Annotated in this window: 43 protein-coding genes and 8 pseudogenes (1 of these 51 running past the window's edge); 25 read left to right on the top strand and 26 right to left on the bottom strand. The window is 49.3% G+C overall.

Features of this window, described 5'->3' with window-relative positions:
• Window positions 1–2,134: the 5' portion of a heavy metal translocating P-type ATPase gene (locus QUF18_RS17655; RefSeq protein WP_289388586.1), read on the bottom strand. The gene continues 368 nt to the left of window position 1, outside the view; only the first 2,134 of its 2,502 coding nucleotides appear in the window; it begins with the start codon at window positions 2,132–2,134; its stop codon lies beyond the left edge, outside the window.
• A 160-nt stretch (window positions 2,135–2,294) separates the two neighbouring features.
• Here QUF18_RS17655 and QUF18_RS17650 point away from each other — a divergent pair, with 160 nt between their 5' ends.
• Both QUF18_RS17650 and QUF18_RS17645 read left to right on the top strand, forming a co-directional pair.
• Complete coding sequence (locus QUF18_RS17650) at window positions 2,295–2,489, top strand: heavy-metal-associated domain-containing protein (RefSeq protein ID WP_289388585.1); 195 nt, start codon at window positions 2,295–2,297, stop codon at window positions 2,487–2,489.
• 14 nt (window positions 2,490–2,503) lie between these two features.
• On the top strand, window positions 2,504–2,686 hold the full coding sequence (locus QUF18_RS17645) for a hypothetical protein (RefSeq protein WP_289388584.1): 183 nt from the start codon (window positions 2,504–2,506) through the stop codon (window positions 2,684–2,686).
• Window positions 2,687–2,773: 87 nt separating this feature from the next.
• On the opposite strand, the gene QUF18_RS17640 is transcribed toward QUF18_RS17645, so the two are convergent.
• Window positions 2,774–3,802, bottom strand: coding sequence for a 2Fe-2S iron-sulfur cluster-binding protein (locus QUF18_RS17640; RefSeq protein WP_289388583.1), 1,029 nt, complete (start codon window positions 3,800–3,802; stop codon window positions 2,774–2,776).
• Complete coding sequence (locus QUF18_RS17635) at window positions 3,799–4,089, bottom strand: glutaredoxin family protein (protein ID WP_289388582.1); 291 nt, start codon at window positions 4,087–4,089, stop codon at window positions 3,799–3,801. Before QUF18_RS17635 ends, QUF18_RS17640 begins: the two co-directional genes overlap by 4 nt.
• 288 nt (window positions 4,090–4,377) lie before the next feature.
• On the opposite strand from QUF18_RS17635, the gene QUF18_RS17630 reads away from it, so the two are divergent.
• The 4 genes and pseudogenes from QUF18_RS17630 to QUF18_RS17615 all read left to right on the top strand — a co-directional run.
• Window positions 4,378–5,628, top strand: a complete 1,251-nt coding sequence (locus tag QUF18_RS17630) for an efflux RND transporter periplasmic adaptor subunit (protein WP_289388581.1) — start codon at window positions 4,378–4,380, stop codon at window positions 5,626–5,628.
• A complete protein-coding gene (locus QUF18_RS17625; RefSeq protein ID WP_289388580.1) occupies window positions 5,625–8,837 on the top strand; it encodes an efflux RND transporter permease subunit in 3,213 nt (1,070 codons plus the stop codon). The genes QUF18_RS17630 and QUF18_RS17625 overlap by 4 nt, the downstream gene beginning before the upstream one ends.
• A gap of 206 nt (window positions 8,838–9,043) precedes the next feature.
• Window positions 9,044–10,572, top strand: a pseudogene (locus QUF18_RS17620) (IS3 family transposase); the annotation flags it as partial.
• A 28-nt stretch (window positions 10,573–10,600) separates the two neighbouring features.
• Window positions 10,601–10,757: pseudogene (locus tag QUF18_RS17615) on the top strand (IS6 family transposase); the annotation flags it as partial.
• Window positions 10,758–10,902: 145 nt separating this feature from the next.
• On the opposite strand, the gene QUF18_RS17610 reads toward QUF18_RS17615, so the two are convergent.
• Entirely contained in the window at window positions 10,903–11,796 is an 894-nt protein-coding gene (locus tag QUF18_RS17610) for an alpha/beta fold hydrolase (RefSeq protein WP_289388579.1), read from the bottom strand.
• 139 nt (window positions 11,797–11,935) lie between these two features.
• Here QUF18_RS17610 and QUF18_RS17605 point away from each other — a divergent pair, with 139 nt between their 5' ends.
• A complete protein-coding gene (locus QUF18_RS17605; RefSeq protein ID WP_289388578.1) occupies window positions 11,936–12,457 on the top strand; it encodes a helix-turn-helix transcriptional regulator in 522 nt (173 codons plus the stop codon).
• Entirely contained in the window at window positions 12,342–12,644 is a 303-nt protein-coding gene (locus tag QUF18_RS17600; RefSeq protein WP_353074551.1) for a helix-turn-helix transcriptional regulator, read from the top strand. Before QUF18_RS17605 ends, QUF18_RS17600 begins: the two co-directional genes overlap by 116 nt.
• A 462-nt stretch (window positions 12,645–13,106) precedes the next feature.
• Here the strand turns inward: QUF18_RS17600 and QUF18_RS17595 are convergent, their stop codons facing one another.
• Window positions 13,107–13,391, bottom strand: coding sequence for a low affinity iron permease family protein (locus tag QUF18_RS17595; protein WP_289388600.1), 285 nt, complete (start codon window positions 13,389–13,391; stop codon window positions 13,107–13,109).
• A 242-nt stretch (window positions 13,392–13,633) separates the two neighbouring features.
• On the opposite strand from QUF18_RS17595, the gene QUF18_RS17590 reads away from it, so the two are divergent.
• Window positions 13,634–13,870, top strand: coding sequence for a PepSY domain-containing protein (locus tag QUF18_RS17590; RefSeq protein WP_289388599.1), 237 nt, complete (start codon window positions 13,634–13,636; stop codon window positions 13,868–13,870).
• Window positions 13,871–14,033: 163 nt separating this feature from the next.
• On the opposite strand, the gene QUF18_RS17585 is transcribed toward QUF18_RS17590, so the two are convergent.
• From QUF18_RS17585 to QUF18_RS17565, 5 genes and pseudogenes are all read right to left on the bottom strand, one after another.
• Window positions 14,034–14,735 carry an IS6 family transposase gene (locus QUF18_RS17585; protein ID WP_289388576.1) on the bottom strand — a complete coding sequence of 234 codons (702 nt, stop codon included), beginning with the start codon at window positions 14,733–14,735 and terminating at the stop codon, window positions 14,034–14,036.
• Between the two features lie 380 nt (window positions 14,736–15,115).
• Window positions 15,116–16,024, bottom strand: a pseudogene (locus QUF18_RS17580) (IS3 family transposase); the annotation flags it as partial.
• Between the two features lie 190 nt (window positions 16,025–16,214).
• Window positions 16,215–16,637: a DoxX family protein gene (locus tag QUF18_RS17575; RefSeq protein WP_289388575.1), complete on the bottom strand. Its 423-nt coding sequence runs from the start codon at window positions 16,635–16,637 to the stop codon at window positions 16,215–16,217.
• Window positions 16,638–16,834: 197 nt separating this feature from the next.
• Complete coding sequence (gene pdhA, locus QUF18_RS17570; RefSeq protein ID WP_289388574.1) at window positions 16,835–17,824, bottom strand: pyruvate dehydrogenase (acetyl-transferring) E1 component subunit alpha; 990 nt, start codon at window positions 17,822–17,824, stop codon at window positions 16,835–16,837.
• A 41-nt stretch (window positions 17,825–17,865) separates the two neighbouring features.
• Window positions 17,866–18,183: a DMT family transporter gene (locus QUF18_RS17565; protein WP_289388573.1), complete on the bottom strand. Its 318-nt coding sequence runs from the start codon at window positions 18,181–18,183 to the stop codon at window positions 17,866–17,868.
• 410 nt (window positions 18,184–18,593) lie between these two features.
• Here QUF18_RS17565 and QUF18_RS17560 point away from each other — a divergent pair, with 410 nt between their 5' ends.
• Window positions 18,594–19,517: a LysR family transcriptional regulator gene (locus QUF18_RS17560; protein WP_289388572.1), complete on the top strand. Its 924-nt coding sequence runs from the start codon at window positions 18,594–18,596 to the stop codon at window positions 19,515–19,517.
• Here QUF18_RS17560 and gstA read toward each other — a convergent pair.
• On the bottom strand, window positions 19,510–20,127 hold the full coding sequence (gene gstA / locus QUF18_RS17555) for a glutathione transferase GstA (RefSeq protein ID WP_289388571.1): 618 nt from the start codon (window positions 20,125–20,127) through the stop codon (window positions 19,510–19,512). The genes QUF18_RS17560 and gstA overlap by 8 nt on opposite strands.
• Before the next feature lie 510 nt (window positions 20,128–20,637).
• Here gstA and QUF18_RS17550 point away from each other — a divergent pair.
• Window positions 20,638–21,107: pseudogene (locus QUF18_RS17550) on the top strand (2-thiouracil desulfurase family protein).
• A gap of 31 nt (window positions 21,108–21,138) precedes the next feature.
• Here the strand turns inward: QUF18_RS17550 and QUF18_RS17545 are convergent.
• Window positions 21,139–22,011: a helix-turn-helix domain-containing protein gene (locus QUF18_RS17545; RefSeq protein WP_289388570.1), complete on the bottom strand. Its 873-nt coding sequence runs from the start codon at window positions 22,009–22,011 to the stop codon at window positions 21,139–21,141.
• Between the two features lie 138 nt (window positions 22,012–22,149).
• Between QUF18_RS17545 and QUF18_RS17540 the strand changes: the two genes are divergently transcribed.
• On the top strand, window positions 22,150–22,695 hold the full coding sequence (locus tag QUF18_RS17540) for a GNAT family N-acetyltransferase (RefSeq protein WP_289388569.1): 546 nt from the start codon (window positions 22,150–22,152) through the stop codon (window positions 22,693–22,695).
• 874 nt (window positions 22,696–23,569) lie between these two features.
• Here QUF18_RS17540 and QUF18_RS17535 read toward each other — a convergent pair.
• Window positions 23,570–24,424, bottom strand: a complete 855-nt coding sequence (locus QUF18_RS17535) for a MurR/RpiR family transcriptional regulator (protein WP_289388568.1) — start codon at window positions 24,422–24,424, stop codon at window positions 23,570–23,572.
• 147 nt (window positions 24,425–24,571) lie between these two features.
• Between QUF18_RS17535 and QUF18_RS17530 the strand changes: the two genes are divergently transcribed.
• The 6 genes from QUF18_RS17530 to QUF18_RS17505 are packed head-to-tail and all read left to right on the top strand — an operon-like array spanning window position 24,572 to window position 31,405.
• Entirely contained in the window at window positions 24,572–26,158 is a 1,587-nt protein-coding gene (locus QUF18_RS17530) for an ABC transporter substrate-binding protein (protein WP_289388567.1), read from the top strand.
• A gap of 8 nt (window positions 26,159–26,166) precedes the next feature.
• Window positions 26,167–27,093, top strand: a complete 927-nt coding sequence (locus QUF18_RS17525) for an ABC transporter permease (RefSeq protein ID WP_289388566.1) — start codon at window positions 26,167–26,169, stop codon at window positions 27,091–27,093.
• On the top strand, window positions 27,090–27,944 hold the full coding sequence (locus QUF18_RS17520; protein ID WP_289388565.1) for an ABC transporter permease: 855 nt from the start codon (window positions 27,090–27,092) through the stop codon (window positions 27,942–27,944). Before QUF18_RS17525 ends, QUF18_RS17520 begins: the two co-directional genes overlap by 4 nt.
• A gap of 1 nt (window position 27,945) precedes the next feature.
• Window positions 27,946–28,899 carry an ABC transporter ATP-binding protein gene (locus tag QUF18_RS17515; RefSeq protein WP_289388564.1) on the top strand — a complete coding sequence of 318 codons (954 nt, stop codon included), beginning with the start codon at window positions 27,946–27,948 and terminating at the stop codon, window positions 28,897–28,899.
• Window positions 28,896–29,870 carry an ABC transporter ATP-binding protein gene (locus QUF18_RS17510; protein WP_289388563.1) on the top strand — a complete coding sequence of 325 codons (975 nt, stop codon included), beginning with the start codon at window positions 28,896–28,898 and terminating at the stop codon, window positions 29,868–29,870. The genes QUF18_RS17515 and QUF18_RS17510 overlap by 4 nt, the downstream gene beginning before the upstream one ends.
• 53 nt (window positions 29,871–29,923) lie before the next feature.
• Window positions 29,924–31,405, top strand: coding sequence for a M81 family metallopeptidase (locus QUF18_RS17505; RefSeq protein ID WP_289388562.1), 1,482 nt, complete (start codon window positions 29,924–29,926; stop codon window positions 31,403–31,405).
• Between the two features lie 191 nt (window positions 31,406–31,596).
• Here QUF18_RS17505 and QUF18_RS20430 read toward each other — a convergent pair whose 3' ends face one another.
• Both QUF18_RS20430 and putA read right to left on the bottom strand, forming a co-directional pair.
• Window positions 31,597–31,782, bottom strand: coding sequence for a pyridoxine 5'-phosphate oxidase C-terminal domain-containing protein (locus QUF18_RS20430; protein ID WP_353074549.1), 186 nt, complete (start codon window positions 31,780–31,782; stop codon window positions 31,597–31,599).
• A gap of 424 nt (window positions 31,783–32,206) precedes the next feature.
• Entirely contained in the window at window positions 32,207–35,890 is a 3,684-nt protein-coding gene (gene putA, locus QUF18_RS17500; protein ID WP_289388561.1) for a trifunctional transcriptional regulator/proline dehydrogenase/L-glutamate gamma-semialdehyde dehydrogenase, read from the bottom strand.
• Between the two features lie 156 nt (window positions 35,891–36,046).
• Here putA and QUF18_RS17495 point away from each other — a divergent pair, with 156 nt between their 5' ends.
• Window positions 36,047–36,541 (top strand): Lrp/AsnC family transcriptional regulator, encoded by a 495-nt coding sequence (locus QUF18_RS17495; RefSeq protein WP_289388560.1) that lies wholly within the window; start codon window positions 36,047–36,049, stop codon window positions 36,539–36,541.
• A gap of 350 nt (window positions 36,542–36,891) precedes the next feature.
• On the opposite strand, the pseudogene QUF18_RS17490 reads toward QUF18_RS17495, so the two are convergent.
• Window positions 36,892–37,494: pseudogene (locus tag QUF18_RS17490) on the bottom strand (IS5 family transposase); the annotation flags it as partial.
• On the opposite strand from QUF18_RS17490, the gene QUF18_RS20425 reads away from it, so the two are divergent.
• Window positions 37,489–37,902, top strand: coding sequence for a helix-turn-helix transcriptional regulator (locus QUF18_RS20425; protein WP_353074548.1), 414 nt, complete (start codon window positions 37,489–37,491; stop codon window positions 37,900–37,902). The pseudogene QUF18_RS17490 and the gene QUF18_RS20425 sit on opposite strands and share 6 nt — an antisense overlap.
• Before the next feature lie 666 nt (window positions 37,903–38,568).
• Here QUF18_RS20425 and QUF18_RS17480 read toward each other — a convergent pair.
• From QUF18_RS17480 to QUF18_RS17455, 6 genes are all read right to left on the bottom strand, one after another.
• Entirely contained in the window at window positions 38,569–39,372 is an 804-nt protein-coding gene (locus QUF18_RS17480; RefSeq protein ID WP_374807225.1) for a hypothetical protein, read from the bottom strand.
• 43 nt (window positions 39,373–39,415) lie between these two features.
• Window positions 39,416–40,231, bottom strand: coding sequence for an acid phosphatase (locus QUF18_RS17475; protein ID WP_289388558.1), 816 nt, complete (start codon window positions 40,229–40,231; stop codon window positions 39,416–39,418).
• Window positions 40,232–40,284: 53 nt separating this feature from the next.
• Complete coding sequence (locus tag QUF18_RS17470; RefSeq protein WP_289388557.1) at window positions 40,285–41,289, bottom strand: DUF1254 domain-containing protein; 1,005 nt, start codon at window positions 41,287–41,289, stop codon at window positions 40,285–40,287.
• Window positions 41,290–41,580: 291 nt separating this feature from the next.
• Entirely contained in the window at window positions 41,581–42,582 is a 1,002-nt protein-coding gene (locus tag QUF18_RS17465; RefSeq protein ID WP_289388556.1) for a helix-turn-helix transcriptional regulator, read from the bottom strand.
• 109 nt (window positions 42,583–42,691) lie between these two features.
• Complete coding sequence (locus QUF18_RS17460) at window positions 42,692–43,522, bottom strand: transporter (RefSeq protein WP_289388555.1); 831 nt, start codon at window positions 43,520–43,522, stop codon at window positions 42,692–42,694.
• Between the two features lie 313 nt (window positions 43,523–43,835).
• Entirely contained in the window at window positions 43,836–44,771 is a 936-nt protein-coding gene (locus tag QUF18_RS17455) for a LysR family transcriptional regulator (protein WP_289388554.1), read from the bottom strand.
• Between the two features lie 172 nt (window positions 44,772–44,943).
• Here QUF18_RS17455 and QUF18_RS17450 point away from each other — a divergent pair, with 172 nt between their 5' ends.
• Window positions 44,944–46,482, top strand: a complete 1,539-nt coding sequence (locus QUF18_RS17450) for an MFS transporter (RefSeq protein ID WP_289388553.1) — start codon at window positions 44,944–44,946, stop codon at window positions 46,480–46,482.
• Between the two features lie 57 nt (window positions 46,483–46,539).
• Here QUF18_RS17450 and QUF18_RS17445 read toward each other — a convergent pair.
• A pseudogene (locus QUF18_RS17445) lies at window positions 46,540–47,807 on the bottom strand (IS3 family transposase).
• Between the two features lie 57 nt (window positions 47,808–47,864).
• Window positions 47,865–48,290, bottom strand: coding sequence for a transposase (locus QUF18_RS17440; RefSeq protein ID WP_289388552.1), 426 nt, complete (start codon window positions 48,288–48,290; stop codon window positions 47,865–47,867).
• A 756-nt stretch (window positions 48,291–49,046) separates the two neighbouring features.
• Here QUF18_RS17440 and QUF18_RS17435 point away from each other — a divergent pair.
• Both QUF18_RS17435 and QUF18_RS17430 read left to right on the top strand, forming a co-directional pair.
• On the top strand, window positions 49,047–52,340 hold the full coding sequence (locus tag QUF18_RS17435; protein WP_289388551.1) for an autotransporter outer membrane beta-barrel domain-containing protein: 3,294 nt from the start codon (window positions 49,047–49,049) through the stop codon (window positions 52,338–52,340).
• 263 nt (window positions 52,341–52,603) lie between these two features.
• Complete coding sequence (locus QUF18_RS17430; protein ID WP_289388550.1) at window positions 52,604–52,738, top strand: hypothetical protein; 135 nt, start codon at window positions 52,604–52,606, stop codon at window positions 52,736–52,738.
• Between the two features lie 223 nt (window positions 52,739–52,961).
• Here the strand turns inward: QUF18_RS17430 and QUF18_RS17425 are convergent, their stop codons facing one another.
• The gene (locus QUF18_RS17425; protein WP_289388549.1) at window positions 52,962–53,711 is read right to left on the bottom strand and encodes a GntR family transcriptional regulator; all 750 of its coding nucleotides are present in this window, start codon (window positions 53,709–53,711) and stop codon (window positions 52,962–52,964) included.
• A 545-nt stretch (window positions 53,712–54,256) separates the two neighbouring features.
• On the opposite strand from QUF18_RS17425, the pseudogene QUF18_RS17420 reads away from it, so the two are divergent.
• Together QUF18_RS17420 and QUF18_RS17415 are read left to right on the top strand one after the other, a co-directional pair.
• A pseudogene (locus QUF18_RS17420) lies at window positions 54,257–55,442 on the top strand (IS3 family transposase).
• Between the two features lie 275 nt (window positions 55,443–55,717).
• A complete protein-coding gene (locus tag QUF18_RS17415; RefSeq protein ID WP_289388548.1) occupies window positions 55,718–56,038 on the top strand; it encodes a hypothetical protein in 321 nt (106 codons plus the stop codon).
• Between the two features lie 797 nt (window positions 56,039–56,835).
• Here QUF18_RS17415 and QUF18_RS17410 read toward each other — a convergent pair.
• A pseudogene (locus tag QUF18_RS17410) lies at window positions 56,836–57,594 on the bottom strand (IS5 family transposase).
• Window positions 57,595–57,671: the final 77 nt, after the last annotated feature.

The following is a 57,671-nucleotide window of genomic DNA, read 5'->3' as shown; positions in this document are numbered from 1 at the left end:
CATATTGAGCTTTGAGACGACGGATAGCTTCGACTTTGCCATCCGGCAGAACTTCAGCCACAACCTCGTCAATACCCAGACGTGCTGCAATCGCTTTGGCTGTGCGGGCATTGTCACCGGTAATCATTGCCACTTTGAGGCCGAGATTATGCATGGCTTTAATGGCCGCAGGTGTGGTTTCCTTGATCGGATCGGCAACAGCAATGATGGCTGCCAGCTTGCCGTCGATTGCCGCATAAAGCGGGGATTTACCTTCATTGCCAAGCCGTTCAGCAATTTTGGCAAAAGCAGATACATCATGGCCGAGTTCGGTCATGTAACGGTCGGCGCCAATCTCAATGCGTTTGCTATCCACTACCGCTTTGACACCGAAACCTGTTACCGATTCAAAGTCAGATACGGGTGACAATGTAAGCCCTTCATCTGCTGCCGCATCAACAATGGCACGGGCAATCGGATGTTCCGACTTGGCTTCTACTGCTGCAACAAGTGCCAGTACATTGGCACGATCGAAGCCATTTGCCAGTTCCAGATCCGTCAGAGCAGGTTTGCCTTCAGTCAGCGTGCCTGTTTTATCGAGAGCAACAACCTTGGCATCTTTGAGCAATTGCAGCGCTTCGCCTTTACGGAAGAGGACACCGAGTTCCGCACCGCGACCGGTACCGACCATGATCGAAGTTGGCGTGGCCAGACCCATAGCACACGGGCAGGCGATAATCAGAACGGCAACGGCATTCACCAGTGCGAAAGTCAGTGCCGGTGACGGACCAAGGATGAGCCATGCGGCAAATGTCAGAGCGGCAACTGCAAAGACAGCCGGTACAAACCACATGGTCACTTTATCGACCAATGCCTGAATTGGCAGTTTTGAACCTTGTGCTTCTTCAACCATACGGATGATCTGGGACAGGACAGTGTTGCCGCCGACAGCCGTGGCACGATAGGCGAAGGCACCTTTCTGGTTGACAGTACCGCCGACGATCTCACTGCCAATGGATTTTGCCACAGGGATCGGCTCGCCGGTAATCATGGATTCATCGACATAGCTGGTACCTTCGGTGACTTCACCATCAACCGGCAGACGCTCACCCGGACGGACTTCAACAATATCTCCGGACACAACATCATCAATCAGCAGATCAACAACCTGACCATTCCTGCGTACGCGTGCGGTTTTAGCCTGAAGACCGGCCAGACGCTTGATCGCCTCGGAGGTGCGTCCTTTAGCACGTGCTTCCAACAAACGGCCGAGCAGGATCAGCGTGACAATAACGGCTGCCGCTTCATAATAGACATTGATAGTACCGGCGGGCAGGAAACCGGGTGCGAAGGTCGCGACCAGCGAATAACCGTAAGCTGCCAGTGTACCAACGGCCACCAGCGAGTTCATATCCGGTGCAAAACGCATAAGCGCCGGAAGCCCTTTTTCATAAAACCGGATACCCGGAATGAAGAGTACCAAAGTTGTCAATACATACTGGATATACCAGTTCCATTGCATGCCGATGGTTGATTCAATCAGCTCGTGCACACCCGGAATAATATGCGATCCCATTTCCATAAGAAAAACAGGAAGTGTCAGAACCGCCGCTATAGTAAAATCGCGGGTCAGTTCACGTCGCTCGGTTTCTTTTCGCTCTGCCCGTGCGTCATCCTCATTGCTGCTCTGGTTAACTGAACTTGCAATTGGCTTGGCTTCATAACCGGCATCAGCAATGGCGGCGATCAGGTCTGCTGTATTCGCTGTTCCGTGAATAGTTGCGCGTTCTGTTGCCAGATTGACCACAGCATTTGTGACACCTGAGACAGCCTTCAATGCGCGCTCAACACGGCCGACACAGGATGCACAAGTCATGCCTTCTACGGAGAGTTCCACGGGGACGGTTGCCGCAGGCATTTGCGCAGGCACGGAGTAACCAGCTTTTTCGATGGCTTCGATTAATCTCACGCGTGGGACAGTTGAGTCGGTTGTGATATTCGCGCGCTCTGTTGCCAGATTGACCGACACAGTTTCAACGCCTGGCACAGCTTTCAGTGCGCGTTCAATGCTGCCGACGCAGGATGCGCAGGTCATCCCTTCAACAGGGAGAGACACAGTTTCAGATAAGTCTTTTGCTCGAACGGGGGCATTCATAGCCGCCTCCTTTGCGTTCCGAAATTTAAGTTCGGTACAAACATGAGGCTTCCAACAATTGGAAGGTCAAGAGCAAAAAAATCTTTGTTTTCGCTCTTGACCTTTCCATGGTTGGAAACCCCATCTTGATGTCATGAGAGCCAAACAAAGGAGAAATCTCATGGAACTGAAAATTGAAAATATGACCTGCGGCGGTTGCGCTAAATCTGTAACTAAAGCCATTCAGTCGGTTGATGCTAATGCAAAAATCATGACTGATCCGGCGTCTCGGCTGGTTAAAATTGACACTACAGTCAGTTCGGATGCCTTGCAGAAAGTTCTCGATGAGGCGGGTTATCCGGCAACTGTCAATTAAACAGGTGTAAGAGTATGAACAAACTGAGCCTTATTCTTATTGCAGGAGCACTTGCTGTGAGTGTCGGGTTGGTTTTTGCCCAGAACCAAATGGACATGAAGCCTGAGATGCAAGGTCATTCGATGCAAGAGATGACTATGCCGGGTCAGGCAATGCGGACAGAAGACGCGACTTCTGAACCAACACCGGTTCCGTGACAGGCTAGAGCATAATTTAAAAGTGCCAGAGCGCCGTATATAAAGAACCCGCTGAGATCATATCACAGCGGGTTTTGTTGTTTGTTTTTACTCTGCAATCGCGACTATTGGCTGAGCCTCGGGTGTGAAGAATACATCGGCATGCATATCCTCTTTTTGTAGTCCGCGGGCAAAAGTAACCGCCATTGCTGCATCCACCATTAATGGCGGCCCAGCAACATAGGCCTTCCATCCACTGAAATCAGAAATGTCCTGTGCAACCGCGTGGGTTACAAAACCGCTCCGGTAATGTTCAGAGCGCGCTTCTGATAAGACCGGTGTGAAAGACAGGTTAGGGTGTATTTCTGTCAGGCCGCGAAAATGTTCTGTGAGATACAGATCACGTTCGGAGCGTACGCCGAAATAGACATGAATCCTCTGTTTCATGCCATGGGCAAGTGCGGTTTCTACAATAGATTTGATTGGGGCAAGTCCTGAGCCTCCGGCGATACAAAGGATCGGGTCGGTATGCTGTTGCCGCAGAAAGGAAGCCCCTAAAGCGACTTCCATTTTGATAGGGTCACCGGTTTTTAAGGTCTGATGCACATAGCCGGATGTGATGCCACCGGGGACATGGCGGATATGAAATTCGAGGCAGTTTTCACCGGAGCGGTTTGCCATGGAATAGCTGCGGGAGGGTACGCCGTTAAAGCTGAGTTCAGCATATTGGCCTGCTTCGAAATTCAGCGGCAAACCATTTTCAGGCGTGACCTGAACCAGCTTGATATCATGGGTGAGATTTTCAATACGGGTAACAATGCCTCTTAAATGCTGGGCAGGTTGCAGCTCTTCATGCTCTGCACCCAGCCACGCCACAGCTATATCCGTCAGTGGCACCGAGCGGCATGCGAGAATTAATCCTTCGGCTTTTTCCTCGTCCGAGAGAGCGAAACGGGAGTGCTGAAGCATTTCTACATCTCCCTCGATGAGGCGGGTTTTGCAGGCGCCGCAGCGGCCGGATTTGCAACCGTGAGGATAGGAAATGCCTGCTGCAAGAGCTGCCTCCAGCAGGGTTTGTCCCTCAGTACAGGTCACACTGCTGCGGGTTTGGCGGATATCAATGCGTTTTGAGGTCATGGTTGTGCCTCGGATGTTTCCATCTGTGTATCTGATAAACCAAGTGCCTTCATCAGTCCGGGTTTCTGGCTCGAAAATGTGCCGTAAAAAACCTGATCGCCGACAATACTGATCGGTGCAACACGCACACCGGTACGTGTTTTGGCTTCTTCTGCGATCAGCGGATCGGTGAGATCACGTTCTTCATAAGCAATCTCTTGCTGGGCGAGCCAGCGTTTGAGCGCATAGCAATCAGGGCATGTCGGAGTTGTATAGATGAGGAGTTGCGGTGTACCGGCATTCATCATTTTGCCTTTCTCTAGTATTGGAAAAAGTTCCTCTGAAAACAGCGACTGAATTGTACTGACAGAACAACATTGCAGGCACGATACGGCTTCCAGCACTTGTAAGGTCAAGAGCTGTGTCGGGCGAAAAAAAACGGAACGTCGCAAAGCGGGGAGAGATGTTTATCGAAGCAAGACAGATTTTTTTTGTTTTGCTTTTAAGGCTCTTGACCTTTCCATCGTTGGAAACGCCACCTTCATAAAAATTGAGTGCGGTATCTCCTGAAGATGCCTTTATGAAGGTAAACTGAAATGAAAAAGAAAATCACGGCACTGTACTTGACCGGTGTCGTTATTGCAGGTGGTTTGCTGCACCACGACAAAGCAGAGCTCTATGTCAGCCGTTTCCTGATATTCCTCTCATCGGCCGCTGTCCCTTATGCTGCCGCGCAAACAGGAGAAATGCCCGCGCCGCAGGTGCCTGTTGCAGAGGTTGTAACGCGTAAGGTTGCACTGTCTACGGAGTTTACCGGCCATCTGGAGGCAAGCAAGCTGGTGGAGCTCCGCCCGCGTGTTGGTGGCGCAGTTGAAACAGTGAGTGTGCCAGAGGGAGAGCTTGTACAATCGGGGCAAATTTTGTTCCGGATTGATGCGAGACCTTTTCAGGTGATCCTTGATGCTGCCAAGGCGGAGTTACAGCAGGCAGAGGTTTTGCTGGAGCACGCGGAAACCAACTTCAAACGCACGGCAAGTCTTGCGCCAAACGGTACAGTTTCCCGTAAGGCCTTTGATGATGCACAGGCTATGCTGGGTCAACGAAAGGCACAGGTTGCTATCGCTAAAGCGGCGGTTGCCGCTGCCGAACTGGATCTGTCTTTTACCCACGTCACGGCTCCTGTTGACGGACGCGTTGACCGTGTTTTGGTGCATGAAGGCAATCTGGTAACGGGCGGCAATGCTGGCAATGCGACATTGCTCACGACCATCGTGCGTACAGATCCGCTCTATGTGTATTTCGATATTGATGAAGCGACTTATCTTGGTTTCATCGCGAAAACATGGGCGCAGGAAAGTAACAAAGCTAACGCCTCATTGCCGGTGCAGATCGCACTGATGACGGATGAGGGTTTTTCTTATCAGGGTGCGTTGAATTTTCTCAGTAATCGTATCGATAGAAGCACCGGCACCATTCGTGCGCGTGCGGTTGTTGAAAATCCTGAAGGCATACTTGCGCCGGGGCTTTTTGCACGCGTGAAACTTGCGATTTCTGAACCGATACAAACAGTTTTGATTGATGATCAGGCCATCGGTACAGATCAGGGGCGCCGATATGTGCTGGTCTTAGGTGAGGGCAATAAGGCCGAATTTCGTCCGGTGGAAATCGGGGCGATAGTCGATGGTTTGCGCGTTATTTCTTCCGGTCTGCAAGTGGGTGAAAAAATCATTGTGAAGGGGCTCGTAGGCCCGGGCATGCAGGTCACACCACAAATGATTTCAATGGTGCCGGAGCAGGTTTCTGACGGCGCTCAGGCAGAAGCTTCTCAACAGGAGGCGCGTCGATGAATATCCCGCGCTTTTTTGTCGACCGCCCGATTTTTGCGGTCGTGCTTTCTGTTCTGATGTTGATTGCAGGCGGGTTGACCCTGCTGAAACTGCCGCTGAGTGAGTATCCTCAGGTCACACCGCCGACTGTACAAGTGACGGCGAGCTATCCCGGCGCTAATCCGGAAGTGATTGCTGAAACCGTTGCCGCGCCACTGGAGCAAGCGATCAACGGTGTCGAGAATATGCTTTATATGAGCTCGCAGGCTGCGACTGACGGGCGTATGACGCTGACAATTGCGTTCCAACAGGGCACTGATCCTGATATGGCGCAAATTCAGGTGCAAAACCGTGTCGCCCGTGTGTTACCGCGCTTGCCGCAGGAAGTGCAGCGTATCGGTGTCGTGACGCAAAAAACCTCACCGGATATTCTGATGGTTGTGCATCTGGTGTCACCGGATGGGCGCTATGATCCGCTGTACTTGTCCAATTATGCGCTGTTGCAGGTGCGGGATCAGCTGGCGCGCGTGCCTGGGGTTGGTGACGTACTGGTTTGGGGCGCCGGTGAATATTCGATGCGGGTCTGGCTTGATCCGAATAAGGTTGCGGCACGTGGTTTGACTGCATCGGATGTGATTGCATCCATTCAGGAGCAGAATGTGCAAGTTGCTGCCGGTTCGGTCGGGCAGCAACCGGATGCTTCGTCAGCATTTCAGGTGACAGTCAATACACTTGGCAGGTTGTCCAATGAGGAGCAGTTCGGCGATATTGTTGTTAAAACCGGTTCTGAGGGGCAGGTAACCCGCCTGCGGGATGTTGCTCGTATTGAACTTGGTGCAGATGCTTATGCGCTGCGCAGTCTTCTTGATGGTAAGCCGGCACTGGCAATTCAGATCATCCAAAGTCCGGGCGCTAACGCGCTGGATGTGTCCGCAGCTGTTCGTGATACAATGAGCGAACTGGAAAAAGATTTTCCGGAGGGTATAGAGTCCCGCATCGCTTATGATCCGACTGTTTTCGTTAAGGCCTCTCTGGAAGCTGTGGTCGTGACATTGCTTGAAGCCATCGTACTGGTGGTTCTTGTGGTTGTGCTGTTTCTACAGACATGGCGCGCTTCGATTATTCCGCTTGTTGCCGTACCGGTATCACTGGTCGGTACATTCGCCCTGATGTATCTGTTCGGCTTCTCGCTGAATACATTGTCGTTGTTCGGGCTGGTACTTTCTATCGGTATTGTGGTCGATGACGCGATCGTGGTGGTGGAAAATGCAGAACGCCATATTGCTTTGGGAGAGACACCCAAAGAAGCTGCGCGCAAAGCTATGGATGAAGTGACAGGGCCGATTATCGCCATTACATCGGTGCTGTCGGCAGTGTTTATTCCTTCCGCTTTCCTCACGGGATTACAGGGGGAGTTCTATAGGCAATTCGCCCTGACAATTGCTATTTCAACCATTCTGTCCGCAATTAATTCTTTGACATTGTCTCCGGCATTGGCGGGTGTGTTGCTGAAGCCTCATCACGGGGAAGTCAAACGCGACCGGCTTACCATGATCATTGACCGGCTGTTCGGCTGGTTCTTCCGGCGCTTCAACCTGTTCTTTGATCGTGCTTCCAATGCCTATGTCTGGTCGGTACGCCGCGCTATCCGGTTCAGCGGATTTGTTCTGCTGTTCTATGCTGCGCTGGTCGGCACGACATGGCTTGGTTTTCAGACTGTGCCGATTGGTTTCGTACCCGCACAGGATAAATATTATCTGGTTGGTATTGCCCAATTGCCAAGTGGCGCTTCGCTTGATCGCACGGAGGCTATGGTCAAAACCATGTCCGAAATCGCATTGGCAGAGCCGGGGGTAGAAAGTGTTGTCGCATTTCCGGGGCTTTCGGTGAATGGCATGGTCAATATTCCGAATGCTGCCGTGATGTTTACAATGCTCAAGCCTTTTAACGAGCGTAAGGATCCGACTTTGTCTGCCTTTGCGATTGCAGAACGGTTGATGGGTAAATTCAGTCAGATACCGGATGGTTTCGCGGGTATTTTCCCGCCGCCGCCTGTGCCGGGGCTCGGTTCGACCGGTGGCTTTAAAATTCAGCTTGAAGATCGCGCCGGACTTGGTTTTGAGGCATTAGCAAAAACGCAAGGTGAGATCATGGCCAAGGCGATGCAAACACCGGAACTGGCAGGTATGCTGGCCAGTTTCCAAGTGAATGCACCACAGGTGCAGGTGGATATCGACCGCGTCAAAGCGAAAATACAAGGTGTGCCGCTCACGACAATATTTGAAACATTGCAGGTCTATCTTGGCTCGCTCTATGCCAATGATTTTAACCGTTTTGGCCGTACCTATCGTGTGATGGTGCAGGCCGATGCACCCTTCCGTATGCAGCCGCAGGATATCGGACGCCTGAAGGTGCGCAACGCTGCCGGTGATATGATCCCGCTATCAGCTTTGCTAACAGTTCAGAATAGTTCAGGGCCGGATCGTATCATGCATTATAACGGTTTCCCTTCAGCGGATATCAGTGGCAGCCCAGCACCCGGCTATTCTTTCGGGCAGGCAACAGCTGCGATAGAACGTATAGCTTTGGAAACAATGCCGGCCGGTATGGCTTTTGAATGGACGGAACTCGCCTATCAGGAAAAACAGGCAGGCAATGCTGCCATGTATGTTTTCCCGCTGTCGGTATTGCTCGCTTTCCTCATTCTGGCCGCACAATATAACAGCTGGTCATTGCCTTTTTCGGTGCTGCTCATTGCTCCAATGGCATTGTTGTCAGCGATTACCGGTGTCTGGCTCACAGGCGGAGACAACAATATTTTCACCCAGATCGGCTTTGTCGTTTTGGTGGGGCTTGCTGCTAAAAACGCTATTCTGATTGTGGAGTTTGCCAGAGCAAAAGAGGATGAAGGTGTTGATCCCCTCAATGCCGTTCTGGAAGCTGCAAGATTACGTTTGCGACCGATTTTGATGACATCACTTGCCTTTATTGCCGGTGTTGTCCCTCTGATGCTGGCAACAGGTGCGGGAGCAGAAATGCGTCATGTCATGGGTATTGCTGTTTTTGCCGGTATGCTGGGGGTGACGTTGTTTGGCCTTGTGCTGACACCGGTATTTTACGTGCTGGTGAGACGTATGGCGATTGCCCGTGAAAAGCCGAAAGCCGGAATAACCGATGCCTTCCCAGATAAAACGGAAGTGTATGCTAATGAGAAAAACAGCATTTTTTGATTACAGGCAGATCTTCATTTCAGTGTAAATTTAAGCGGTGATAATAGAAGATGTGTTGAAAGCACTGCCTATGCCCCTGACCAGCCCTGTTCCGAGTGGCTGATCAGGGACGAGGAAGGAGGGAGGGAAACTGTAGCTGTTAATCGCCATGCAATATTGACTCATTGGGGGGCGGACGAAAACTTGGACTGTCAAGGAGGTAGTTCATGTATTCCTACGAAGACCGGATGCGAGCAGTTGTACTTTACATCAAGCTGGGCAAGCGTGCGAAGGCGGCCATTCGCCAGTTGGGCTATCCAACCAAGAATGCACTGAAGGGCTGGTGTCGGGAATATGAGCGCCATCTTGATCTGTGTTTAGGATTTACGCCCCGAACCCCTAAATTCACACAGGCGCAGAAGGAAGCGACTGTTGAACACTACCGCACGCATGATCGTTGTGTTTCTACAACGATGCGCGCATTAGGCTATCCGGGTCGTGCGACGTTGACCGCTTGGGTTCGTGAGGCATTTCCTGAAGCTCAAAAAGCTACAGTCGGTAGAGTTGCTCCTCCACGATATCCGGAGACCTTGAAGAAGGCTGGCGTCGTCGGACTTTATAATCGGCAAGAAAGCGCGCAGGCCTTGGCCGAAAAGCTCGGCGTATGCAGATCGACACTATATAACTGGAAAAATCAGTTACTCGGTCCGGAGGCTCCCGCAATCATGAAACGCAAGAACAATTCACCGCCAGTGCAGAGCGAAAAGAATTGGAGCATCAACTCGAAACACTGCAACACGATATCCAGCAACTGCAGCTTGAGCACGATCTTTTGAAGAAGGCGACTGAACTCTTAAAAAAAGATCTGGGCGTCGATCTGCAACTCCTGAGTAATCGGGAGAAAACGCTGTTGGTTGGCGCCCTTAAAGATTTCTATCAGCTGCCAGAGCTGCTTGCTCAGCTGGGGCTGGCGCGCAGCTCATACTTTTATCATCGAGCCCGCATGAGGATGACCGACAAGTACCTCACTATTCGTCAAAACATCACTGAAATCTTCGAACTTAACCGTCGCTGCTACGGCTACCGCAGGCTACAGGCGTCATTGGCCAAACAATCCGTTACCATCTCAGAGAAGGTTGTGCAGCGGTTGATGAAACAGGAAAATCTGATCGTTGCCACGCCAAAGCGGCGGCGATATCGCTCTTATCTGGGAGAAATCAGTCCGGCGCCTGAGAATCTCATTAATCGCGACTTCCAAGCCACAGCCCCGAATGAGAAATGGTTAACTGATATCACTGAGTTCCATATCCCGGTTGGCAAAGTGTATCTCTCGCCCATCATCGACTGCTTCGATGGTTTGGTTATCAGCTGGTCTATCGGAACGAAACCAGATGCGGAACTGGTCAACACGATGCTCGATGCCGCCATAGAAACTATCACAGGTACAGATGAGCGGCCCATAGTGCATTCTGATCGCGGTGCCCACTATCGCTGGCCGGGTTGGCTTTCGAGGATCAATGAAGCGAATTTGGTGCGATCAATGTCCCGAAAAGCGTGTTCGCCAGATAATGCCGCATGTAAAGGCTTCTTTGGCAGGCTGAAAACAGAACTCTTTTACTCGCGTGATTGGAAGTCAACCACGCTCGAGCAGTTTATCAAAGAAGTTGATCGCTACATTCGATGGTACAACGAGAAGCGCATCAAGATATCACTTGGCGCGCGAAGCCCAATCGAATATCGAAACAGTCTTGGCATCGTGCGTAAAACCAGTCCAAGTTTTTATCCGCCCCCTCAAGAACATGCCCAAGAGTGGGTGTTTCCAATCATTCAATACGGCTCGCAGAACGATAATGGGTTTTGAAGCGATGCTATGGCTTCGCAAAGGCTTTGGGTTCTTCAGGAGACTGTAATGTTCTCAGTCAGAATGAGTTGATTGCTTAGTGCTTTGGAATTCAAAAGGTTAAGTGAGCGTGAGCATCATTCGCGTTTACTCAGTAACACGATCTGCGAAAAACCTTGCGACAAGCCCGGTAACTCCACCCCTGGCCAAGCCGGTGGGGTGGAGTGTCTTGAAATGGTCTGCGGTTCAGGTGGCGTCCTGCCGTGCCAGCCAGTTCAAGATCGTTTGGTTAGTTTTCTCGGGCTTTTCCTCCTGGATCCAATGGCCGCAATTGAGGCTGACGACGTCAACATTGGGCACGAAATCTGCTAGTTTTTCAAATTTAGGGATGACATCACGGTCACCATAGATCATGAGCGTCGGCTGACGAACGATGGGGTCCACTTCGCCCAACAGGTACCAGTTGCGATCTAGGTTGCGGTACCAGTTGATGCTGCCCGTGAATCCGGATTTCTCGAATGCAGAGATGTAAACGGCCAGGTCGTGTTCGCTCATTACGGGCTCGCCGAACGCTCTTTCGGCTTTTGCGAGATTGATCATGACCATGCCGGGCTCGGGCGCCCGAAAGGGTACGTTTTTCCGGTATAGGTTGCGAAGAAAACGGTCTGCATTCTTGTCCAGAATGGCGTCCGCGACGCCTGGCTGTCGATTGAAATGGACAAAGTAGTAGTCGCTGCCCAGGATTTGCTCCAAAAACTCAATCCACGGCGTTTCGCCACGCTCCTGATAGGGCAGGCTCAGATTGATCAACTTGTCGACTCGGCTTGGGTTCAGCAAAGCCAGTCCCCAGACGATCGCCGCGCCCCAATCATGACCGACAAAGCTCGCATCCTGGTATCCATAGTAATCGAGAAGCGCAACAAGATCTCCCGTAAGATGTTCAATGTCATAAGCTGTCACGTCGTCCGGACGGGACGAGTTGCCGTACCCCCGTTGGTTTGGCACGATGACATGGTAGCCGGCAGCAACAAGGGCGGGTACCTGATGACGCCAGGAATAGGCATGCTCTGGCCAGCCGTGGCAAAGCACAATGGGTTTACCCTTGTTTTTTGGAACCAGCTTCGAAAACTTCGAGTTCAACGTCGTTGACCGGAATAAGGGTGGCTTGGGCAAAATCTATTGTATTGGGCATCACTTACTCACCTTGTTGACATGTGCTGTCGTTGCCTAGAGGTAAATGGTGCCAAATTTTGACACCTTTGAATGGCAATGAGCCCAAATGAAAGTCCGCATCCGACAAGACGCCATCGTGCGTAGCCTGCGCCGCAATGGCACCTCAACTCTCGCGGACCTTGCAGAAGCCGTTGGCGCGTCCAGACGTACGGTACTGCGTGACATCAGCGCACTGCGCGATCACGGCTTCGTCATCTATTCCGAACCGGGGCGTGGGGGCGGCCTACAACTGGACCCGCAATCCGTTCAGACTACAGCCCGTCTCTCGGTTGCTGAAGTTTTTGCCCTGCTCATCAGCGTTGCATCCATGCGTGCGCTGGCAGTCTGCCCTTCTCAGGTCTGGCTGATGCCGGTCTTGCCGTGCCTTGCCTCCCGACAAGCTGCGGGATCTGCGGCGGATCTTGACCCGCTTGTATGTCGGGCAGCTGTCTCCACTGGTCGATATTTTGGATATGAGGACGATGGACACCATGCTGCTGCTGGCTTTCGAGGATGCATTTCTCCGACAGCGACAATTGCGCTTTCAATATTGCGACTCGAAAAGAACCGTGACCAGCCGAAATGTTGAGCCGCAGGCCATGCTGATCTTGCAGCCACTTTGGTATCTGGTGGCCTGGGATCCAGCGCACGAGGATTTTCGCCATTTTCGAATGGACCGGATCGGCCGGCCGCAAGTCGAAGAACGCGCAACTTTTCAACGACGCCATGTTCCATTCGAGGATCACGTTCGTCCGGTTCGTGACTTATCGCGTTAGACGTCGCGCGATCAACAAGTGACACTGAAGTTGGGACTGGTCAACAGCAGCGTTCATGAAACCGTCCTGAACCCGGGAGGGACGAAAAGGGGCCGATTCCAGCCCCCGCTTCCGCTCCAACAAACCTCGGTTTAATGTGACGCCGCGAAGATAACCGCCAACATCCCAGAAACGGCGTTTATTTTCATAAATACTCGTGCAGAAACCTATAGCCTATAAACTCTCTGCCGTTTAAGTTAATATGAAATCGGGAGTTCCAATGTTGATAGGTTACATGCGGGTTTTGACCGCCAGCGGCACGGTCTGGAGCAGGCCGGATGCGATATGATTTATGACGATGGGGTGTGTCACGCTTGATGTGCGTAACTGATTAAGGTGAGAGGAGATGGCTGTCGATATCAAAGGAACACATTTTCTCTCAGCTCATAATATGGACTGATCTAAATGGTTCCGTAAGCTGTTTTAATGCTCTCCGGAGCGTTCTTTGTGGGCAGCATGTTCTTCGATCGTTTCTTTCAACTTCTGTAGTTTTTCTAAAGGCATATGCTCAATGCCTATGAAATCTTTATCTGCATTTTTCACAACATCGATGAGCTCATCGATTTTTGTGTGTAACGCGCAGGAATCTCTGTTCTGAGAATTTTGAATAAGAAAAACCATCAAAAATGTAATAATCGTTGTGGTCGTATTAATAACCAATTGCCAAGTATCTGAAAATTGGAATAGAGGTCCGGATAAAGCCCAGATAATAATAAATAAAATGCGATGATAAATGCTGAGTAATGACCTGTTATTTCAGAAATTTTCTCGCTTAATTTTGAAAAATAAGTTCCCATGATTTTCTCCGTTCAGATACACAATGTTTTAAAGTCGTAATTGTTCGTTATCCCGGAAAATATTTGGAACAACCCAATTTCCCCTCCGTTAGTTAAGTACCAACAGGAGGAAATACGATGAAAACGAAACTCTTAACTTTGATCTCTGCGGGTATGTTCGCAACGGCAGGTGCCTATGCACAAACGAGCGCACCAGCCCAAAATCCCCCGGAAAGTACTGGTGAAACACCGATGATTGCACCGCCTGCAGCACCGAGTCCACAGGCACCGGTAGAGGGTGAAAATAGTTTCACTGAAACTCAGACCAAAGAACGAATTGAAGCTGCAGGCTATGCTGATGTTCAGGCTTTGAACCTTGGTTCTGATGGAATTTGGCAGGCTAAGGCTTAGAAAGATGGTGCGGATGTGAATGTCCGCATGGACTACCATGGTAACATTACCAGTGAATTGCAGTAATTGAAAAAGGAGATGACAATGAAAAATGTAACAGGACTTTTTGAGGTTTTGTCACGTTAAGTGTGTGACGTCGAGCCAGATGTGTGGGGCTGAATTTTCAAACGAGGCAGGTTGCAATTTTCCATTCATCAAACGCTTCGAGGCGATGATATCGAATTGTTTGTGCAGCACGGCGGTGCGATGGAACTGAAAAGCGATTGCGGGTGGCGGAGTGCATGGCCACAAATCGTTGCAACGCTCCCGGCGATCGGTGGCCTTGCATTGTTCGCTCCTGTTTTTGAAATGGCAAACGGCTATTCTCAGCCCTGTTATTAAGGCCTTTGTGCGACCAATGATCGAGGCTGGGTGCCACATCCGCCTTTGCCAAACCATAAGAGCGCAGTTTATTGGTGACGATCTGTTTGGGAATAAAGCCATAGCGCTTCATCAATGCTACCAGCAGACGCTTAGCAGCCTTCTTGTCACGCCGCTTTTGCAATATTTCTTCGAGAACGGTGCCGTGCTGATCGACTGCGCGCCAAAGCCAGAACTTGGTTCCAGCACATTTCACCACGACTTCGTCCAGATACCAAACATCGCCGGGGCGTGCTTGTCGCCACCGTAGAATACGAGCAATCTGAGGTCCAAACGCTGCGATCCAGCGCCAGATAGTTTCATAGGAAACGTCCCTCCCACGCTCGAGAAGCATTTCCTCAACTTCACGCAGGCTCATGTTGAACCGCAGGTAAAGCCAAACGGCGTACGCAATGATCTGCGGTGCAAAACGGTGGCGCTTGAAATTGATAACTGGTGTTTGCATCACTGAAATTTACGACCAAGCTGGCACGCAGGTAACCGTGAACTGCTTAACATGACAACACCCTTACGTTCGCTGTCACGCGATTTTGCGTGCTACAGTATCGTCAGTTCGGCTGTTATACTCTGAGAGATAAAGACTAAACATCGATTGAGAATAAATGTCTGTATCGGTGGTTGCGTGCCCTCGCAACCAAAAAATAAACCCGCTTTCAAGCGGGTATTTTTTGTAATGGGTCATAGAGAAGAGCCTAAGTCAGGGGCCCACAAGGAGGCCGAGCCGATGAAGTGGACACAAAAGCTCAAATCCTGCCCCCGCAATCAAACAAAGTCTCCAAAAATCTACAAATCTAATAGTTCTGCTCAATCAAGCAAAACTCCCGGAGCAGCATATTGGCTTCTTCTGTCTGAATGTTGAATGAGGCCAGGCTTGGGCTGTCGGATTGCAATGGCTTTTTGCAATGCACTGATTGCCAAATCTTGTTTCATCCGGTCACGTGCTTCCCAGCCGATAATACGGCGTGAATAAAAGTCGATGATAATAGCCCGATAAAGCCAGCCTTCTGTCGTCCATATATAACTGATATCGACGCCCCATTTCTGATTTGGCGCTTCATACGAGAAATCCTGATCCAGAAGATTTGGGGCGACAGGTTCACGATGATTGCTGTCTGTTGTGCGCTTGAAACGCGTCTTTTGCCTTGCTTTCAAGCCGTTTTGGCGCATCAAACGAGCTATTCTATGCCGTCTGGCTACAATCTCTTCTTCGCGCAATTCAATATGCACGCGTGGTCTACCATAGGTTTCGCGCGACAAGGCAAAGTGATTACGGATGTGAGCCTGAATAATCATATCATCAAGCTGATGACGACTGGGAGCACGATGTTTCCAAGCATAATAACCACTCAGACTGACGTCTGCAAAAGCACACAGGCGTGATAGAGATATGGTGGCCTTCTGCGCATCAATGAAAGCAAATTTCATCGACTGTTTTCTTATCCGCCTCAACTCGAGCGAAGAGGGCCGCCTCTTTTTTAATAGCTCACGCTCCTGCCGCAACAATTCATTTTCTTTACGCAATCGGTCAAGTTCGAGATTGGTATTTTCGTATGGACCTGAAAGCAGGTCTTTCTCTGCAAAATCACGACGCCAACGGTCAAGCGTAGACTTGCCAATACCCAAATCCGTAGCAACCAAAAATATGCAGCGACCGCTCGTGGTCAAAATGCTAAGGGCTCCTCACTTGACTTCTCCCGCAAATTCGCGCTGCTTCAATCGTTGTTCTCCTATCAGGTAACACTAACTGAAGCTCTCCACTTTTGCAGGGCAAGTCCAACGATAGGAGAGGTGATAGCGGTCATGCCGAATGCCTTTGAGGTGCTGAATGCATGAACTTTCAGCAATGAGAGCTAATGGTCAATCCTCAATATAGCTACTCGTTATTTCTGAAACCCAGAAAGCAGGTAGGCGTCCCTTACAGATCTTAGACCGGGGCTGTTCCTGAGTTCATCCAAAAAATCATGATGAGGAGCAACAGTCCGCCTACCAGGGAGATATGCTCAAGAACGAAATGAAGTTCTTGTGTTCGTCGGGGCTCGGAACATCTCCAAAACGCATGACCAAATGGAATTGTGAGCAGCGTGAATATAGAAAGGGCGCCTGCACCATACCACCCCAATTGATTGAAATCCGTGATAATCAAAAAGGAAGCAATGCCCTGAAGAACAATCGCTCCTGCTGCAACAAAACGCGGATAGGGTAGACCAACCCTTTGTACGGCACCTACAAAAGCATTGAAATTCATTAATCCGAGAAAGACCTCTGACCAAAATAATGTTGTAATCATGATCCGCACAAGAAGGAACATGAGCGGACTATCCGCAATTGAATGAGCAATGCTCGACATAGTTTTTCACCATATTATATGAATGGGCGATATCGTGTGGTGCAGTGTAAGGCGTGCGGCTCGTGTCTTGTTCTTCTTTTAGAGCCACAGTCTATATCCGTATGGCCTCTGCTGATCGAGTTTAAGAGGCCGACATCGACACAGCAGAGGCCAGTTTTAGGATTGTTTCTTGTAGAGAAATATCCGGTTTCGCGTCATCACGCATAAACATCCGTATAAAGCTGTGACGGATCGGGTAGGGGCGCGGATTTGGCGAAGGTGACAGCCTCAGCGACAATTTCCTTGATCTCGTTTTCGATCAGCTTAAGGTCATCTTCGGTCGCATATCCCTGTTCGAGAATACGAGCGCGCGAGCGATCAATGGGATCGTTCTCGTTCTTGACTTTCTGCACTTCATCACGTGAGCGATATTTTGCCGGGTCTGACATTGAATGTCCCCGATAACGGTAGGTAAGCATTTCGAGGATGAACGGCCCTTTGCCTGCTCTCGCATGTTCGACGGCGCGCAAGCCGGCGGCGCGTACGGCCCGTACATCCATAGCATCGACTTGCTCGCCGGGGATGTTGAACGATAAGCCGCGCTGTGAGAGATTCAGGTTAGCCGATGCCCGCTCAATGCTGGTGCCCATGCCATAGTGGTTATTCTCGATGATATAGACAACCGGCAAATCCCAGATTTTGGCCATGTTGAAGCTTTCATAGACCTGTCCCTGGTTGGAGGCCCCGTCACCGAAATAGGTCAGACAAACGCGATCATTGCCACGATATTTGTTGGCGAATGCGAGGCCCGTTCCGATGGAGACTTGCGCCCCGACAATGCCGTGTCCGCCGAAGAAACCTTTTTCAGGCGCGAACATATGCATGGAGCCGCCTTTACCTTTCGATATGCCATCCATGCGCCCGGTCAGTTCGGCCAGCACAGCCTTCGGGTCCATGCCCGTCATCAGTGCATGACCGTGATCGCGATAGGCGGTGATGACCTGATCACCTTCACCGATAGCCATCTGCATGCCGACAACGACAGCTTCCTGTCCTATATACAGATGGCAGAAGCCTGCGATCAGCCCTTCGCCATACATCTGACCGCAGCGCTCTTCGAAGCGACGGATCAGCAGCATGTCGCGGAAAGCTTTCAGCTCTTCGTCTTTGCTGAAGACGAATTCGGTGTCAGCATTGTGCTTGGCCATGGTGGTTCCTTTAATTTCAAATGAGCAGAGAGCACCAAGGCTCAATTACTCGTCAGTTTGAGACCGACGATCCCGCTAAGCGTGACCGAGATCCAAAAGAGGCGGGAGAAGGTTGCCGGTTCGCGGAAGACCACGATGCCGACGACGATCGAGCCAATGGCGCCGATGCCGGTCCAGACCGCATAGGCCGTGCCGAGCGGCAGCACCTGAAGCGCCTTGCCAAGAGTGTAGATGAATGTGGCGAGTAGGATGAATGACAAGATCGACCACGATAACCGGCTGTAGCCGTCTGCCATCTTCACGCATATGGCCCACGCGACATCTAGCAGGCCGGAGAGGATCAGAAGTGTCCATGCCATCGTCGTTTCCACTCTCAAATACCTTCTTTCAGCCGTTCATTTCGCCATGCCTGACAAACACGGACTGCGTTGGCTCGACACAAGGGGCGATGATAGGAACCCTCGCGCGAATTGCTCGCTGTATTTTGGCAAGCGGATTTTTCCGATCGGCAATCCCGCCGTCAGACTGGTCAGGATGTCATCCGCTCATCGTGATCCCGACGAAACAGCAGCGTAGCAGCATGCTCACGGAACTAATCAGGTTTGCAATCTGGCAAAAATTTCTTGCGTAATTGCAACGCCAGCAGGCGGGATTTGTGTCTATTGTAAAAAACCGGATGACTCTGTCCGGGTGATTTTGTGTTTTTGCTATTTCCAATTAGCAAGAGAAGATATTAAAACACGTAATGAATTTGCAGAATGGAAAGAATGTGAGCGACTGGAATGAATTCAAAATTGTTCTGGCGGTTGCGCGTGCCGGCTCGTTGGCCGGAGCGGCGAAGGATTTGGGACACGACCATTCGACGATCTTCCGGTGGTTGAACGCGCTGGAGAAACGGAAGGCAGTTCAGCTTTTCGACCGGACCTCCGGCCAGTATGTCCCCACTGATGCCGGCGCTCAGATGGTGTTGGCAGCGGAACGGATGGAAGCGGAAGCACTGGCGCTTGATCGATCAATTACGGGTCAGGATAAAAGGCTTTCGGGCAAACTCAAGGTCACCTCATCCGAGACGCTAGCTTATCGGATACTGAATGAGGTTCTGGCAAGCTTCCGTAACGAGCATGACGGCATCGAGATTGAATTGCTCGTTGATAATCGGCAACTTGATCTCCTGCGACGTGAGGCCGACATAGCGATCCGCGCTACGCGCCCGCATGAAGGTGAGCTGTTCGGGCGCAAGATTGCATCGACGCCGTGGACCTTCTACGGCAGCAGCATCTATCTGTCTGAGCATGGCAGCCCGACCGACCTCGCTTCCCTTTCGGGACATGCCGTTATCGGTTGGGACAGCGGTGCTGTCGCGGCGGCATCAGAGTGGTTGACGAAGAACATATCGCCCCACGCCTTTTCTTATCGCACCAGTAGCCTCATTAACCAGCTCATGGCGGTGAAGGCTGGTTTGGGGCTGGCGCTCCTGCCTTGCTATCTTGGCGACCAGGAATCCGATATCGAAAGAATTCTGGAGCCGCTTGATGAACTAACCAGAGAGTTGTGGCTAATTACGCATAAGGATTTGCGTAACACGGCGCGTGTGCGGGCGTTCTTTGATCATGTTGGCGGTGGGTTGCTGGCACGGCGATGGCTCCTGGAGGGAGATCTGTCGGGGGCATCCGCAGAGATGGATACTATTTGATCAGACCTTCCGCTATGAGCGTGTCCCGTACACTCTTGCGTTCCGCGATTTTCGACTGATAGTGCGCCAGATTGGGCCATACTGCCAGATCAATACCACGGCCCTTCGACCAGTTCACGATGGTAAAGCAATATGCATCGGCAATGGTGAAGCGATCGCCCACGAGATAGTCGTGGTCGGCCAGATAGTTATCGAGCAGGTAGAAACGCTCGTGAAGCCTTTGCTTCGCAACTTCGGCGGCTTGTTCGCCATATTCGGGATGAAAGAGCCAAGGGCTGAATGTTTTGTGTAATTCTGAACTGATAAAGGTCAACCATTCGTGCATCCGGTAGCGGTTAAAACTACCCTGCGGGGGCATCAATCCCGCTTCCGGTTTCTGATCGGCCAGATAGATCAGGATGGCGACACCTTCGGTCAGTACTTGGCCATTGTCGAGTTCAAGGATCGGGACAACACCCTTCGGGCTAACATCTTTGAGATGTCGGCCATCCTCGACGCGGTGTGGTTCGCTGCGAATATCGACCTTGATCAGATCGAGAGCAATGTCAGCCTCGGCTGTAGTGATGTGGGCGGCCATAGAACAGACACCCGGCGCATAATAGAGTTTCATTCCATACTCCCTGCCTTTTATCGTATAAGACACAGAATAACGTATTGTTTTACAATCATGGATTGGAAGGTGGCAAACCTATATTGCAAGATCGCAGTGCCATGATCTGCAGTAAATTTGAATGCTCGGATCACGCGCTCAATTAATTAATTGAATGGTTAATTGTTGCGTGTATAGAAAATCTATAATTCAGGATGAGATACAAAACCAGTTTTGCAGATATTGCCGAGGTTGCGCATGTTGTTGGGCTGCTACAGCACATAGCGCAGGGTGAACGTTTCGTTGAGTGCCTTGCGGAATTGTGAGAGCTGACGATCGCAAATGCCTCGCAACATTTGCAGCATTTGAAACGAGTGAATTTCGTACACGCGGAGCGATGATAATAACGTCTTTTATCGCCTCGGAAAGCCGCAGGTTTGGATATAGAGGCTAGTATCTAACATTCACGAACATGAATATGCCGGATGCAGTAACGCGCCCGCTTTGCTGGGATAAGGATATAATCAAAAAATCCTTGTTAGCGCCTGTTTGTTGGGGCATCTGGTCCGTTATAACGGTAATGCTAAAACATTTAACCATCCGCTTATAGAAGAATGGCAGCAGGAAAGGCGATTGGTTTCTGTCCTGTCCTGAGTGCAGGTTTTAGTATTCCCCGGCCGCCTGCTGAAATAGCAAGCAGAAAATCGGGGTAAGAGGTCGTGTCGGGTGATGCGGATATAGATGAGTTAACCGGCAATGATGTTACAGAAGCATTTATCAAAGGTGCAAGAATTGCAGTGAATTTGGCGCTAAGGAATGGTTGCCGCTATGCTTTCTTGACGGATGACAGCCCGTCGTGTGGAAGCCGTTTTATTTATACCGGTGATTTTACAAATCGGATGTACTCAAGTTCCGAGGTGGTGGCAGCATTATTGCGTGCAAATGGGATTGAGGTTTTTTCTGAGAACGAGATAGAGAGCTTGCAGGAAAAGCTTCGGTAAAGACAGGTCCATTTTATTCAAGAAAATGGGTTCAGCAATTGTTTGCTGCCGCAGGAAAATAAGAAATTTTCTTCCTGTACTCTGTTAATCCCATGCCGGTATGGCGCTTGAAATATTTGCTCAGATAAGACGCGTCCGTAAATTGCAGGTCATGGGCAATTTGCTGCATTGATCTTTTGGGCTGTAATAACTGTTTTTTGATTTCTAAGATCACTTGCCGATCGATCAGCGTCTTCGGCGCATCGTTGAAAAAGCGTCTGGTCAGTTGTGAAAGATAATAGGGTGTCACATTGAGCAGACTGGCATAGAAAGCAACTTCACGCTGCTGCCTGCAATGCAAAAATATCAGCTCCCAGAATTTCCAGCAGAGCGCTTCTTGTCTGCTGTAATCGTTTTTCTCCGCAATATCGAAACCAGTTGTTTTATTGGAAAGCCATAGAAACAGATTTTGAAACTGATTGACCAGAATGGCTCTCTGATATTGCAGCACTTGTTCCTGAAGGCATGCCGTCATCTGTTCCCATAGTCGCAAGAAACTGATTGTATTGCTATCAGCAGTAAAAAACGGATGGCGGCTTAAAAACAGAAACAGTTCATTTGGTAAGCCATATGCAATATCTGCGGCCATGGAACGGTCAATCAGATAATAAGAACATGCAAAATCTGCGGTTCTGTTTCTCACCATAACGATCGAGTCATCGTAAAGAACTAAAAAATCATCCTTCTGCATCTGATAGCGCCGAAAGTTAACATCAAATTCCGCAGACCCCGTCTGACAAATAACCAGCACAAGATAACTCAGCGATAAGAGCTGATTATCTGCCTCTGCGAGCGGGCCTTTCCCCATCAGGAATTCATTGTCACTGATCAGGCTGAGTGTGCTATTTATTTCTGTTTTATCCATTGATCCAGCGAATTTATGTAAAAATATATCATTTAGTTTTCATTATTACCTAATCTGTTTAATTCCTGCCATTGTCAATCTCTTCCTCCAGTTTTTAAAACAACGCATCATTATTCAAGATAAGAAGCGAGAAAAACAATGCTTAAAACAGAGCGTCTCATCATGCGGTCATGGCTGGAGAGTGATGCAGCAAGCCTTTATCAATATGCCAGTGACGACCGCGTTGGGCCGATCGCAGGCTGGCCTGCGCACCAAAGTGAAGAAGAAAGTCTGGAAATTATCCGTACTGTATTTTCACATCCTGCAATTTACGCTGTTGCGTTGAAAGAAGATAATGTTGCTATCGGCATGGCAGGTTTGTTGATTGGTAAAGACAGTAACTTTGAGATTGCGGATAATGAAGCAGAAGTAGCCTATTGGATCGGCGTGCCGTTCTGGGGGCAGGGGTTCATTCCGGAGGCCGTGAAAGAACTGATGCGCCATGCTTTTGAAGAGTTGAAAATGGATGCTCTTTGGTGTGGTTATTTCGCCGAGAATGAGCAATCTTTTAAAGCGCAGGCAAAATGCGGCTTCAAACACCATCACACGGAAGCAAAGCAGTTCAACCAGTTTATGAACGACTACCGTGTTGAACATATCAGTCGTATCGGTAAAGATGAATGGCTGGGCTTGGAGAATAAATAAGCTTGATTTTTAACTCAAGGCACGGGGCTATGTTTGCGGCAGATTCCCTGTGCAGGAAAGGGCTGATGTTGGGCAGGGTGTTTTCCATATTGGGCTCGCCACCGACGCAGACGCAGAGAATCTCTGGGTCCTGTTCACTCACGGTCAATAAGCATGCCCCATGGTTGAATTGATATAGACACTTTCTCGGGTTTTCGACCGTACCGGTGCCTATTGGTCTGTATGCAACTCAATTACACCATTGAGGACAATCAGAAATTCCTCGTCGGCATGTTTGGTCAGGGCACGAAATTCCCCCAGAGAGTGGGTACAGGCAACAGCATGGATCAGCACAATTATTATACTGATGAGGTCAGTAGCCAGATCTTGCTGAGATTATATTCTGTGACTGGGACGAATATCTGAAGAAAAGCCGTGACGAAGCGCGTGACGGTGCAGTTATTCTCGGAGCGACCAGTGATAATGGCGATCCGGATAATATGCTGAGTTTCTTCTTTGTTTGCTAGGCGATCGGTTCCAGCAATATGTCAAACTGGTGCTACAAGCCAGTGGATGATTTGCTATAAAAGGGGCGTGTCACCTCTGATCTGAGTGAACGTAGAAAGGTCTATGAAAAAGCACAGGAATATATTGATGAGCAGGCACCATGGCTGCCGATTGCCCATTCAACTGTTGTGCTGCCGATGTCGAAAAAGGTCAAAAATTATGTGATGGAGCCATTAGGTTCACATCGCTTTAAAAATGTTGATCTCGACGAGTAAGAAACCCGCAACGGCATCGCTCTTGACAGAAAACTGACAAAAACGATGCCTGTTCTTGACAGAAATCGCATAGATAATTGAGGAGCTGTTGGTGAGGGGGATTCTGTACAGGCTTATTTGATGTGGCCGGTAAAATGTTTGTAGAGTTCGGAGATTTCATTCATCCGTGTTTCCACAGATGGCCCGAGCTGGCTGACAACTTCATTAAGCAACAGGTTTCCCAATACAGCCATCATTGCGGTTGAATCCCAGAACGTGCCTGTATCTGTAGGGACGTTAAAGGTTTCTGTCGCAACACCGCGGCACCAGTGGCAGTAGGGATCAGTAAACAGCGTAACAGGAATACCTGCAGCTTTTGCACGGCGTGCGAGCAATGCAGCAAGATTGGAATATTTGCGCGCTTCAAACATTACAAGAGCGGAGTGACTGTGATCGTTTAAGAAAATCTCGGAGAAGTTGCCGTTGGTGGTATCAACAAGAAATATATCATCACGCAGATATTGCAGCTGATGTGCAAAATATTGTGCGAGGCCGCGCTCTGTCTGGAAACCGACAACAAAGACTTTTTTAGCTGTGGCAAGACGGTTAGCGGCTGATTTCCATTGCGGTTTGCGTGCCAATTCATGGATATGAACAAGCGCTGCAATTTCTTTCTCTAGGATTTTGGTAGAGGTATCACCTTTGCTGCTCTCCTGCGTAAACTCTTTCAACCGGTCGCCGACAAGCCACGGTTGATGGCCGATGGATTCACCTAACTCCGTCTTTAAGTCTTTGAAATGCTTATAGCCCAGCTTTCGACAAAAACGTCCGATTGTAACTTCGCTGACGCCGATTTTCTCAGCAAGTGTTGCTGCATTCTCAAAAGGCAGTGAGTTGAGATTGGTCAACATGTAGTTTGCAATCTGACTACCTGCAGAGGTGCTATCCTCAAGGCTTGATTTCAGGCGTTCGCGGATAGCTTCAGACATTAATTATTCCCATTAAATTGAATGTAAGTTTTCTGTCTTTTAATCCTTGATGACAGAAAAGAATCACTCTAGCATCCTCCGTAATTATAAAACGGAACTCCGTCAGGAGTAAACGTAACAGGGCAAAGCCCGGTCGGTGGAGGAACAATGAACCGTCGTGATTTTTTGCTGTCGTCAGCTGCTTTTCTTCTTACTACACAAACCCTGCTGTCAACCAGCCTTCCTGTGCAGGCATCCGGTTCGGAAGTTGTTATTGTACTTTCCAGTGATGAAACCGGTGCGCCGCATCTCGATCCGATCCGTGCCACATTGCTCAGTGTTGCGGCTGATCTGATTTATGACCGGCTGATTGCCATGTCCGATCAGCATACATTTCATCCGCATCTTGCAGAATCCTGGCAGGAAAGCGAAGACGGCATGAACTGGACATTCCGGCTGAAAAAGAATGTCCGTTTCCATGATGGTGAGCCCTTTAACGCCGACACGATTGTCTGGTGGGTTTCAAAATATGTTGACAGTGCGAACCAGCATGTCAGCGGGGCAATTGAAAAGGTTGTTATCCTTGACGAGCATACAGTTCGTTTTGAGATGAGCCGCCCTGATCCAAATCTGCTCTATAATCTGGCATCGTACTTTATGGGTATTCCATCGCCTAAAGCTTATGAAGCCGCCAATGGTAGTTTTGGTGTTACCGAGGCTGTCGGAACCGGCCCTTACAAGCTGGAAAATTTCAGCGTCGGGCAAGAAACCGTTCTGGTTGCAAACGAGGATTATGCCTGGGGTAGTGAATTATCGGAGAATAAAGGAGCACCGGCACTGGAGCGTCTGGTTCTGCGGGAAATTCAGGACGCTTCCACGGCCTTCCTTGAAATGAATACCGGTGGTGCGGATATTCTGCTGGGTGTGCCAACAGAGTTCATTCCGCAGATGAAAGCCAATAGTGAGATTGAACTGCGCAATATGCCTGCAACGGGTACTTCTTACTTGCAGTTTAACACGAAATCGGCACCTTTTTCCGATCCGCAATTTCGTCAGGCGGTGGCCTGTGCTGTTGATCAGGAGCCGATCCGACAGGCGGTTTTTGGCGGTTCCGGCACAACGGCCCACCAGTTCCTTGCCTCCTCTCTGGACGAGTCCAAAGTTCGTCCTGAAGTGCTTATTCGGTATAATGTGGAGAAAGCAAAACAGTTGCTGGATCAGGCAGGATGGAAAGCGGGTGCTGATGATATGCGGATTAAAGACGGCGTGCCGCTCAAAATCCAGCTCTGGTCCACATCTGAAACGGCGTATAAACGCATTGCGGAAATTGTTCAGGCACAATTGAGAAATATCGGTTTTGCTGTTGATGTTACCCTATTTGATAGTGCCAGCATGAAGGATGCCTTGCGAAAAGGCGATTATCAGATGGCTGTCAGCCATTATGACTGGGATAATACTGATATTTTGAGCTGGTTCTTCAGCGGGGAGAATATTCCGCATCCGAACAGCACGCGTTGGGATGATCCGCGCTCGGAGGAGCTGCGTAAGGATGCGGAAAACGCTGCACGTAACTGGCAGGAACGGGTTGCGAAATTCAAAACCTATCACGAAAATCTGCTGGAAAATTTCGTTTTTGTTCCGTTGCATGAATTTGAAAAAACCATTGCAATCAACAGCGGCCGCATCGTTTTACCGGAAAAACTGCGTACGACTGCACTTGGCAGCGTAACGCTTCTTGATGCGAAGTGGCAGTAAATTCAGTTATGACGTCATTCATTCTCAAACGCCTTCTGGCTATGATACCCGTATTTTTTGTTGTCTCGATTACGGTTTTTCTCGTTATCCATCTCGTTCCGGGCGATCCGATTGATAATCTTATGCGTGCCGGATCGTCTCCTGCTTTGCGTGAACAGATCGCGGCCAAATACGGTTTGGATAAAGGGCTTTTTGAACAATATGTCATCTGGATGGGGCGGGTCTTGACGCTGGATTTCGGTACGTCAATTATTCAGTCCCGACCAGTGAGTGCGCTCATTGCGCAGAACCTGCCGGATAGTTTGATATTAGGCGGCTTTGCTTTTTTGTTCTCGACACTTGCAGGTATCAGCGCTGGTGTCGTGGCAGCGAAATACTATGGCAGCCGTATTGATAGCGGCATTACCACCGGCATTTTGCTGGGCTCGACAATACCCAGTTTCTGGCTCGGGCTTTTGCTCATTCTGGTTTTTGCTGTCTGGCTGGGTTGGGTGCCGGTTTCCGGTGCACGCGGCTGGTCATCGCTGATCCTGCCGGTGATTGCAACAGGCCTTGGCGGTGTTGCGCTTGTTGCCCGTGTTACCAAGGTCTCAATGATTGAAATCGGCAGACAGGATTTTGTCATGCTGTTGCGGGCAAAAGGTGTATCTGAAAGCCGTATTCGCATCAGCCATGTTCTGCGCCATGCAATGATACCGGTTATTTCTATTCTTGGTTTGCGGATCGGCTGGATTTTGGGTGGTGCAATTACCGTTGAAGTGGTGTTTGCACGCCCGGGGCTGGGGTCTTTGCTGATCCGTGCGCTGAATCAGCGGGATTATCCGCTCGTACAGGGTTGCCTGCTGATGCTGGCCATGGCCGTAATTCTTGGCACTATTCTCGGTGATGTTGCGCAGGCAGCCATGGATCCGAGACAGCGTGAGGCAGCAAAATGACAGTGATTGTCTCTGATACACGGCGTTTACGACTTCCGGTTTCTGTTCCCGTTGCGATTGCCGCGCTTTTTCTGATCCTGCTGGTACTGTCGGCAATCTTTGCTACGCTGATTGTGCCTTATGCTTATGATGCGCAAAATATCACCAATATGAATCAGGCACCCGGTCTGAGGCATCTTTTTGGTACAGATGAATTTGGCCGTGATGTGTTGTCCCGTATAGTTGTGGGTGCACAGACCTCTCTTTCCGTGAGTGTAACGGCGGTTGGTTTTTCCGTTTTATTCGGTCTGATACTCGGAGCCATTTGTGGTTATTTCGGTGGTGTGATTGATCGGGTCTTGATGACTATAGTTGATCTGACCTGGTCATTTCCGGAAATCCTGATTGCACTTATGCTCGTCGCAGTCATTGGAGCGGGTTTGCATGGTGTGATTATCGCCGTTGCAATTGCTTATCTGGCGCAATTCACGCGGCTGACGCGTACACAGATCATGCAGATCAAAAAAGAAGCCTATGTCGATGCTGCAATCAATCTGGGCGCAAGTAATTTCCATATTTTATTCCGGCATCTGGTGCCGAATTCACTGGCACCTGTTCTTGTGGCTGCGATGCTGGCCACAGGCGATGCGATCATTCTCGAAGCAACATTGGGGTTCTTCGGGCTTGGCGCACAACCGCCGACACCGAGCTGGGGCGCAATGATGAGTTCAGGAACAGCGCAATTATTCGTTGCGCCGTGGGTGATTATCATTCCTGGCTGCGCCGTAGCGCTCACGGTTATTGCACTGAATGTTGTCGGTGATGCGATTATCCAGTCGCTGGATTTCCGCAGCAAAGCACGGGAGGGTTAAAATGCTGCTTTCCGTAGAAAAACTACAGATTGGCTTTGGTGCATTCTCGCCGGTGAAAGATGTTACAATCAGCGTGGATCGCGGTGAAATCCTTGGTCTGGTCGGTGAGTCCGGATCCGGTAAATCCCTGACAGCGACGGCTGTAATGGGATTACTGGGTTATGTTAACGGCCATGTTGCCGGTGGTCGCATCCTGTTTGACGGTGATGACATAACTGCTTTACCGGAAGCAGAAATGCGTCGCCTGCGCGGCAGGCGGATTGGTTTGATTACGCAAAATCCGATGACTTCGCTCGATCCGATGATCAGTGTCGGCAAGCAGATCGAGCAGGCGGTGCGTATGCATCTGGAACTGGGCGGCAAAGCAGCTTTGGATAAGGCTGTTGCCCTGATGCGTGATGTGCGGATACCCGATCCGAAGCGGATTTACAGGCTTTATCCGCACCAGCTATCCGGCGGTATGAAGCAGCGCATTGTCATTGCGATGGCTTTGGCCGGTGAACCTGATTTGCTGATCGCTGATGAGCCGACGACTGCCCTTGATGCGACAGTGCAGGCACAGATTATCCGCAATCTGATTGATCTGGTAAAACAGCGCGGGCTGGCAATGATCCTGATTACCCATGATATGGGCGTTGTCGCGCAAACCTGTGATCATGTCGCCGTAATGTATTGTGGTCGTATCGTTGAACGCTCTCCCGTTCGTGCGATATTTGCCGGTGCTTCCCATCCTTATACGAAAGCGCTGATCGGTTGTATTCCGCGCAGTACGATGACTGCAGGCTCTCTGACCGGTATTCCGGGAATGGTTCCAAGCACAGCTGCATTGCCTTCGGGATGCAGTTTTCACCCGCGTTGCAGTAAAACAGAGGCAGTCTGTCGTGAGTGTATTCCTGAGTTTCGACAATCCGGACAATATGGTGGCGTGGCCTGTCACAGATCGGGGGCATTATGAGCGATATAATCTCTGTTGCTAATCTCGGTCGTCGTTTCGTCACCAAGCGCTTCTTAAAGAAGAAAGAAATCTTCTCTGCCGTGCGTGATGTCAGTTTTAATGTGGAGCGTGGTGAGATTGTCGGCGTTGTTGGTGAATCCGGTTGTGGTAAGTCCACGCTGGCACGTTTGCTGCTCCGCCTGCTGGAGCCAAGCAAGGGCGCCATTAGCTTCGAAGGCAGAGATCTGGCGTCTTTTTCAAAGGGTGAGATGCGGCAATTGCGCCGGAAAATGCAGATGGTTTTTCAGGATCCGTATTCGTCAATTGATCCGCGTTTTACCGTACGCAATGCCGTATTGGAGCCCTATAAAGTACAAGGTGTTTCTGCCGGTGACACGGACAAGCGTGTTGCGGAACTTTTGAATATGGTGGGGCTGGATGCGTCTCTGGCAAACCGCTATCCGCATCAGCTTTCGGGTGGTCAGAAACAGCGGGTTGGTATTGCACGCGCATTGGCACTCAATCCTTCACTGATTGTGCTGGATGAACCAACGGCATCACTGGATGTGTCTGTTCAGGCGCAGATTATCAACCTGCTTGATGGTTTGCGGCGTGAACTTGGTCTGACCTATATTTTTATATCGCATGACTTGAATTTGGTTCGCTATTTTTGCGACCGGACAATTGTGATGTATGCGGGCCGGATTGTTGAAATGCTGCCTAAATATGCGGTGCCATCCCATCCCTACACAAAGATGCTGATGGGCAGTATGTTTGAACCTGATCCTGATAACCGGCGGGAAATTTCTAATTTAACCGGTGAAGCACCGAGTGGGTATAATTTACCCGCAGGTTGTGCTTTTGCGTCCCGTTGCCCTTTTGTGAAAGGCTTATGTCTGACGGAAGATCCGGCGCTGCAACAACTGCAGCCGGAACATCAGGTCGCTTGCCATTATAGCAAAGATATATCTATCGAGAGGCAAGCCGCCTAGCGAAACGACCAAAATTATCTGATTGTCATTGTTGTTTTAAAGGGGAGTGCACAATGAGCTATTGTGTCTTAACGGCGGAATTCGCCCATGAAACCAATACGTTTAATGTTGTTGCCACAGATTATCAGGCCTTTGTCAGGCAAGGGATGTATGAAGGAGAGGCAGCAATCAGCGCGCGTGGCAATGCCAATACAGAACTGGCAGGCTTTCTTGATCTTGCACGAAAATATAACTGGAATTTGGTGCATACAATCAGCACGGAAGCTGAGCCCGCAGGGCTGGTGACACGTGATGCGTTTGATCGGATTACGGGGAAGATTATCGATAAGGCAAAAGAGCTTGGTGATCATCTCGACGGTGTGTTGCTTGCTTTGCACGGTGCTATGGTCACAGATTTTTCGCAGGACGGCGAGGGCGAGTTGCTGGAGCGGTTACGTCAGGTTTTGCCGCGCGGGATCCCGATTGCTGTAACGCTTGATCCTCATGCTAATGTGACGGCAAAAATGTGCGAGCAGGCGGATATTCTGATCTCGTTTAAAACCTATCCTCATATTGATCTGCGTGAGACTGCACACCACGCTGGTGAATTATTACAGCAGACAATGACAGGAAAAATCGCACCTAAAACGCTGCTGGTACGCCGTCCGATGCTGGAGGAGGCGAATGCCGGTCGCACAGATATGGGGCCGATGGTTGAATGGATTGCAGAAGCGCGTGCTTATGAGAAAACAGAAGGTGCATTGGCGGTCAGTATAAATGGTGCTTTTCCCAATGCGGATATTGCGGAAGTCGGCCCGACAGTTCTGGTGACTTATAATGGTGATGCCGCGCCGCATAAGGCTTTTGCTGAACAGATTGCCGATAAAATGTGGGAGAACCGCGCGAATATTCTGAACAAATTCTATACGCCGGAAGAGGCGGCGCATTTGGCAAAGACATACGAGGGAGAACGGCCGCTGATTATTGCGGAATATGCAGATAATCCCGGAGCAGGTGGTTATGGTGATGCGACGGCACTGCTGAAAGCACTGTTGGATGCCAAAATTACCAATGCTTGCTTTGCGCCGATGGTTGATCCGGAGATCGCTGCATTGCTCACGCGTTCTGCGGTTGGAGATGTCGTCTCTTTGTCATTAGGTGGTAAGATGGATCCGCGTTTTGGTGGAGCACCATTGCAAATCAGCGCAAAGCTGCTGCATCTGAGTGACGGAAAACTGATAGGAACCGGTGCTCAGCTCGGAGGGCTTGAATTTAGTTTCGGGCCAACGGCTGTCATTGATGTTGACGGTATCCTCGTGCTGGTTGTGAGTGAAAGGTCACAATTGCTGGATCAGCAGCAGTTCCGTGCTTTTGGTATCGAACCGACCGCGCACAAGATTGTGGTTGTGAAGTCTATGCAGCATTTTCGTGCTGATTTTGAACAGATTGCCGGACAGATCATTGTCTGTGACAGTGGTGCGCTCTGTACTATGGATTATGCGAAAATTCCGTACCGCAATGTTCCGCGTCCGATCTATCCGCTGGATCAGATCTGATACCGTGACACTGCTCTTAACAACATACAGGCGTTCAGATGAGCCGCATGAGACAGTCCTGGACTGCATGCCCCGGAATGTCATATCCAGTGCCTGATCTGTGTACTCCGGGTTAGATCGTAGCTGATTTAAACCAGTTACGGTCTTTCATGATTTGACGCAGACTTGTTAATTTTTGAGCTCAGCCCTTGTTATGGCCATAAACGAACCGTCTTCCATAGCAACGGATTTACAGTGGCATCATAGCACGGGCGCTTATGAGCGCGGTCTGCAGCGCCTTGCAAAAATTCAACTCTGTCAGGATTAACCGCATAGACCTGCCAGACTTCTGAGACATGCCGGGGATTATTGATCAGAAAGAGTTCTGCCTCATGCAATTATTGTTTCAGCCCCTGATCACTCGCTAAGAGTTCACTCTGTTTACTCGCAATGGCGCTGATACGGGAACCGATTGGCCGATCCAGAAAATCTCCTGCGTATTCTTCCATCGAGAGCAAATTTACCGTCCTGCACGACCGATGTGGAAGATCTGCTAGCTGAGCGTGGCGTGACTATACTGCGGAAATGCCCGCTTGAAAACCACAGCCGCGAACTGCTCGAAGCTGTAATAAAACAACTTGGAAATGCCCCTTCCAGATCCTAGCGTGCCGTTGTTACATGAAGGCGAGTGAGTATTGTTTTCCACCCAGAAGTGAGCTGGCATAAAACTGGAGCAACACTGGTCTGACAACCCATCCGCTTTCATTCCCAAATGAAAAAGCGGCCCGTAGGCCGCCTTTCAAATTCATATCACAATGATAATCAGCCGATTGCCATCAAGCTGGCGTTACCGCCTGCCGCCGTGGTGTTGACCGAAGTTGAGACTTCTTCCAACAACCAGTTGAGGCAATAGGCTTCTGCGTTGGTAGCTAGCTCTTCCGAAGATGCTGCCTGTGTCAGAACCAATGGTCCCGGCAGTCCTGCGATCTTCTGATTGACCTCAACGATACGGGCACTGTCACCTTCAACGAGCGCACCGGCAAATGGTGCATCCGCCTGCCAGTCCTTCGACCAGACCACACGCGATGCAACGCTTGTTGGTAGGTCCTTCAACACTGAGCGTAGACCTGAAGTCTCATCAATGACCACGCTGTTGCCGGTAGCAAGTGCGGCGGTCAGTTGGCGATAAAGACCGGTTTCAGTCTGTGGTACCAGAAGGATGCGACCACGCGGATGCAGTGCATAGACGTTGCGTTCGCCAACAGGGCCAGCCAGTTCGAGATTGAGGCCAAGCGCCGAGGCACTGCCGGTTTCACGCGCTGCCTGTGCCAGATCGTTCATACCGCGAAGACCAAGCCACTTGGCAAATTCGGTCAAAGCTGTATCGCTATGAACGGACGAATGACGCGGCGGGATCGGTGCCGTTTCAACCAGACGACCCAGATAGAGCGGTCCGCCAGCCTTTGGACCCGTACCGGACAGGCCACGACCACCGAATGGCTGCACGCCAACCACAGCACCAATGACGTTGCGGTTGATGTAGAGATTGCCAACGCGGATACGATCCGCAACATGGGCAATCGTTTCATCAAGGCGCGTATGGAGACCAAAGGTCAGGCCATAGCCGGTCGCATTGATATCGTCGATCAGACGATCCATGTCGGGACGTTTGTAACGCACCACATGCAGAACCGGACCAAAGACTTCACGTTTGAGATCACTCAAGCTGTTGATTTCGATAATAGTCGGCGCAACGAAAGTACCGTTCTGCGCTCCATCGCCGAGCGGAAGCTGCTCGACCTTGCGACCAAGATTACGCATACCTTCAATGTGCTTTTCGATGATATCCTTGGCTTCTTCGGTGATGACTGGGCCGATATCCACTTTCAGCTTGTCGGTGCGACCAATGGAAAGCTCCTTGAGTGCACCCTTGAGCATGGTGAGAATGCGGTCGGCAACGTCTTCCTGCAAGCATAGAACACGCAGAGCCGAGCACCGCTGACCAGCACTGTCGAAGGCCGAGGCGATGACGTCGAACACAACCTGCTCAGCCAAAGCCGAGGAGTCGACGATCATAGCGTTCTGGCCGCCGGTTTCAGCGATCAGCGGGATTGGCTTACCATTTGACAGCAGGCGCGATGCAAGCTGCGCCTGAATGAGGCGTGCCACTTCGGTCGAACCGGTGAACATCACGCCACAGGTTTCCGAAGCTGCAACAAGAGCCGCACCAACACGGCCATCACCCGGAAGCAGTTGCAGCGCATCCGCAGGAATACCTGCTTCATGCAGAATGCGGATGCCCTGCGCAGCAATCAGCGGGGTTTCTTCGGCTGGTTTTGCCAGAACCGGATTGCCAGCAACGAGTGCTGCCGCTATCTGACCGGCAAAAATTGCCAGCGGGAAGTTCCAAGGGCTGATGCAGACAATCGGGCCTAGCGCTTTATGCCCAACGCCCAATGTGCGGCGGGTCTGCTCTGCATAATAACGCAGGAAGTCGATGGCTTCACGCACTTCAGCGATAGCGTTTGGCATGGACTTACCAGCTTCACGCATGATCAGACCAAGCAATGCAGGCATATCGCGCTGCATGATATCGGCGGCACGTTCAAGACAAGCGGCACGTTCAGCAGGTGACACTGCTGACCATGTTGCAGTCGCCTTGCTTGCAATCTGCATTGCCTTAGCGACATCCGTTTCCGATGCTTCAACGACTGAGCCCACAACATCATTGCGGTCGCCGGGGTTGAGAACCGGACGGCCTGCACCTGATGGCTTAAGTCCTGCAATCTTCGGCTCGGAAGTCCATGCACGCGATGCGGTTTCTTTCAGAACTTTGCTCAGTTCCGCCAGTGTCACTTCGTTGGAGAGATCGAAACCAGCCGAGTTCTGACGAGCGCCATAAAGGCCTTCCGGCAGCGCAATCTGGTCATGACGCGCACCAACAACCGCCATGGAACGCACGACTTCTGCCGGATCGGCAATCAAATCATCAACGGAAACGCTCTTATCGCCAATGCGATTGACGAAAGACGAGTTCGCGCCGTTTTCGAGCAAGCGGCGAACGAGGTATGCGAGCAGCGTTTCATGCGTACCAACGGGCGCATAAATACGAGCCGGACGGCCAAGCTTTGACGGGCCGACAACTTCGTCATAAAGCGGTTCACCCATGCCATGCAGGCATTGGAACTCATACTGGCCGGTTTTGAAATCAGTGCCTGCAAGATGATAAATGGTTGCAAGCGTCTGCGCATTATGGGTTGCGAATTGCGGGAAGATCACATCGGTCGCGGCCAGCAGTTTGCGGGCACAAGCGATGTAAGAAACATCGGTGTGAACCTTGCGCGTATAGACCGGGAAGTCTTCCAGACCATCGACCTGCGCGCGCTTAATTTCCGCATCCCAGTAAGCGCCCTTAACGAGGCGAACCATGACGCGGTGATTGTTGCGGCGGGCAAGATCGATAATGAAATCAAGCACAAACGGGCAGCGTTTGCCATAGGCCTGCACAACGAAGCCCATGCCTTCCCAGTCTGCAAGATCAGGATCTTCGCAAAGGCCCTGCAACAGGTCGAGTGACAGTTCCAGACGATCGGCTTCTTCAGCATCGATATTCAGGCCGATATTGTACTTCTTAGAAAGCGCAGCAAGCGCCTTCACCTTAGGCAGAAGCTCGTCCATAACACGCGCGCTCTGCGCACGAACATAACGTGGGTGCAGCGCGGAAAGCTTGATGGAAATGCCGGGGCCGTCATAGATTCCACGGCCTGCCGATGCACGGCCAATAGCGTGGATCGCAGTTTCGTAATCCTTGTAATAGCGTTCGGCATCGGCAGCGGTGGTCGCTGCTTCACCCAGCATATCGTAGGAATAGCGGAAGCCGCGTTCTTCAAGTGACTTGGCGCGCTTCAGCGCTTCATCAATGGTTTCGCCGGTGACGAATTGCTCGCCCATCATGCGCATGGCCATATCGACGCCGCGACGGATAACCGGTTCGCCGCAACGGGCGATCAGACGGGTCAGTGCAGCCGAAAGGCCACGATCATTGACGGTACCGGTCAACTTGCCGGTAACAACGAGACCCCATGTGGCCGCATTAACGAACAGCGAACGACCACCGCCAACATGGGACTTCCAATCGCCGTTGGAAACCTTATCGCGGATCAGCGCGTCACGCGTTGCTGTATCAGGAATACGCAACAGAGCCTCAGCAAGGCACATCAGTGCCACGCCTTCCTGGCTCGACAGCGAATATTCATGCACCAGGCCTTCAACGCCCGTGCCTTTGTGCTTGGCACGTAAGGCTTCGATCAGCTTGCGTGCGGTCGCGCGGATTTGCTTGCCCGTATCTTCAGGCAAGGTTGCCTGTTCGACCAAAGCCGTCACACATTCCTGTTCGGAACGGCGATAGGCGGCAGTGATAATCTGGCGAAGTTCGCTTTGTTCGCGTACTGGCGGTGCAAAGCTTTCAAAGACGGAAACCTTGGGGACTGAAGACATGTCGTTCATGGATATGGCTCTCAAAAGAAACTGCACCGGATCTTCTCCGAATGCGATCATTTAAATTGTGTGCACATTAACATTGGTATAAATACCATTCTGCCTTCATTTCACGAAATTTTAGGCAATATAATCTTATTATTGAACCATTTGAAGGCTATGCGTATGCAAAAAATTGAATCTTTAGACGATTTGGATCAATTTGATCGCCGTATCCTCGAAGTCCTGAGCGAAGACGGGCGAATTGCAGTTACGGAGCTGGCGAAAAAAGTCGGTCTTTCCAAGACGCCCTGCCAGGCAAGACTGAAAAGGCTCGTCTCTGAAGGCTATATTCTGGGATTTCGTGCTGCCATTGATCCCGAAAAGCTTGGCTTTGATCATATCGCTTTTACGACCGTCAAATTATCGGACACGCGCGAGGCTGCGTTGCAGGCCTTTAACATTGCTGTGCGCAAGATACGCGAAGTCGAGGAATGCCATATGATTGCAAGCTCTTTCGACTATCTCCTCAAGGTACGCACTTCCAATATACGGCGCTATCGCGAGGTATTGGGAGAGAAAATTTCCAGTCTCCCCAATGTAGCAAGTACCTCGACATTCGTGGTGATGGAATCGGTGAAAGATAATCGCCCGGTGAGAGTCTATCCGGGCGCTTTATAAGTGTGAATAATCAGCGGAAAAGTCCCCTATCTCTGATGGCAACCAAAATAGGAAAAGTGCCCTTAGCCCAGTGGGCATTGCCAAGCTGTATCAGCTTGGGGTTTTCGGTATCGATGTGACATGAAATTACCAAGTTCTTTTCCCCAGTTGAAGGGGCGCGCTTTCCACGTGAGATTGTCTCTTATGCAGTATGAGCCTATCACCGGTTTGCGCTGAGCATGGCCGATGTGGAGGTTCTGCTGACTGATTATGACTTATCACGGTGATCGTTTCAACTGTCCGCAGGTACAGAATGTCTGTGATACGCCGAGCAGGATATTGAAGACGGCGGTGTTTAGGCTCAGGAATCATTACGAGCCGAGCCAGAACATGATGGGGCATCGATCATAACGCGTAGCTATTCTGCTCCAGTCTTTCAGCCGTCCGAACATTATCTCGATACGATTGCGCAGCTTATATCGTCGTTTATTATATTTGATTGGCTTGTTACGGTTCTTGCGTCCGGGGATATATGCCCTTATCCCTTTGTCTTTCAATTACTTTCTAAACCAGTCTGCATAGTAACCTCTGTCCGCAAGATGCCAGTGCGCGTTCGGTAGAGTGTCCAACAGGACTGCCGCGCCCGTGTAGTCACTGACTTGTCCAGCAGTGAGATGAAACCGTATTGGTCGACCTTTTGTATCGCTCACAGCATGCAGTTTAATATTCATTCCACCTTTCGTCCGACCAAACAGACGTCAATCTCCCTTTTTTACTCGTAAGCTGGAAGCTGTACGATGTGCCTTCAAGTAAGTCATAACAGTCATAACAGTCTTACCAGCGGCAGATTTTGAAGATAACACTTCTATGATCCGAGCGAATACGCCCTTATGGCACTACCGTAAGCCATTGCGAATAATAAATATAATTCCGCTTATAACACGTCGGTCATTAACACGTGGACGACCATGGCTAAGCTCTCTGTTGCCGAAGTCTTTGCGTTGCTCGTCAGTGTTGCATCAATGCGCGCTGCTGGGAATTTACCTTTTGCCAGGCTCGCTGATACCGGGCTTGCTAAGATCGAGAAGGCTTTGCCTCCGGACAAGATACGCGAGTTGCGCCGATTTCTGGATTGTTTTTATGTCGGACAGCTTTCGCCTATGGTGGATATATCGGATTTAGCGGCGATGGATCACGAACTGCTGCCCGCATTCGAGACAGCTTTTCTACAACGACAAACTCTGCGTTTCCAATACCGTGGTGCAAAAGGCGTGGTAACCATCCGAAATGTCGAGCCGCAGGCCATGTTGATATTACCACCACTATGGTATTTAGTAGCTTGGGATCCTACGCGCGACGCTTTCCGAGATTTATCACGCTGAAATTCGCCAGAATAACAGCAGACCGATAGCATCTGATGACCAAAAACAGATGATTATGCTTTATGGGTGGGCATAGTGCCGTCGGATTAACGCGAATATACTTTAATTTTAAGCGATAACGACTAAATCTCGATCGAGAGTAAATGTTGGTATCGTTGGGTGCGCGCCCCCGCAACCATCAAAAACGACACTCTGATGAGATTGCTTTTTCGAGTTTTTTAGCTTTCTTAGTGTATTGCGATCCTATCACTGCAGAATGGTGGTTTATCATCCATATACTAGTAAAGCGCTGATATTGATTTATGTGCTTTATACACCGCACTGTCTGAAAGCGACGTTTTATGTATTAAGACTGTTTCGCTAAGATAGTGCTTGTAGATGAATTGCCGCTTCACGAAGCAGACATAGTCAGAATAAAACACTGGTAGTTGGAGTGGGATCAGTAAGCGCTTTTGACAGTACCCATTTCATTTCTGGCGCCGAGAAACTGACTATCAGTAATTGGCCTTATTTTTGAATTCAGCTATGATACCACATGTAAGAAGATAATTTTCCGCCTAATATATGTAGTTTCAAGTTTATGAAATGAGTGTTTTCAAGTATAGTAAATATGTGTTCTTATTTAGTTGCAGTCTAATGCTAGCTGATTTCGACAGTTTTAAAAAATTAGAAGTGAAATACCATTCCTAATATCGGGCCTTTTTGTACAACATCATAGACAAAGCCATCGTGACTGTAATCAACACCGAGCGCACGGTACCCTGCGACGACCGACAAGTTATCCTTGATTTGATAACCGAGTGTTCCGGCCACATCCCAGTCGATTTTAGCCTGACCGGCGCCGACAATACCCCAACCGCTGAAGTAGAAATCATCAGTAAAAAAGTATTTTGCTTTTAAGCCTGCCACAGCATCAACCCATGCTGCACTGTCGCGTCCGCTGTGACCACCGAATAATCCGCCGTCAAAAGCAATTTTTGTGCTCGCATACCAAACGCGTGTTCCTGCAACGGCATCAAGGCGGCTTTTATCGTCTTCAAGCAGGCTATAGCCAGCGCCGAAAAGACCTGAAAATGCCTCAGAACGAATATCAACACTGTTGCTCAATACTCCGTAAGGTGTTTCGCCTTCTGTCGATATTTTTGTATAGATAATATCGCTGAACACGCTGTAGCGATCATAATGTCCCTCAACGACACCCATGAATGAGAAGTCCAGCTCCTTTAGCAGGCTGCCAAAGTCTGATTTCATTTTCACAGGCGGCAGTCCGAACTGTCCGGCAGTTCCGCTCATGCCCGCTGCCCAGAAATAAGGGCTTGCACTAAACCGCCATTCGTCAGGTTTAATGTTTTGCTTTTCAAATTCAGCAGTGACCGGTGCTGCCGGAATATCTGCGGCAACAGCCACATATTGCTGACCCAACAGTGCAACCAGTGATAAAGCGAATAGCCTGTAGTGAAACATCTTCATTCCCCCTGAATGCACAATCAGGCCGTTCATTTGCGAAAAATTTTTAGTGCTCTGACTCTGAAAGCACTTTGTTTTCCGCAATACAGTCTTGAACCGGAGCACTCGCTGTCTCCAGCTCGTTACGAGCGCCCTGAATATCGGCAAGAAACTCAGGATTGCTGTGTAATCTGGCTACCGTAGCGGCAGCCATAATGCGGCCTGCATCAACATCGCTTTGCCAATGCGCATTACAAATCACCCGGCTTTGTCCAAATGACAGGCCACGTTTTAGCAACGCATCGGTTCGTTTTGGATTGACTTCTGCCAGTGTGAGCGCCCAAGCCCAGCCTGCTGCGGTGTGTCCTGACGGATATGATCCATCATGGCGCAACACATCTTCTTCGTCTGGCTGACAAGTGCCTTCATTATGCACAACGAAAGGGCGGGTTCTGTTATATTTGTTTTTAACGCCATAGGTTGAAAGCCCCGCATCCGTCAGAACTCTCCCCATCAGGCGGTAAATATGCGGTGTTTTCTCTTCGCTGATATCCACGCCCATCGCGCAGGAGAAATTCTTTGCTGGCTGAGGAAATTGCAAATCTGCATCTGTACGCGCGAGATCCCAACGCGCTTTACCGCGAAGCGGAATTGTTGCTTCTCTTGCGGCCTCGTCACGCGCCAGTGCGGCACTCCCGTTTGCCGGGGGAGCGCCCAGCAAAACAAGACTGTCCGGCAAATCACTTGTCTGCAAATATCCCGGTGTCAGATAGAAATGAGGGTCTGTTACCTTCGGCGCTGGCGCGGTTTCCGCCAGAGTTATATTTGGGGCAGACAAAGACATGGCCGTAAATACGACGACCTGACAGATCTTTGAAGGCATTTTATGTTCCTCGAATGGTGGGGCCGGATAGCTTCTGTGTTTGCCGGTTAAGCTTAATTAAGGGGCTTTGCTTCCGGAAGCTTCCACTCACCGCTCACCAAAACCGGATCAGGACGATACAGCCGAACTGTATAATTCCATCCGTCAACAACCGGCAGACAATTGACGATCTTACCGTCACAGCCGCCAAACTGAACCGCGACTGATCCGTCAGTACTCTTTTTTGCGGTCAGATTGTTGATCGAATAAGCATTATAGGCATTCTTCTCAAAGAAGCCTTTTGCATTGTAAACGCTGATCGACCAGAAAGCCTTCACAGGCACATCATTCGGTATCGTGAGCGTGTAGACGGTTTTGCCGTTGTTTTTCTCAGGTGTATAGCTCGGATAGAGAGCATCGTTTTCGGGAATGCCGCCCCAACCGGAAGCCGTTCCGATCAGATGATGAACCGGCTCAACCTGATCCCGCTTCCCAAAGGAACCCTGATAAGAAGTTTGGTGCTTTGCAAGGGTCAGCAATGCGTTGCGGATGTCTGTAAGGCTTTCATCGTCCCAGTTCGGGAGCTCAAGCTTACCTATGTCTTTCTGCTCGACTTTGATGGCATCCTGAAGCTTGTGAACTTCATCCAGATCTTTCGGGTCATTCGGGTCTACCAGTGTGCGGATAGCGGCAAATACATAGCGGGTGCCTACAGATTCCTGCGTCAGTATCACCGGTTCTGTGCCATAGGCGACAACCGGCAAATAATGGTCCTGATCAACAATCATCATCGACATATAGCGTTTGCCGGTATCCGGCAGGGTGAGTGTTACCGGTCCGCCGGCGAGATCAAAGACACCAAAGGAATAGAGTGTGTCCCTGTTCATGCGGATGACGGTTTGTGCATCAATGGCTACCGGCTCGCGGGAATGCTGAAATTTACCAAGACTGCCAATGAGTTTGGCATTGGCAGTGAGATAGTGATCCGTTTCTGCGCGAATGAAATTCTCAACGGTGACAGGGACTTTATCACCCGATGTTTCGGCATATGCACTGCTCGTCAACAGGGTCGCAGTCATTGCTAAACTCATTCCAAAGGAGCGAAACATGGATATACCTCTTCATTTAATTTGATTAACGAGCCGTGCTATCTGCTTAGGAAAACACGAAACATGCAAACACCGACAAGCCGGATAATGGCCAGCCGATCAGGCAGGCCGGTTGACAGGCTATATTCGGATTATTGTTAGCAGAAGTGCATGGCTAATCTTGCCATTTTACGCCAACCTTAATTAAGCGGCGCCCTGTTCTATGCTTGTACACAACAGGCGAATGACAATGAGTGCTTTGAAAATGTTCAGATGAACTACTTAATTTTGTTGTGATTGTTCACGGAACTGCCTTGGTGTGGTCCCTGCAATCCGCCGAAATGCGCGGCTAAAATGTGCAGGGTCGGAATATCCGGACGCAAAAGCAATATCAATTATTTTGGCATCTGTCTCACGTAGCAGCGCGCTTGAGCGCTCAAATTTTATGGTATCGAGTATATCCGAATACACGAAATCAACACTTGAGAGTTTGCGCTGGAAAGTGCGCGGACTGACCCCCGCCATCTCTGCTACCTGAGCGAGTGTCGGAATGCCACCATCCAGATAGGAAGGCAGCATCAGTTTCAGGGTTTCTACAATCTCATAGCCGGAAGGTTCATCTTCAGGGGTATGGCAGGGGGAGTATAGGGCGTTTGCATGATAGGGGAGGCTGAGGCAGGAATTCGGTATACTGATCCAGGAAGCATGTTGTTCTGAGAGAAATTGCACATTTGGCCAGCAGGATTGTGTCGCCACGCTCGGAGTGTAACCGGCTTCAAAAGCCATAACTGGTGGCATCCAGCCCGCTCCTGTAAACTGCCGCGCAATATAAACAGAGAAAACATTTTGCAGCCATTGCGCGTGTTTTAAATATGCATGATTGCCGGGCAAAGTAATTCTGTTGCAAACCCGTATGTGATCCTGATCATACTCGATCCACATGCTAAGCATTGAATCTTCGCGTGATGCCCAATAACAAGCATGACGCAAAGCCACGAGCAATGTTGGTGAATGGGCAACCAGAGCCTTCGTTCTTTCCCGCAAATGAGAAAAGTGTAAGCGCTGTCCTGCCAGGAAGCTAAAATCATCCAGATCCTGAGACTTTTGCGCAGCCTCTATAAAGCTGAGTGCAGGCAATAGCGGGATGTAGAAACTACTCTTTTCATTCAGATTCAGCGGAAGCCGGAATTTCTCTAAAAGTGAACCGGATGGGGCACCAATCTCATCCAGAATCCCTACAAAAGGAAGAAGAAACAAACTTCGCGTTATAGGGATGGTTGCCATTGCATCTTACCCGATCAGATGGTTGATGCCTTACCTTGCCAAAGTCTCAGGAAAATTACAACTTGTTGAAATGGCGGGACATTGTCGTGCTATGAATAGATCCGGCCGTTTATTCGGGAAACATAAATGTCAGGGTCGTGCGTAATCCCCATTTTGCACTGCCCTCAGGGCCGTCAGCATAATAACGCCCGCCTACCTGAATACTCATAGCTTGATCTTTAATTTTGAAAACCTGTGTAGCATCCAGATTAATCGGCAATGTCCATTGGCTGGCTTCCCAATTGTATGTTGAATCAAGACTGAGCGATACGGATCTTCCATGTCCCAAATTGTAGGAAACAAATGGCTGAAGCATTGTGGAACTAATATCCTGCCTGTTCGAAGAGCCTGAAACTGACCAAATATGATTACCCAGAGCCCCGACTGTCCAGTCATGTCGCTGGATTAAAGCGACAGCAGTTGGTCCTAACCCGAGTTTTCCGCCGCCCAGATAATCATCGGTTGCAGTTGGCAGAAGAAAGACAGGGCCAGCACCCCAGATTATCCCGCTGGGGGCGCTTTGTTTCGGAGACAGGAAAAAGCTGGCATTAATATCACCCAAACCTGAAACGCTTCCGTCCGGCATATAATCCCGATAGGCGATCGGAATAATCGTACGTGAAATAATGTTCCAGTTTTCGTTCAAACTGAACGGGATGACAGGTTGAATGTTAAGGCTGTAGGCAAACCCTTTCTGATCAGGGCCGGCTCTGAAGTCAAGATTGTTTTGAAAAGGAACGCTGATCAGCCTTGCCAGCGGATTGGCCAGTTGCTGTGATAAATCCTCAGCAGAAGGTTCAGACCACGCTGTATTCGCGTTTAGAGCAAGGAAGAGTGCTAATGATAAAGTGCGGATATATGGCTTTTTAAACTTATAGACCAGACTATTTGTACGCACCATTTTCAAGACCTCCCGATAAGTAACTTCATACTTATCGCTTTAGGTGCCGGTGCATTTTTAATCTTGCCATCTTACGTCAATGCAATATTCTCCATGCAAATAACACTCATGTGGGTGAAATTATAGACTTTGAAGATTTGAAAAAGGATGGTCGTTTTAAGACCTAGAAGGTATGGTATTTTAAATATTGATACTAATATGCACTATTAGGTCATGATAAGAGCGCGTTATCCAAGATGGCATTCAATATCTAAATATCATCGGTATGAAGACGAAGAGTACACATGGCAAAAGGGCAATTTTGCCATATATTTCAGTTCTTTGGCGGAAATTTATTACTGCTATAGACGAATGACTGCTTTGAGTGCAAAATCAGATGTTTGGCCATAAAATCAACGAATGCCCGCACTCTGGGCAATAATAGCCTATTCGAAGGCCACAATATCCAGAAGGTACTGGACGCACCGGCCCATTCATTTAACACCGTCACAAGTTCTCCATGATCAATGGCCGTCCTAACCGCAAAGTCCGGAAGATAGGCGATACCGTGGCCCTGGATGGCCATATGCCGCAATGTCTCAAGGTGGTTGCTCGTCATGCTTGCCGCTGGGCGCAAGTCGGCGTCCTCATCATCGCGCCGCAAGCGCCATTTTTCCAGCAGGCCGGTACTTGGGACGCGATGCATTAGACAAGCATGCCGGGCGATGTCCTCAGGCCGCTCGGGCATGCCGTATTGCTCGAAATAGCGTGGCGCGCCGACGCAAACAAAATGGCTGATACCCAGACGTTTGCTCATCAGGCGGGAGTCGCTCAACTCTCCGGTGCGTACCACCGCATCGAAACCTTCATCCACGACATCCACAAGGCGGTCGCTGAAATCCAGATCAAGTTCGATCTGCGGATAGTGACTGACAAAGGCCGACAACACCGGCCACATCAATCCGCTGACCAGTGGCAAGCTCACCCGCAATCGGCCTTGCGGACTTGCTGTGGTGCTAGCCAGTTCATGCTCGGCCGCTGCGATCTCGGCGAGGATGCGCCGGCAGCGTTCGAGGAATAATGTGCCTTCTGCTGTTAGGCTCACACTGCGGGTACTGCGCTGAAACAGGCGCACGCCTAATTTCTGTTCTAGCCGCGCCACGCCCTTGCTGACCGCCGACGCAGAGATACCTAAATGCCGTCCCGCTGCCCCGAAGCTGCGCAATTCGGCCACCTGCACAAAGATCGTCATGCCGCTGAAGCTATCCATTGTTCCCTCAATTGATGACCAATCAGTCATGTCAATAATGAAAGTTGAGCTGTTTTTCTATCAGTAGTTCATTTGTATCATCAATTATTAAATAAGGTCGTCGCGGCACCGCCGCGACAGCCATGAATTCGAGGGCATCATGCATGGCCTCGTCAACATCAAGGGATACCCGATGAGCACCACTACCGCATCTGTGTCGGACGCGAAAATTTGCAAAGTCCCGCTGATTGTGACCGGCTGCCTGACAGCCGCTGTCATTCCATTGAGCATCGCCGGTCCCGCCGTCGTCGTGCCCTCGATCAATCAGGCTCTTGGTGGCAACGCGGTCGAGCTGACCTGGGTCATCAACGCCTATATCCTGACCTATGGCAGCGCGACACTGGCAGCGGGCAGTCTGGCTGACACTTATGGGCGCAAGCGGATCTGGCTGTCGGGCATGCTGATATTCGCTTTGATAACAGCGGCTATTCCCTTCATGCCTTCCGTGTTCTGGATCGACATCCTGCGGCTCATCCAGGGGCTTGGCGCGGCGGCAGCCTTTGCAGGCGCGATGGCTGCGCTGACACAAGAGTTCGACGGACACGCCCGCACGCGCGTATTCAGTCTGATCGGTACAACTTTCGGCGCTGGCGCGGCATTCGGTCCATTGCTGGCCGGACTGCTGATTGACACTCTGGGATGGCAATGGGTGTTCTTTCTGCCGGCGCTGGTCGCCTTGCTGGCATCCGCACTCATCTCAGTTTTTGCCCGCGAGACGCGCGACCCCGACGCCACGGGACTGGACTGGCTGGGCGCTATCAGCTTTACAACAGGTCTGGCCGTGCTGACCTATGGTATTATTCTTGCCCCTGAGCGTGGCTGGAACCATGTATGGGTATTGGCTTGCCTGATGAGCGCCACCGTGTTGCTGGTAGCCTTTGTCGTCATTGAGCGCCGACAGGCTAAACCCATGCTCGACCTGTCCCTGTTCGCCAATGCCCGGTTCGTCGGCGTACAGGTGCTGGCAATTGCGCCAGCCTATGCATACATCGTGCTGCTGGTCATGCTACCAGCCCGTTTCATCGGGATCGAAGGATACAGCGCACTGGCAGCCGGACAGATGATGATTGCACTGTCCGCGCCGCTGCTGGTGGTCCCTTTTATTGCCGGCCTACTGGCACGCTGGATCAATGTCGGTGTTCTGTCTGGCATTGGCCTCGCCATTGCGGCAGCCGGACTTGCCTGGTTGGGTTTGACGCTGTCCGGCGATGCGCAAAGCACACGTTTGCTGGCGATGCTGGTGATTGGTATTGGCATCGGCCTGCCATGGGGATTGATGGATGGTTTGGCCGTCAGTGTTGTTTCCAAGGAACGGGCGGGCATGGCTGCGGGAATCTTCAATGCGGTGCGGCTAGCTGGCGACGGGATGGCCATCGCCGTCGTGGGCGCTATGATGTCCGCCAACATCCTCTCCGGACTGGTGGCTTCAGTGCCGAATGGCGCATCAGGGCAAGTCGCAAATGCAAATCTGGTCGATGCGTCGAACCGGTTAGCGATGAGCGATCTAAACAATGCTCTGGTGCATTTGCCAACGGTTGGACGATCGCTGTTGTTGCAGGCATATGAAGACGCATTTCGTTTTCAGCTTCTTGTCTTGGCAGGTGCTGCGGCAGCGACAGCGATCCTGGTGCTCGTGCTTTTGGGCAGAATAAGCCTGTCTGTCGTCGAATGATTTGAGATTTTTCGGTCTTTGGACGATTGGAGTTTCCGGCTCTGTTTGCGTATTGATTTATGCCGCTTTGGCTTGGTGGTTCAAGCGGCGTTTTTTGATGGTATCTCGTTTGTTCCTTTCGCGTTCGAGCAGGGTTGTCTGGCCGCGTCCGAAGTAGACGTCACCCGGAGTGATATCGGCTATGCTTTTAATGCTCGACGAAGGCCGCAATCTGGGCTTCGAAGTCCTCCTGGAAGAAGTAGTTTTCCAAGAGGATGCGATTTTTGAGTGTCTGGTGCCAGTGTTCGATTTTCCCTTGCGTCTGCGGATGCCCGGGAGCACCATGGGCTTGCTCGATCTTGCATTTCTCCAGTCATTCACCAAGGTCGGAAGCGACTAACACGAACCATTGTCTGACAGCAGGCGGGGATGATGCTTGACCTTCATGGTGGTGCAAAGCTTCCAGGCGATGATATAGCGGGAATAGTCGTCTAGGATGGTCGATAGATAAAACCATCCCCAGCCGATGACCTTCAAATATGTAAAGTCGGTTTGCCACATCTCGTTCGGTCGCGAGGTTTTGTCTCTGAACTCGTCATTGGCCTTGATGACGATATAGGCTGGCGACGTGATCAGATCGTGGGCTTTGAGCAGACGATAGACCGAAGCCTCTGATACAAAATAACTTTCCGTATCGGTGAACTTCACCGCCCGTTCGCGCGGCGATAGGCCGGCATGATTGAGCGCCAGTGCGATAATACGATCTCGGATGTCGTCAGGAATGCGGTTCCATACCCGCGACGGTGCGGACGTCCGGTCTTCCAGCCCTTCGGCACCGTGGGCAAGGAACCTATTATACCATCGATAGAAGGTCGGTCTTGGAATATCCAGCTTGTCGAGGGTTTGTCTGGCTGACAAATGCGACTGTTCCACAAGCCGGATGATCTCAAGCATTTCGGTGGCGGGATATCTCATTCGTCGTCGCCCCCATCTCCGATCATGCTTTTTTTTGAGCAGGCGGTTTTCCAGCGTGACGTCGGCCAATACCTCCTTCAGGTCACGGCTTTCACGACGCAGTGTCTTAACCTCGTCGCTGATCGCCGAACGGGCAATATCGCCAGTAAGGCGTTTCTTGGCTGCTTCGAGGAATTCCTTCGACCAGCTATAATAAAGGCTCTCGGCAATCCCTTCGCGGCGACAAAGTGCAGCGATGCTGTCTTCGCCGCGAAGACCGTCCAGAACAATGCGGATTTTATTCTCTGCCGAATAATGCTTGCGCGTCGCACGCCGTATATCCTTGATCGTCTTATCGGCGGAAACCTTTACGGAACGGGTTTCTGTCTCATCTTTGCAGCCTTTGATTGAGCTATGATGAACCGAAAACCCTCTCTTCTCAATTAATCCTATTTGGTCTCGTGGGCGATGATGTCAGGCGCTCGGTTTTGACAACAGGTTTCCCTCTGATCTCGCAGGTCATCGTGTAACTTGCGGTATCCGTAAACCTTGCCTCTGTCATGCCAAGCATCTTTGATCAGTATTTTTCGGCGGATATCTTCATTTTGCTTGCCTAGCGAAGTTCGCGGTGGCTTTTTTAACATGTCGCGCTCCTCGGTGGCACGTGCAAGCTCTTGTTTCAAGCGCCTTATCTCTGACAATTGATCGTCCTGCGCAGCTGCTTTCTCAGGGGCGTTGTAGCACTTCATCCAGCTATAAAGTGAATGTGTGCTGACACCCAAGCGACGCGAAAAAACTGCTACGGAATAGCCGCGCTCAATAATCTGTTTAATAGCATCAAGTTTGAATTCGTCAGTGAAATTACCCTTACCCATCGTAAGCTCTTTGCCTCTTTTTTAAGTCACAAGGTGTCTATAAATTTAGGGGCTGTTCAAGCTGACATGACGCGAGAATTATCAGAAGGCTAGTGACAAGCTACTTGTCGATTTTGTCAGTAATCCTACGCGGTTGTTCGATCCTGCTCACGCCACGGAAATTCTTGTTCTTGGCATGATTGAGGGCTGGTTTGCTGCTGATAGAAAAGGTCGGTATCAACTCGACCGGTATATTACCTTACAGCATTACGATTTTGTTGAAGCTCGCAGGATTATCAACGTTAAGGACGTTGCCGGTCATTATGCACATGGGAAAAGGTAGGGTGGTAGTAATGGCTATGGATCCAAATGCAAATCTGGCGCAGCGTTTCAATGAACTGCCAGAGGAAGCGAGGAGTTTCTTTCTCAGCTTCGTGGCGATGATATTGAGACCCTGAAGGAGGGTCTTCGACTTGTTATTGCGATGCGTACTGTCAGCAGACTCATGAAGTCGATGATTGTCGCTGTCGCCGGTACGTTAATCGGTACAGTAATGCTGTATGAAGACATCCTCAAAGTACTCAATTGAATTGATTTTTTTAAATAAAATAAATTTATTAATACTCTTTTTGTAAAAATATATAGTTATCTTTAATTATTAATTTCCGTATAGAAAAATATAATAATAACTGATGTAGTTATAAGTATCAATGTTTTTATATAAATTTACAATTATATTTAAATAAATTTTATTTTGTATATTTATTCGAGGTTTTAATGAAAAAAATTAAATATAATATTAATAATGTTTATTTTTTTAATGGAGGGATTTGCAAAAATATTGCAATTTCGTCGATGTCTTTAATGTTGATGTTTTCTTTAAGTTTTGTGTCGCCCGCTTATGCATTTGATTATACTTGGGCTGGAGCAGTTGATGAAGACTTTTCAAAAGCTGGAAATTATCGCCCATCTGTAGGGCTTGATAACCTCACGGATGGTGATCGAATAATTTTGTCTTGGGTTGATGGATCAATAACAAATCTACCGCAGATGAGTGGTGGGTTTTTTTCAACAAAGGGTCATTTGCATGTCGGATTAACTGGTCAGAGTGGTTCTCTGAGCGTAGTCAATGGCGGACAAATAGACCTTCTGACTCCTGATGTTAATCCTATTGCTTTTACTATTGGTGATGGTGCTGGTGCAAGCGGGACTGTCACGATTAATGGGGCGGGTTCTAAGCTCTCTTCATATGGACTTGAGATGGGGAAGACGGGCAGCGCAACTCTTAATGTTACTGATGGTGGTACGCTGCTCCTTAAATCTCATGAGGCGACAGCTCTCATCATCGGTGAGGATGGCAGTCCTGAAGCTGAAGTTATTGTTGATGGTGTAGGTTCTAATATTTCTGGAGATAATATAAATAACGATCTAATGGTAATTCTTCACTCTGGTCAGATTACAGTAAAAAATGGTGGGCTTATCAACAATTTATCACTCGAATTAGGTAGTGGCATTGTCAACGTTGTTGGAGCTGGTGCTCAGTGGATAGGAGATGTGGCAGCTATTGAGTCAGGAAAAGTGACTGCACATGTTGGTTTTCAGTCAGCAATAACCAGTCAGCGTGGCGCCGCAGTTGTAAATATTCTGAACGGCGGGAAAATGAATAGTTCAGTGTTGGTTATGGGGGAGATGAATGAATCAATTGTTAATATTGATGGCGATAATTCACATTGGGAAATAAAAGTAAACGTTGACGTATCGGCAAGCAACAATCAGTCTAATGTCAATCTTAGCAATGGCGGTACGATTACAAGTTCTGATCTATATATTGGTGGGGCGTACAACACTCACGTGCATAAAACAGATCAGATTGGAGAAGTGACAATTGACGGATCTGGATCTGGTTGGAGTGTGCGATCAGATTCCGGCATCCCTGATACAAATACGGGTCCATTAAATGGCATTGTTATCATTGGGAAAGATAATAATGCTCAAGGTACTCTAATATTACGAAATGGTGGGTTCCTAAGAGTTGAAGATGTAATTATTATTGCTCAAGATACTGATACAATAGGTGTTTTAAACATTGGCGCGGGGCAGGGTAATACGGCAGAGTTTTCTGGTGAACTGGTTGCAAAGGCAATCAATTTTGGTGCAGGAACCGGTGTTATTAATTTTAATCATACAGATAATAATTATATATTTGCACAATCTGTAAACGGTAATGGTGCTGTCAACCAGATCAATGGAAAAACTCTTCTGACCGGGCATAGCTCTTATACTGGTGTAACCACAATAGCCGCCGGATCTACCTTGCAGCTCGGTAATGGTGGTGAGACGGGGAGCATCACCAGTGATGTAACCAATGCCGGCAGTTTCATCTTCAATCGCTCCAATGATTTGAACTATGTCGGCAAGATCAGCGGAGACGGTGTCTTTGAGCAGATCGGCACTGGCAAAGCCGTGCTTGGCGGTGATAGCAGTGGCTTTGCCGGCAGCAGTTTTGTGCGCTCGGGTATCTTGGCGGTTGATGGGCAACTCGGTGGCACGATGGATGTTGTTGCCGGACGTTTGCAGGGGATCGGCACGGTTGGTTCCACCACCCATGAGGCTGGTGCTACAATTGCACCGGGCAATGGCGGTTTTGAAACTCTGACCATCAGCGGTGATTATATCGGCAAAGGTGGCACGGTTGAGATTGTAACCGTGTTAGGCGATGATAACTCACAAACCAGCCGCTTGGCTATTGCGGGCGGCACATCTGGCACCGGTAATGTTCATATCACGAACCGTGACGGACTTGGTACCTACACATCCGAAGGGATCCGAATTATCAGTGTCGGTGGCATCTCAGATGCCACTTTTACATTGGTTGGTAATGGCGTGACTAAAGATGGTCAGCCGGCAGTGGTTAAGGGTGCTTATTCCTATACATTAGAGAAAAACGGCATAGCCAATCCGAATGATGGTGCGTGGTATCTGCGCTCGCAATTAAAGAACAAAGAGCCGTCATGTGAGGATACAGGCACATGCCCGCCTGAGACGCCGCAGTACAATCCGGGCACACCAGTCTATGAAGGCTATGGGCAGACCATGCAGGCGCTCAACAAGCTGCCAACCCTGCAGCAACGTGTCGGCAACCGCTACTGGAGTGGAGCGTCCAATCCGGTGATTGAGCAAGGTGCTGATGCAATAGGTACACCGCTTGTGCATGCCGATGCGACTATTGATACCCGTGGCATCTGGGGGCGGATTGAAGGGGCACATAATCGCTTTGAATCCAGCCGTTCCACCACGGCCATGAAGCAGGATGTCGATACCTTTATCATGCAGGCCGGTGTTGACGGGCAGCTTTATGAAGGCGAAACCGGCAAACTCATCGGTGGTATCACCGGCCAATATGGCAAGGCGAATTCCAAAATCACTTCCGATCATGGTGATGGTAAAATCGATACCCATGGCTGGGGTCTTGGCGGCACGCTGACATGGTATGATGATAATGGTTTCTATGCTGACGCTCAGGCGCAAGCTATGTGGTATGACAGTGATCTCAACTCAACCACCGCCAATCAATCGCTGATCAACGACAATAAGGGCTTCGGCTATGGTCTGAGCCTTGAAGCTGGCAAACAAGTCGATTTGGATGCCAACTGGTCGTTGACACCACAGGCACAGATGGTGTGGTCATCAGTAAAGTTCGACACATTCAATGATGCATGGGGGGCATCTGTCTCCAATCGTAATGGTGATAGTCTCAATGCCCGGCTTGGTCTCTCTGCGGATTACCGAAATGCTTGGGCAGCGAGCCGCGGCATGATCGCGCGTTCCCATCTCTATGGCATTGTTAATCTCTATCAGGAGTTTATGAGCGGCAACAAAGTCACGGTTGCTGACGTGGATTTCAGAAATGATAATGACAAGACATGGGGCGGGATTGGGGCAGGCGGTACCTATGCATGGGCGGATGATAAATATGCACTCTATGGTGAGGGTTCGCTCAACACCAGCCTCAGCAATTTTGCTGGTAGCTATGCCGTCAAAGGCACAGTCGGCTTCAGGGTTAGATGGTAAACTGTACTCGTTAAATAGGGCCGGAAAATCGGTTCTTAAATGATAATGCAACCAGCACCGTGCGCAAATGCAAGGTGCTGGTTGATTAAAGTTCTGCCTTAAACTTGTACCTGGTGCGTTTAATATGACTGCTGTATCCAAGCTATCCCAACACTTATAATCACGCACCGCCCTTGAGGCAGTTTTTTTGTCATTCAAAGGAACCATCATGAATATGAACATTGGCGATACCCGCTTCTTGATCGATGCGGGGTGCGCGACCAGTGCGAGCAATTGCGCAGGGGCAGAAGGTCAATTTTAGGCCGGAAACAGCGGTCTATCTGGCTGGGAATGATACACAGGCTGGCAAAGGCATTGCCGGTCATAACGCCTATGGGAAAAAGGCGGGGTGCTGGTGATGAAAGATTAAGTTGTTGAATGGGCAGCAACGGCTATAGCAACAGGAGTATTGGCAAATCCCCTATGGCTACCGCATCTTGAAAAGGCTCTTTTGATTGGCTTATCCAGCTTAGGCATTGTTTGGTAAACGCTGCAGATGTTTTATACAGTTAAGAATGGAAGATAATTTTAAGTAAGCGCGTTAATCGTCCATTCCTGGGATTTACATAAGCGGAAATATAATTAGATTAAATGTTGATATGATTTTTGTATTTCATTGTATTCGAATGTGAATAGCTCAGTACATTTTTCTATTAAGCATGTAATGCGCTCGATATCGCGATTTAAGGCTGCGTTCTTGATTTCTGTATAGATATCAATTGTATATAATGATCGCAATGATGAGGATCTTAATGCTGCAAAGGAAAATTCATGCGATACGCCTTCTGGCCTCATCTTGAATAATGCTCGGCCTTGACGCCTGACATGTTCAGTCAACTGTACGTGAAATCGAAATAACCAAGGAGATTTGTGAGCGGATAGTAATGCCTCAGTAAAAGCATCATGTGCTCGTAGCCAGCTATCATAGTCATCATTTAGTGACGTAGCTTCTTTTGAAAATAAATAATGATTAGCGACTATTTGGGCTTCCCATTTTTCATCACCAAATTGTATGGATTCTTTTATTAATCGCAGTTTTATTAAATTTCTTGAACTATATACCTCTAAAAATTCATTAAGTGATGTGGAGGCTGTATAGTAACCTTTGTTAGGAAATAATACAACCAAGTAATCTTTTTCAAGACGAGACAATGCCTCTCGTATAGGTGTCGTTCCAAAGGAGTAATGTTCCTGTAGCCATCCTATTTTTAATGGATAATTCGGGGCAATTCTAACGTTTAATATATCATCTTTTAAAGTATTATATACTTTATCAACTTTAGAAATTATATCGCTTCTCAAAACTTGCCTCTTAGGAGAATGTGTACTCATTGGATTTTCTATCGCATAGTTTATTTTTTGTCAGTTGACTGTAATAAAGAACAATATTTTTATAATTTAATCAGTGTTTTAGATGATAGAAATTACTGCATTTCCTTAGCTGCCTACCATAGTGCTGAGGTTCACATATCTAGTTCTTCCAGTTCAGTCAGCATAACCGGCGTAGATTTTGGGTGGGTAAGAACAATAGCTGAATTGAATTCATTGGTTAGGAATGCAAGCAGAGTATGATTTTATTGACCATCTGATTGTTTTCTGACACCAATTCTCTCAATTATCTGACTGCGTATAAAATAGCGATTCATTTGCCAATACAGTAGTTTTTTCTTGTTTCCGGATCAAGCGCCTGCGCGTGAAGTAGCCGGAACGAGTGAACAGTTGAGTTTGGCTAAACACCCGGCATGTGAGGAGCAACTGCAACTCGGTCTCTGAGGCCGGCAGGATAATTATAAAGCACCTTATCCGGTGCCGCTTTTGCGAGGGATGATGGTGTGGAAGCATCTGTCAGAGAATTCCTGATAAAATAGGGCTTGCTTATGGGGGGGGCTTTTTCCCTCTGTCTTATATTTACGGATGATCTTAAGAAAGAAGCGGTTCGGCTTGCTGGAACAAGCGGTCGGACGCTTCCGCAGATTGCCAAAGACCTTGGTGTTGGCTTTCAAGTCTATCGCACTGGAAACAGCAATTTCATGATGCTGATCTTTTAGGCACTCCACACGAAGGTGTGAGCAAAGAATTAGCCCGCTTGCGTAAGGAGAATGAAATCCTTCGACAGGAACGCGAGATATTAAAGCACGCCGCAACTTTTTTCGCGAAAATTGAGGAGGATAAGAAAACGATCCAGGGAATCGTTTTCCCGACGAACAATCGATGAAGTTTAAGGTCTTTGACGAGGGGAAAAAAACTCCCCGTATACCGGCTCTGCTCGGTTCTTGGCGTGAGTGAAAGTGGCTATTTTGCTTGGCGTGACCGTCCCTCGACAAAACAGGGACATGATCTTATTGGCCCACATCCGCGCACAGTTCACTACATCCAATGAAAATTATGGTAGCCCGCGCATGCATGTTGAACTCAATAAAGCCAGCCTTGATGTTGGCCGCCATCGTATTGCAAGACTGATGAGGGATAACGGACTGGAAGCATTGCAAAAACGGCGATGTAAGAAAACCACAGATAGTAATCATGGCGCTCTGGTGGCCCCCAATCTTCTCGATCAGGACTTCGCCTGTGACGGTCTGGATCAGAAATGGGGTGTTGATATTAGCTATATATGGATATCGGAAGGCTGGCTCTATTTGGCTATCGTGCTGGACTTATTCTCCAGATGCATTGTTGGATGGGCGACGAGTGAGAGGCTCAAAATAGATCTAGCGTTGACAGCTTTAAGCAGGGCAATTGCTTCTTCGAAGACCACCTCCTGGTTTGAACCACCATTCGGATCGCGGCAGTCAATATTGCTCACATGACTATCAAACGTTATTAGTTAAGCACAACATCCTCATATCAATGAGCGGTAAAGGTAATAGTTATGGCAATGCCATGGTGGAAACTGTGTTTAAAACCATCAAATCTGAGATGGTATGGTGTACAGTCTTTCAAACGCGCATCAGTGCTGAAAAAGCACTTGGCCGAAACATCAATGGCTTTTATAATCCAATACGGCAACATTCCTCACTCGGATATAAATCGCCAATAGGATTTGAGACAATCCCGCCTGCATAGAGTGAAACTCTCTCCACTGAATTAGGGCAAGACCACGCAAAGTCGATAACCAAAAGGTGGAGGGCGTGCAGTCGTGTAATGCTTTCAACCGTATGCGCGCGCATACGCTCGAACTGCGTCTGCTAAACAGAGTCAACAGCATTAACAGGATATCAAATACCGGAAACGTGCTAATCTCGCCTCTATGCAGCAAAACCTTGAAGAACCCCATATCGATATCCCAAGGGGCGAGGAAAACAATAAGGCACCCGAAAAATCACTTCCGAAAGAATGCCATGGATATTAAAAACTTAAACATAACCGGTTTATATCTAACGGCGATTCATGCTGTGTCAGTTTATCGAGATAAATATGCATGCGTATTATTGTCATTTGAAAATAATTCCTCAATAACACTAATTACGAATGAATTTGATATCAATGGTGGAGAGATTTATGAAATAGTTTTAACCGAAAATTTTAATAAAAATCTATGGAAATTTAAAAAATATTTAGCCAAAATCAAAAAATACACATGCAAGGCATTATTCGCCGCGACGAGTGGTATGAAAAAATTATTGATGCTGATTGCCTTGGCGAAAACCCACGGTCTTTGAATTTTAAGAAGCCAAGTGCAGTTACAAAAAACAGCAAAAATATAAAAACTGTTAACTGTGGATATATTATAAAGACTGATGATTGTGACATATTGATCGTAACATCAGATTATCCTGGATGTTTAGAAATAACCACCGACAGAAATGAAATCGATGATTACCTTGAAACGGCTGAGGTAAATTATACTAATAATTAATTATAGTTCAACCTATGATAACGCATAGACCCGCAATAATGGGTGTATTTAATCAACTTAGCTGAGGTTGTCAGGTTCTAATTGTTCTTATTATTTGAGGCTGAGAGCAAATTTCTGAGATGAATGGGCAATGATGCACATTATATGAGTTGTATAAAGAACCTGCATCCTGATGGGTTTGGTGGAGCTGTTCGTGGCATCTTTTACCCGTGCGCCAGCCGCCATCACATTTGTTTCGAAATATGCCTTCCAGCGAAGTGAGTGTTGTGGCTTAAGCGACATTAGCCCTCATTAGGGAGATAAGGTCATGATTGATCATCGTCGTTCCCTGCTTTGTCCGCGACCATCTGAACGAGATGCTGAGATGTGCTTTCGCCTCTGAACAGATTTTTAACTGTCAACATGAGTTGGTTCTCTTCAGAAGCCGGATTACTGTGATCCCAAGTCAGGGATACGTCGCTTTCATATTTAAAATCCTGAAAAGTATAATTCCTTGAGCGTTATCACTCAGATCCATGCAAAACGAGAATAGCATGTTTGTGTCCATCGTTCAGAGGGTGTTTTGCTGTACCGGCAGCCCAGTCACGCTAGGGCATAGACTCATAAACTTTGACACCAAATTCTTGTTGCGATGATTTTTACTGCAGCGATATAGTTCTCTGGGCACTTGTCGTAGCGCGTTGCGATGCCTCGAAACTGCTTGATTTTGTTGAAGAACCGTTCGACGAGGTTACGCTGCTTGTAAACCCAGCTTGAAAAAGCAAAGGAACCCTTACGGTTTGCTTTGGGTGGAATATTGGCCCATGCTTTGCATCTGGCGGCCTTGGCCCGCCGTCAGTATCATAGCCCTTATCTGCTAGCAGCGTATCACCGTCGCTAAGGCCGTCTGTCAGTGCATCAGCTTGTGTGCAATCAGCTACTTGCCCACCTGTCAGACGCAGCGTTACCGGTCGGCCTTCGGCGTCGACAAACGCATGGATTTTACTCGTAAGCCACCGCGGGAACGTCCCATGCTACCATCATTTCCATCCTCTTTTTTCCCGTGGCTCCATGCTGGTGAACACGGGCACAGGTGGTGTCAATCATGATGATGTCCCCATCGTAAGCCTCTGAGACGGCGTGAAAAAGCCGATCCCATACCCCAGCCTTACGCCAGCGGACAAAGCGATTATAGCAGGTGGTCGGAGGACCATACCGCTCCGGAATTTCCGCCCATGTTGAACCAGTTCGAAAACGCCAAAGAATTCCATTTAATACTAGACGATCATCAACGCGGGCAACACCGCGTGGCTTATTGGGCAATAAAGGGGATATGATTGACCATTCATGGTCCGTAAGTTCGTAACGACGGCGTGTCATCTAAGGCTCCATAATTCAACGAAAGTGAACCATAAGCGCCTCAATTTTCAAAATTATTTTATGAGTTTACGTCCTAG

This window comes from Pseudochrobactrum kiredjianiae (assembly GCF_030362795.1).
In the GTDB taxonomy this organism is placed as follows: domain Bacteria; phylum Pseudomonadota; class Alphaproteobacteria; order Rhizobiales; family Rhizobiaceae; genus Pseudochrobactrum; species Pseudochrobactrum kiredjianiae.
The sequence above is the reverse complement of the archived record's forward strand: the minus strand, read 5'-3'. Positions and strand labels throughout refer to the sequence as shown.

Coding starts and splice junctions, on each gene's coding strand:
- QUF18_RS17650 (WP_289388585.1), top strand. CDS start 2,295: ATGGAACTGAAAATTGAAAATATGACCTGCGGCGGTTGCGCTAAATCT.
- QUF18_RS17645 (WP_289388584.1), top strand. CDS start 2,504: ATGAACAAACTGAGCCTTATTCTTATTGCAGGAGCACTTGCTGTGAGT.
- QUF18_RS17640 (WP_289388583.1), bottom strand. CDS start 3,802: ATGACCTCAAAACGCATTGATATCCGCCAAACCCGCAGCAGTGTGACC.
- QUF18_RS17635 (WP_289388582.1), bottom strand. CDS start 4,089: ATGATGAATGCCGGTACACCGCAACTCCTCATCTATACAACTCCGACA.
- QUF18_RS17630 (WP_289388581.1), top strand. CDS start 4,378: ATGAAAAAGAAAATCACGGCACTGTACTTGACCGGTGTCGTTATTGCA.
- QUF18_RS17625 (WP_289388580.1), top strand. CDS start 5,625: ATGAATATCCCGCGCTTTTTTGTCGACCGCCCGATTTTTGCGGTCGTG.
- QUF18_RS17605 (WP_289388578.1), top strand. CDS start 11,936: ATGAAAGTCCGCATCCGACAAGACGCCATCGTGCGTAGCCTGCGCCGC.
- QUF18_RS17600 (WP_353074551.1), top strand. CDS start 12,342: ATGAGGACGATGGACACCATGCTGCTGCTGGCTTTCGAGGATGCATTT.
- QUF18_RS17590 (WP_289388599.1), top strand. CDS start 13,634: ATGTTCGCAACGGCAGGTGCCTATGCACAAACGAGCGCACCAGCCCAA.
- QUF18_RS17585 (WP_289388576.1), bottom strand. CDS start 14,735: ATGCAAACACCAGTTATCAATTTCAAGCGCCACCGTTTTGCACCGCAG.
- QUF18_RS17575 (WP_289388575.1), bottom strand. CDS start 16,637: ATGTCGAGCATTGCTCATTCAATTGCGGATAGTCCGCTCATGTTCCTT.
- pdhA (WP_289388574.1), bottom strand. CDS start 17,824: ATGGCCAAGCACAATGCTGACACCGAATTCGTCTTCAGCAAAGACGAA.
- QUF18_RS17565 (WP_289388573.1), bottom strand. CDS start 18,183: ATGGCATGGACACTTCTGATCCTCTCCGGCCTGCTAGATGTCGCGTGG.
- gstA (WP_289388571.1), bottom strand. CDS start 20,127: ATGAAACTCTATTATGCGCCGGGTGTCTGTTCTATGGCCGCCCACATC.
- QUF18_RS17545 (WP_289388570.1), bottom strand. CDS start 22,011: ATGGATAAAACAGAAATAAATAGCACACTCAGCCTGATCAGTGACAAT.
- QUF18_RS17540 (WP_289388569.1), top strand. CDS start 22,150: ATGCTTAAAACAGAGCGTCTCATCATGCGGTCATGGCTGGAGAGTGAT.
- QUF18_RS17535 (WP_289388568.1), bottom strand. CDS start 24,424: ATGTCTGAAGCTATCCGCGAACGCCTGAAATCAAGCCTTGAGGATAGC.
- QUF18_RS17530 (WP_289388567.1), top strand. CDS start 24,572: ATGAACCGTCGTGATTTTTTGCTGTCGTCAGCTGCTTTTCTTCTTACT.
- QUF18_RS17525 (WP_289388566.1), top strand. CDS start 26,167: ATGACGTCATTCATTCTCAAACGCCTTCTGGCTATGATACCCGTATTT.
- QUF18_RS17520 (WP_289388565.1), top strand. CDS start 27,090: ATGACAGTGATTGTCTCTGATACACGGCGTTTACGACTTCCGGTTTCT.
- QUF18_RS17515 (WP_289388564.1), top strand. CDS start 27,946: ATGCTGCTTTCCGTAGAAAAACTACAGATTGGCTTTGGTGCATTCTCG.
- QUF18_RS17510 (WP_289388563.1), top strand. CDS start 28,896: ATGAGCGATATAATCTCTGTTGCTAATCTCGGTCGTCGTTTCGTCACC.
- QUF18_RS17505 (WP_289388562.1), top strand. CDS start 29,924: ATGAGCTATTGTGTCTTAACGGCGGAATTCGCCCATGAAACCAATACG.
- putA (WP_289388561.1), bottom strand. CDS start 35,890: ATGAACGACATGTCTTCAGTCCCCAAGGTTTCCGTCTTTGAAAGCTTT.
- QUF18_RS17495 (WP_289388560.1), top strand. CDS start 36,047: ATGCAAAAAATTGAATCTTTAGACGATTTGGATCAATTTGATCGCCGT.
- QUF18_RS20425 (WP_353074548.1), top strand. CDS start 37,489: ATGGCTAAGCTCTCTGTTGCCGAAGTCTTTGCGTTGCTCGTCAGTGTT.
- QUF18_RS17480 (WP_374807225.1), bottom strand. CDS start 39,372: ATGAAGATGTTTCACTACAGGCTATTCGCTTTATCACTGGTTGCACTG.
- QUF18_RS17475 (WP_289388558.1), bottom strand. CDS start 40,231: ATGCCTTCAAAGATCTGTCAGGTCGTCGTATTTACGGCCATGTCTTTG.
- QUF18_RS17470 (WP_289388557.1), bottom strand. CDS start 41,289: ATGACTGCGACCCTGTTGACGAGCAGTGCATATGCCGAAACATCGGGT.
- QUF18_RS17465 (WP_289388556.1), bottom strand. CDS start 42,582: ATGGCAACCATCCCTATAACGCGAAGTTTGTTTCTTCTTCCTTTTGTA.
- QUF18_RS17460 (WP_289388555.1), bottom strand. CDS start 43,522: ATGGTGCGTACAAATAGTCTGGTCTATAAGTTTAAAAAGCCATATATC.
- QUF18_RS17455 (WP_289388554.1), bottom strand. CDS start 44,771: ATGGATAGCTTCAGCGGCATGACGATCTTTGTGCAGGTGGCCGAATTG.
- QUF18_RS17450 (WP_289388553.1), top strand. CDS start 44,944: ATGAGCACCACTACCGCATCTGTGTCGGACGCGAAAATTTGCAAAGTC.
- QUF18_RS17440 (WP_289388552.1), bottom strand. CDS start 48,290: ATGGGTAAGGGTAATTTCACTGACGAATTCAAACTTGATGCTATTAAA.
- QUF18_RS17435 (WP_289388551.1), top strand. CDS start 49,047: ATGAAAAAAATTAAATATAATATTAATAATGTTTATTTTTTTAATGGA.
- QUF18_RS17425 (WP_289388549.1), bottom strand. CDS start 53,711: ATGAGTACACATTCTCCTAAGAGGCAAGTTTTGAGAAGCGATATAATT.
- QUF18_RS17415 (WP_289388548.1), top strand. CDS start 55,718: ATGGATATTAAAAACTTAAACATAACCGGTTTATATCTAACGGCGATT.